At 42.1% G+C, this 57,671-nt stretch carries 50 protein-coding genes and 3 pseudogenes (1 of these 53 running past the window's edge); 26 read left to right on the top strand and 27 right to left on the bottom strand.

Annotated elements, in window-relative coordinates:
* The 4 genes and pseudogenes from V7K25_RS02295 to V7K25_RS02280 form a co-directional block, all read left to right on the top strand.
* Positions 1 to 151: the final stretch of an ABC transporter ATP-binding protein gene (locus V7K25_RS02295; RefSeq protein ID WP_335154693.1), read on the top strand. The gene continues 701 nt to the left of window position 1, outside the view; the window shows 151 of its 852 coding nt (coding positions 702-852); its start codon lies off the left edge, out of view; its stop codon occupies positions 149 to 151.
* Positions 108 to 962, top strand: coding sequence for an ABC transporter permease (locus tag V7K25_RS02290; RefSeq protein ID WP_335154691.1), 855 nt, complete (start codon positions 108 to 110; stop codon positions 960 to 962). Before V7K25_RS02295 ends, V7K25_RS02290 begins: the two co-directional genes overlap by 44 nt.
* A 19-nt stretch (positions 963 to 981) precedes the next feature.
* Positions 982 to 1,455 carry a MarR family winged helix-turn-helix transcriptional regulator gene (locus tag V7K25_RS02285; RefSeq protein WP_292738255.1) on the top strand — a complete coding sequence of 158 codons (474 nt, stop codon included), beginning with the start codon at positions 982 to 984 and terminating at the stop codon, positions 1,453 to 1,455.
* Positions 1,421 to 1,950, top strand: a pseudogene (locus V7K25_RS02280) (hypothetical protein). The gene V7K25_RS02285 and the pseudogene V7K25_RS02280 overlap by 35 nt, the downstream one beginning before the upstream one ends.
* A gap of 217 nt (positions 1,951 to 2,167) precedes the next feature.
* Here the strand turns inward: V7K25_RS02280 and V7K25_RS02275 are convergent.
* Positions 2,168 to 2,590 (bottom strand): hypothetical protein, encoded by a 423-nt coding sequence (locus tag V7K25_RS02275; protein ID WP_335154689.1) that lies wholly within the window; start codon positions 2,588 to 2,590, stop codon positions 2,168 to 2,170.
* An 898-nt stretch (positions 2,591 to 3,488) separates the two neighbouring features.
* Between V7K25_RS02275 and efeU the strand changes: the two genes are divergently transcribed.
* The 4 genes from efeU to efeB all read left to right on the top strand — a co-directional run bounded on the left by efeU (position 3,489) and on the right by efeB (position 7,257).
* Positions 3,489 to 4,322 (top strand): iron uptake transporter permease EfeU, encoded by an 834-nt coding sequence (efeU, locus tag V7K25_RS02270; protein WP_335154687.1) that lies wholly within the window; start codon positions 3,489 to 3,491, stop codon positions 4,320 to 4,322.
* Between the two features lie 153 nt (positions 4,323 to 4,475).
* Complete coding sequence (gene efeO / locus V7K25_RS02265; RefSeq protein ID WP_335154685.1) at positions 4,476 to 5,666, top strand: iron uptake system protein EfeO; 1,191 nt, start codon at positions 4,476 to 4,478, stop codon at positions 5,664 to 5,666.
* Positions 5,667 to 5,726: 60 nt separating this feature from the next.
* On the top strand, positions 5,727 to 5,987 hold the full coding sequence (locus V7K25_RS02260) for a hypothetical protein (RefSeq protein WP_335154683.1): 261 nt from the start codon (positions 5,727 to 5,729) through the stop codon (positions 5,985 to 5,987).
* Between the two features lie 10 nt (positions 5,988 to 5,997).
* Complete coding sequence (gene efeB, locus V7K25_RS02255) at positions 5,998 to 7,257, top strand: iron uptake transporter deferrochelatase/peroxidase subunit (protein WP_335154681.1); 1,260 nt, start codon at positions 5,998 to 6,000, stop codon at positions 7,255 to 7,257.
* A 190-nt stretch (positions 7,258 to 7,447) separates the two neighbouring features.
* Here the strand turns inward: efeB and recN are convergent, their stop codons facing one another.
* Positions 7,448 to 9,196: a DNA repair protein RecN gene (gene recN / locus V7K25_RS02250; RefSeq protein ID WP_335154679.1), complete on the bottom strand. Its 1,749-nt coding sequence runs from the start codon at positions 9,194 to 9,196 to the stop codon at positions 7,448 to 7,450.
* Positions 9,197 to 9,455: 259 nt separating this feature from the next.
* On the opposite strand from recN, the gene V7K25_RS02245 reads away from it, so the two are divergent.
* Complete coding sequence (locus V7K25_RS02245) at positions 9,456 to 11,444, top strand: ABC1 kinase family protein (RefSeq protein WP_335154677.1); 1,989 nt, start codon at positions 9,456 to 9,458, stop codon at positions 11,442 to 11,444.
* A 45-nt stretch (positions 11,445 to 11,489) separates the two neighbouring features.
* Here V7K25_RS02245 and V7K25_RS02240 read toward each other — a convergent pair whose 3' ends face one another.
* Positions 11,490 to 12,413 carry a LysR family transcriptional regulator gene (locus tag V7K25_RS02240; protein WP_335154675.1) on the bottom strand — a complete coding sequence of 308 codons (924 nt, stop codon included), beginning with the start codon at positions 12,411 to 12,413 and terminating at the stop codon, positions 11,490 to 11,492.
* Between the two features lie 126 nt (positions 12,414 to 12,539).
* On the opposite strand from V7K25_RS02240, the gene V7K25_RS02235 reads away from it, so the two are divergent.
* Positions 12,540 to 13,415 (top strand): aspartoacylase, encoded by an 876-nt coding sequence (locus V7K25_RS02235; RefSeq protein WP_335154708.1) that lies wholly within the window; start codon positions 12,540 to 12,542, stop codon positions 13,413 to 13,415.
* 92 nt (positions 13,416 to 13,507) lie between these two features.
* The gene (locus tag V7K25_RS02230; protein WP_335154673.1) at positions 13,508 to 13,666 is read left to right on the top strand and encodes a hypothetical protein; all 159 of its coding nucleotides are present in this window, start codon (positions 13,508 to 13,510) and stop codon (positions 13,664 to 13,666) included.
* An 89-nt stretch (positions 13,667 to 13,755) separates the two neighbouring features.
* Here V7K25_RS02230 and cysC read toward each other — a convergent pair whose 3' ends face one another.
* The 3 genes from cysC to V7K25_RS02215 all read right to left on the bottom strand — a co-directional run bounded on the left by cysC (position 13,756) and on the right by V7K25_RS02215 (position 18,054).
* The gene (cysC, locus tag V7K25_RS02225; protein ID WP_335154671.1) at positions 13,756 to 14,310 is read right to left on the bottom strand and encodes an adenylyl-sulfate kinase; all 555 of its coding nucleotides are present in this window, start codon (positions 14,308 to 14,310) and stop codon (positions 13,756 to 13,758) included.
* Between the two features lie 119 nt (positions 14,311 to 14,429).
* Positions 14,430 to 14,864, bottom strand: coding sequence for a hypothetical protein (locus tag V7K25_RS02220; RefSeq protein WP_335154669.1), 435 nt, complete (start codon positions 14,862 to 14,864; stop codon positions 14,430 to 14,432).
* A 205-nt stretch (positions 14,865 to 15,069) separates the two neighbouring features.
* A complete protein-coding gene (locus tag V7K25_RS02215; RefSeq protein ID WP_335154667.1) occupies positions 15,070 to 18,054 on the bottom strand; it encodes a valine--tRNA ligase in 2,985 nt (994 codons plus the stop codon).
* A 58-nt stretch (positions 18,055 to 18,112) separates the two neighbouring features.
* On the opposite strand from V7K25_RS02215, the gene V7K25_RS02210 reads away from it, so the two are divergent.
* The 3 genes from V7K25_RS02210 (at position 18,113) to V7K25_RS02200 (ending at position 20,931) form a co-directional block, all read left to right on the top strand.
* Positions 18,113 to 18,535 carry a GxxExxY protein gene (locus V7K25_RS02210; RefSeq protein WP_335154706.1) on the top strand — a complete coding sequence of 141 codons (423 nt, stop codon included), beginning with the start codon at positions 18,113 to 18,115 and terminating at the stop codon, positions 18,533 to 18,535.
* A gap of 46 nt (positions 18,536 to 18,581) precedes the next feature.
* A complete protein-coding gene (locus V7K25_RS02205) occupies positions 18,582 to 19,847 on the top strand; it encodes an MFS transporter (RefSeq protein ID WP_335154665.1) in 1,266 nt (421 codons plus the stop codon).
* Positions 19,848 to 19,974: 127 nt separating this feature from the next.
* Complete coding sequence (locus tag V7K25_RS02200; protein WP_335154663.1) at positions 19,975 to 20,931, top strand: N-acetylglucosamine kinase; 957 nt, start codon at positions 19,975 to 19,977, stop codon at positions 20,929 to 20,931.
* 26 nt (positions 20,932 to 20,957) lie between these two features.
* Here the strand turns inward: V7K25_RS02200 and V7K25_RS02195 are convergent, their stop codons facing one another.
* Positions 20,958 to 21,698, bottom strand: a complete 741-nt coding sequence (locus V7K25_RS02195; protein WP_335154661.1) for a dienelactone hydrolase family protein — start codon at positions 21,696 to 21,698, stop codon at positions 20,958 to 20,960.
* Between the two features lie 356 nt (positions 21,699 to 22,054).
* Complete coding sequence (locus V7K25_RS02190) at positions 22,055 to 23,323, bottom strand: FGGY-family carbohydrate kinase (protein WP_335154659.1); 1,269 nt, start codon at positions 23,321 to 23,323, stop codon at positions 22,055 to 22,057.
* 199 nt (positions 23,324 to 23,522) lie between these two features.
* Here V7K25_RS02190 and psaM point away from each other — a divergent pair, with 199 nt between their 5' ends.
* Positions 23,523 to 23,612, top strand: coding sequence for a photosystem I reaction center subunit XII (psaM, locus tag V7K25_RS02185; RefSeq protein WP_040630342.1), 90 nt, complete (start codon positions 23,523 to 23,525; stop codon positions 23,610 to 23,612).
* Positions 23,613 to 23,862: 250 nt separating this feature from the next.
* Complete coding sequence (locus V7K25_RS02180) at positions 23,863 to 24,273, top strand: hypothetical protein (RefSeq protein WP_335154657.1); 411 nt, start codon at positions 23,863 to 23,865, stop codon at positions 24,271 to 24,273.
* Between the two features lie 227 nt (positions 24,274 to 24,500).
* Here the strand turns inward: V7K25_RS02180 and V7K25_RS02175 are convergent, their stop codons facing one another.
* On the bottom strand, positions 24,501 to 25,220 hold the full coding sequence (locus tag V7K25_RS02175; protein ID WP_335154655.1) for a tetratricopeptide repeat protein: 720 nt from the start codon (positions 25,218 to 25,220) through the stop codon (positions 24,501 to 24,503).
* Between the two features lie 399 nt (positions 25,221 to 25,619).
* Here V7K25_RS02175 and V7K25_RS02170 point away from each other — a divergent pair, with 399 nt between their 5' ends.
* Together V7K25_RS02170 and V7K25_RS02165 are read left to right on the top strand one after the other, a co-directional pair.
* Positions 25,620 to 26,084, top strand: a complete 465-nt coding sequence (locus tag V7K25_RS02170; RefSeq protein ID WP_335154653.1) for a hypothetical protein — start codon at positions 25,620 to 25,622, stop codon at positions 26,082 to 26,084.
* Positions 26,085 to 26,090: 6 nt separating this feature from the next.
* Positions 26,091 to 26,638: pseudogene (locus V7K25_RS02165) on the top strand (glutathione S-transferase family protein).
* Between the two features lie 263 nt (positions 26,639 to 26,901).
* Here the strand turns inward: V7K25_RS02165 and V7K25_RS02160 are convergent.
* From V7K25_RS02160 to V7K25_RS02150, 3 genes are all read right to left on the bottom strand, one after another.
* Positions 26,902 to 27,393 carry a YajQ family cyclic di-GMP-binding protein gene (locus V7K25_RS02160; protein ID WP_012411046.1) on the bottom strand — a complete coding sequence of 164 codons (492 nt, stop codon included), beginning with the start codon at positions 27,391 to 27,393 and terminating at the stop codon, positions 26,902 to 26,904.
* 116 nt (positions 27,394 to 27,509) lie between these two features.
* Entirely contained in the window at positions 27,510 to 27,908 is a 399-nt protein-coding gene (locus V7K25_RS02155; protein WP_335154651.1) for an MAPEG family protein, read from the bottom strand.
* Positions 27,909 to 27,995: 87 nt separating this feature from the next.
* Complete coding sequence (locus tag V7K25_RS02150) at positions 27,996 to 28,499, bottom strand: DNA recombination-mediator protein A (RefSeq protein WP_100902618.1); 504 nt, start codon at positions 28,497 to 28,499, stop codon at positions 27,996 to 27,998.
* 182 nt (positions 28,500 to 28,681) lie between these two features.
* Here V7K25_RS02150 and V7K25_RS02145 point away from each other — a divergent pair, with 182 nt between their 5' ends.
* The gene (locus tag V7K25_RS02145; protein ID WP_335154649.1) at positions 28,682 to 28,861 is read left to right on the top strand and encodes a monooxygenase family protein; all 180 of its coding nucleotides are present in this window, start codon (positions 28,682 to 28,684) and stop codon (positions 28,859 to 28,861) included.
* 116 nt (positions 28,862 to 28,977) lie between these two features.
* On the opposite strand, the gene V7K25_RS02140 is transcribed toward V7K25_RS02145, so the two are convergent.
* The gene (locus tag V7K25_RS02140; protein ID WP_335154647.1) at positions 28,978 to 30,072 is read right to left on the bottom strand and encodes a phosphotransacetylase family protein; all 1,095 of its coding nucleotides are present in this window, start codon (positions 30,070 to 30,072) and stop codon (positions 28,978 to 28,980) included.
* Between the two features lie 513 nt (positions 30,073 to 30,585).
* Between V7K25_RS02140 and V7K25_RS02135 the strand changes: the two genes are divergently transcribed.
* The gene (locus tag V7K25_RS02135) at positions 30,586 to 31,191 is read left to right on the top strand and encodes a flavin reductase family protein (RefSeq protein WP_335154645.1); all 606 of its coding nucleotides are present in this window, start codon (positions 30,586 to 30,588) and stop codon (positions 31,189 to 31,191) included.
* A gap of 37 nt (positions 31,192 to 31,228) precedes the next feature.
* Here the strand turns inward: V7K25_RS02135 and V7K25_RS02130 are convergent, their stop codons facing one another.
* From V7K25_RS02130 to V7K25_RS02115, 4 genes are all read right to left on the bottom strand, one after another.
* A complete protein-coding gene (locus tag V7K25_RS02130; RefSeq protein WP_335154643.1) occupies positions 31,229 to 31,486 on the bottom strand; it encodes a hypothetical protein in 258 nt (85 codons plus the stop codon).
* 14 nt (positions 31,487 to 31,500) lie between these two features.
* Positions 31,501 to 33,480: a GAF domain-containing sensor histidine kinase gene (locus V7K25_RS02125; protein WP_335154641.1), complete on the bottom strand. Its 1,980-nt coding sequence runs from the start codon at positions 33,478 to 33,480 to the stop codon at positions 31,501 to 31,503.
* Positions 33,467 to 33,760: a hypothetical protein gene (locus V7K25_RS02120; RefSeq protein WP_335154639.1), complete on the bottom strand. Its 294-nt coding sequence runs from the start codon at positions 33,758 to 33,760 to the stop codon at positions 33,467 to 33,469. Before V7K25_RS02120 ends, V7K25_RS02125 begins: the two co-directional genes overlap by 14 nt.
* A 380-nt stretch (positions 33,761 to 34,140) precedes the next feature.
* Positions 34,141 to 34,641: a fatty acid hydroxylase gene (locus V7K25_RS02115; protein WP_335154637.1), complete on the bottom strand. Its 501-nt coding sequence runs from the start codon at positions 34,639 to 34,641 to the stop codon at positions 34,141 to 34,143.
* A gap of 750 nt (positions 34,642 to 35,391) precedes the next feature.
* Between V7K25_RS02115 and V7K25_RS02110 the strand changes: the two genes are divergently transcribed.
* Positions 35,392 to 35,538, top strand: a complete 147-nt coding sequence (locus V7K25_RS02110; RefSeq protein WP_196522620.1) for a ribbon-helix-helix protein, CopG family — start codon at positions 35,392 to 35,394, stop codon at positions 35,536 to 35,538.
* A 1,099-nt stretch (positions 35,539 to 36,637) separates the two neighbouring features.
* Positions 36,638 to 40,159, top strand: a complete 3,522-nt coding sequence (locus V7K25_RS02105) for an NB-ARC domain-containing protein (RefSeq protein WP_335154635.1) — start codon at positions 36,638 to 36,640, stop codon at positions 40,157 to 40,159.
* Between the two features lie 267 nt (positions 40,160 to 40,426).
* Here the strand turns inward: V7K25_RS02105 and V7K25_RS02100 are convergent, their stop codons facing one another.
* Complete coding sequence (locus V7K25_RS02100) at positions 40,427 to 40,648, bottom strand: hypothetical protein (protein ID WP_335154633.1); 222 nt, start codon at positions 40,646 to 40,648, stop codon at positions 40,427 to 40,429.
* Between the two features lie 78 nt (positions 40,649 to 40,726).
* Entirely contained in the window at positions 40,727 to 41,560 is an 834-nt protein-coding gene (locus V7K25_RS02095) for a hypothetical protein (protein WP_335154631.1), read from the bottom strand.
* A gap of 1,418 nt (positions 41,561 to 42,978) precedes the next feature.
* Here V7K25_RS02095 and V7K25_RS02090 point away from each other — a divergent pair.
* Entirely contained in the window at positions 42,979 to 43,848 is an 870-nt protein-coding gene (locus tag V7K25_RS02090) for a DUF5895 domain-containing protein (RefSeq protein WP_335154629.1), read from the top strand.
* Positions 43,849 to 43,944: 96 nt separating this feature from the next.
* Here V7K25_RS02090 and mltA read toward each other — a convergent pair whose 3' ends face one another.
* Together mltA and V7K25_RS02080 are read right to left on the bottom strand one after the other, a co-directional pair.
* The gene (gene mltA, locus V7K25_RS02085; protein ID WP_335154704.1) at positions 43,945 to 45,228 is read right to left on the bottom strand and encodes a murein transglycosylase A; all 1,284 of its coding nucleotides are present in this window, start codon (positions 45,226 to 45,228) and stop codon (positions 43,945 to 43,947) included.
* Between the two features lie 3 nt (positions 45,229 to 45,231).
* Positions 45,232 to 45,486, bottom strand: a complete 255-nt coding sequence (locus V7K25_RS02080; RefSeq protein WP_335154627.1) for a hypothetical protein — start codon at positions 45,484 to 45,486, stop codon at positions 45,232 to 45,234.
* Between the two features lie 533 nt (positions 45,487 to 46,019).
* Between V7K25_RS02080 and V7K25_RS02075 the strand changes: the two genes are divergently transcribed.
* Positions 46,020 to 47,399: a serine/threonine-protein kinase gene (locus tag V7K25_RS02075; protein ID WP_335154625.1), complete on the top strand. Its 1,380-nt coding sequence runs from the start codon at positions 46,020 to 46,022 to the stop codon at positions 47,397 to 47,399.
* A gap of 74 nt (positions 47,400 to 47,473) precedes the next feature.
* Here the strand turns inward: V7K25_RS02075 and V7K25_RS02070 are convergent, their stop codons facing one another.
* Positions 47,474 to 48,388 (bottom strand): c-type heme family protein, encoded by a 915-nt coding sequence (locus tag V7K25_RS02070; protein ID WP_335154623.1) that lies wholly within the window; start codon positions 48,386 to 48,388, stop codon positions 47,474 to 47,476.
* A gap of 177 nt (positions 48,389 to 48,565) precedes the next feature.
* On the opposite strand from V7K25_RS02070, the gene V7K25_RS02065 reads away from it, so the two are divergent.
* Positions 48,566 to 49,420, top strand: a complete 855-nt coding sequence (locus V7K25_RS02065) for a phosphate/phosphite/phosphonate ABC transporter substrate-binding protein (RefSeq protein ID WP_335154621.1) — start codon at positions 48,566 to 48,568, stop codon at positions 49,418 to 49,420.
* Positions 49,421 to 49,451: 31 nt separating this feature from the next.
* Here V7K25_RS02065 and V7K25_RS02060 read toward each other — a convergent pair whose 3' ends face one another.
* The 5 genes from V7K25_RS02060 to V7K25_RS02040 all read right to left on the bottom strand — a co-directional run bounded on the left by V7K25_RS02060 (position 49,452) and on the right by V7K25_RS02040 (position 57,116).
* A complete protein-coding gene (locus V7K25_RS02060) occupies positions 49,452 to 50,222 on the bottom strand; it encodes a hypothetical protein (protein WP_335154619.1) in 771 nt (256 codons plus the stop codon).
* Between the two features lie 627 nt (positions 50,223 to 50,849).
* The gene (locus V7K25_RS02055; RefSeq protein ID WP_335154617.1) at positions 50,850 to 53,582 is read right to left on the bottom strand and encodes a GAF domain-containing sensor histidine kinase; all 2,733 of its coding nucleotides are present in this window, start codon (positions 53,580 to 53,582) and stop codon (positions 50,850 to 50,852) included.
* Positions 53,583 to 54,243: 661 nt separating this feature from the next.
* The gene (locus V7K25_RS02050) at positions 54,244 to 54,714 is read right to left on the bottom strand and encodes an NADAR family protein (RefSeq protein WP_335154615.1); all 471 of its coding nucleotides are present in this window, start codon (positions 54,712 to 54,714) and stop codon (positions 54,244 to 54,246) included.
* 192 nt (positions 54,715 to 54,906) lie between these two features.
* On the bottom strand, positions 54,907 to 56,436 hold the full coding sequence (locus V7K25_RS02045; RefSeq protein ID WP_335154613.1) for an ATP-binding protein: 1,530 nt from the start codon (positions 56,434 to 56,436) through the stop codon (positions 54,907 to 54,909).
* Positions 56,433 to 57,116, bottom strand: a complete 684-nt coding sequence (locus V7K25_RS02040) for a response regulator transcription factor (RefSeq protein WP_335154611.1) — start codon at positions 57,114 to 57,116, stop codon at positions 56,433 to 56,435. The genes V7K25_RS02045 and V7K25_RS02040 overlap by 4 nt, the downstream gene beginning before the upstream one ends.
* Positions 57,117 to 57,266: 150 nt before the next feature.
* On the opposite strand from V7K25_RS02040, the pseudogene V7K25_RS02035 reads away from it, so the two are divergent.
* Positions 57,267 to 57,671: pseudogene (locus tag V7K25_RS02035) on the top strand (hypothetical protein); the annotation flags it as partial.

The raw sequence follows: 57,671 nt of genomic DNA, 5'->3' as shown, positions 1-57,671 counted from the left end.
AGGTACACCAACCGATTTAAAAGCTTCTTTAGATAACCCAAATGCAACTTTGGATGATGTCTTTATTCACTATACAGGCGACCAGTTAACATCAGGAGTGAACTACCGTGACACAGCAAGAACCAGACGTACTGCTCAACGGTTGGGTTAAAGCACCACCCACTGTCCGAGTAAATTTGATCTCTGCAATTAAAGAGCTAGTAACGAAAACCCTGGCGATCGCAGAATTGGAAATACGTAAACTCCGCCACGATCCCACTGATTTAATAGTTCGGGCTGTACAACCAGCTTTATGGCTGCTGATCTTTGGGCAAGTTTTCTCCCGGACTCGCGCGATTCCAACAGGCAACTTACCCTATTTGGACTTCATTTCTGCTGGCATCTTGGCTCAGAGTATTTTATTTGTGGCAATTTTCAGTGGTGGGATGACGCTAATCTGGGAGCGAGATTTAGGGATTGTCCATAAATTTTTAGCTAGTCCTACACCCCGTGTAGCGATGGTGTTGGGCAAAGGTTTGGCATGTGGGGTACGGTGCTTATCTCAGGTAATATTCATTTACGGATTGTCATTTTTATTAGGTGTCAAACTAAATCTTCATCCCCTAGCTATTCTCCAAGTGCTAGTGATAGTCATGCTGGGGGCGGGTTCCTTTTGTATTTTTTCATTAATTATTGGCTGTTTGGTGAAAAGCCGAGAAAGAATGACGGGTATTGGACAATTGTTAACCATGCCGTTATTTTTTGCTAGCAACGCCATATATCCGATCTCGTTGATGCCCAATTGGTTAAAGTTCATTTCCCATTTAAATCCCTTGACTTATGAGGTTGACGGGTTACGCAGCACCATGCTGTTAAACGGCACTAGCATCTATGGCTTTGGTCTGGATTGTACAATTCTCTTATTCACATTAATAATTTTGGCCATCCTTGGTGGAAAAGTTTATCCACGGGTGGCCATGTAACTAGGAGAACAACAAGCCCATGACCTTGGATAAACCTAATCAAGGTGCAACTTCCGAAGAATGTGCCGCTAGAGTAATGGAGACAGTTCCATTAATGATGCGGTTTATCCGAGCGGATATGCGTGCCCATAGTGCCGCTTTTTTATCTATACCTCAATTGCGATCGCTAGCATTTATCAACCGTAATCCTGGTGCTTCATTGTCTGACTTAGCAGAGCATTTAGGTGTCACCTCTGCCACGGCATCAGCAACCATAGAACGCTTGGTACAACGGGACTTCGTGAAACGGATTGCTCATCCTCAAGAGCGGCGGCGGGTACTGCTGAATTTAACTGAAGATGGAAAACACCATCTTAAGCAATCCCAAGATCAAACTCGCGCTCATATTACTGACTTGCTGAAAGGTCTTTCAGAAGACCAAATTTCCAACATTGAAGAAGGCTTAACTCTACTAAAAAATGTCTTCGAGAAAACAGAACTCAAAGCCCCATAACTTTGAGGTTGCACAACACGATCCCTTTGCAGCCTTTAAGTTTCGAGACTATCGGCTATTTACCATCGGACGGCTAGTGCTGTTCGTGGGGTCGCAAATGCAAACTGTAGCGATTGGCTGGGAACTCTATGAGCGCACTAACTCAGCGATCGCTTTAGGTGGTGTAGGACTGGCGCAAGTCCTACCAATGATTGTTCGTCTATGTTGATGCTGACGCTTGGTGGCGCATTAGATAGTATTAGCGTTGTGATTCGTCATACATTAGTTCAAATCAGAACACCGGATCATTTGCGTGGTCGAGTTGCTGCTATTAATAGCGTGTTTATTAGTGCCTCAAATGAATTAGGCGGCTTTGAGTCCGGCTTGACTGCTGCTTTATTTGGCCCGGTGATTTCCGTTGTGGGTGGTGGAATTGGCACAATTATAGTGGTTATTGCTACGGCAATGATTTGGCCGGGAATTCGCAAGTTAGGGGCTTTGCAGGAGTATAAATAAATTTAAAATGGAAGTATTAGATGATAGAATTATATCCACTACTAAATCTTCCATAAATAATAAAAACCCCACCCTATGCAAAAGCTACAAACTTATAATTGTTATCTCTTGCTAGGATGGAATTTTTGTTTAGTGGAAGTTGCATATCGCTTAATTAAGAGGTAGACAAACCCAGAGTTTTAGGATTATGTCTAACTTAAATTTACCACTTGCAACACTAAGCAGTTGGGCTACCACCAATATTTGGTATACTGCCTCCGCTTGGAATACCAAACTGAGAAGGATTGAAGCTATCAGCCGTTGGAATACCATACTTAGAAAGGTCGAAGCTATCAGCCGTTGGGATGCCAGAGCTACCTAAACTAAAGCTGCCTTCTTTTGGAATACCATACTTATCAAAATCGAAGCTGCCTTCTTTTGGAATGCCATACTTATCAAAATCGAAGCTGCCTTCTTTTGGAATGCCATACTTAGCAGGATCGAAACTGCCTTCTTTGGGAATTCCATACTTATCAAAATCGAAGCTGTCAGCCGTTGGGATGCCAAAAGCGCCTCCAGGTGCGAAAGGATCGCTCAAGTTGCTAGCCTGACCACCACCATTAACGGTATTACCAAAAACAGAATTTGAATCAGATGCCATTAGAGTTTATTCTCCTATTAGGACATAAATTTTGCTTCATTAATAAATATCAAAAAAGCAATATTAAGCTTATTTTGTAGATTTTTAATTGTTTTTTAATTGCTAATATTGAGCTTTTCTGACTGAATTACAAAGTGTTTTTCTGAAATTTGCTGGCTAAAATAAACTGTGATTTACGCTGGTTATGTCAACAAATATAAAAAAAATAACTTATTTTTACAATGAAAAATCTTTAGATGCTTGTACCAAATCTTTAGATGCTTATGTCAAATCTTTAGATACTTTTACTAATACAATTTGCAGGGTAAGATCATTTAAATTGGTATAAATGGGACTTGACAAATGGACATCATGAGTAAAAGGACAGTAATGCTGTTTTAAAAATTTCAAGGAGCAGATTATTCTCATACCTCAAAAATCTCATTAGATCGAAAAGTTTTACCATTTATTGCATTGATTTTAGTTATAGAACAGAATTCGCTAGAATCCTCTTATACTAATTTTCTAAAAAAATACACTTAATCTTTATTAAACGAACCGCAGAAGCAAGCTATGTGCAGAGGGCGCACACATATTACACATTCGCGTAGCGTCTAGTATAGAAGTCGGTTCAATAATTTTCATAGTGGCTACAATTGTTACCCAAAATCAACTTCAAAAGTTGCGTCCAAGCGATCGCACCCATATTATGCTGTCGATTAGGATATAGAAGATTCTGACGAGTGACAAAATAGACTGGAAACAACTCCTAGCAAAGCGTTGCAGGAGTTCTTTTATCCGAAAATTTATTCTTCCAGGATTTTAGAGATTTTTTAACTCGCAGTTATATACAAATGTTCTCAAGTAAGCTATTATTCTCATGATGATTTAATAGTAATTATAGTTAATAAGGTTATCCATGCTTTTTCCCTTCTTGATCATGTTCCGAGAGGGCGTTGAAGCTGCACTTGTCGTTGGGATAATTGCCAGCTATCTTAAGCAAACTGGTCGTACCCATTTGATGAAGTCAGTTTGGATTGGCATCGCACTAGCGACTTTTATTTGTCTAGCTGCTGGGATCATTTTGCAAATAACCAGTCAGGAGTTTCCGCAAAAAGAACAGGAACTATTTGAAGCGATAATTTCCATCGTCGCAGTTGGGGTTCTCACCTGGATGGTTTTTTGGATGCGCCGTGCAGCTCGTTTGATGAAAGGCGAGTTACAGTCTCAAATTGAAACTGCCATTCAGTCGGGGGATAAATGGGGTACAGCACTGGTGGGGATGTCATTCTTTGCAGTGCTGCGGGAAGGTCTGGAAACAGTAGTGTTTCTGCTGGCCACGTTTCAGCAAAATTTGGGAATTCAAGCTCCCGTGGGGGCTTTGTTTGGATATGCAGCCGCACTAGCCGTTGGTGTAGGCATCTATCAGGGTGGTATTCGCATCAACTTGAGGCGATTTTTTAAATGGACAGGAGCCTTCATTATTCTGGTTGCTGCTGGACTCTTAGGAAGTGGGGTGAGAGCTTTCCATGAAGCCGGAGTGTGGAATTTACTGCAAACAGTGGTATTCGATGCTAGTGGGGTACTTCCCAAGAACGGGTTTATCGGTTCACTTTTGGCAGGATTTTTTGGATATAACGATGCCCCAACTGTGAGCGAGGCGATCACCTATTTTGGCTATCTAATTCCTACCATGTCGCTGTTCTTCTTAGGGGATAACGCTAGACAGAAGACTACAGCAAGGCATTCCTAGTAGTCCGCGAAGTCAACAATGCTTGGTTTGTAGTGAGCGCTTGGGCGCTCAAATCAAGGACTAAAGTCCTTACTACGAACTTATTCACCCAATCATTGTTAGTGTGGTGGACTACTAACTACTTCAATAATTAATTTTTAGGAAAATACAACAATGAAAAATGTTTTAAAGTATTCAACAATTATCTGTCTAATTGCCTTGACAGTAGCTGCTTGTGAATCCAACAAATCAAGCGAGACTTCCGTAAATAATTCTCCAGAAGCTAAAGTAGCCAGTGATACTTCTAGCAGCAAGTCTGCGGAAACTGCTTTGGCTGTGACAGATAAAGGTTGCGAACCCAATCAGCTGACAGTAGCATCTGGGCAAAACAGCTTTGTACTTACCAACAAAAGCAGCCAACCTTTGGAGTGGGAGATTTTGTCTGGGGTGAAAGTCGTTGAGGAAAAGGAAAATATTGCTCCTGGCTTTGTTCAAAAACTCAAAACCAATCTAGAACCAGGTGAGTATGATATGGCTTGCGGTTTACGCAGCAATCCCAAAGGGAAACTCACAGTGAAGGCTGGAGTTGGAGATTCTCAAGCCAAAGGGACTGTCGATCAGGGTAAATTAGTAGGTGCGATCGCAGAATACAAAGTCTACGTCACTAAAGAAACTGACCAACTAGTGGCAGATAACAAGACCTTCACCGATGCCGTGATTGCTGGCGACCTTGCTAAGGCTCAGAAACTCTATCCCTCTACCCATGTTCATTGGGAACGTGCAGAACCGATAGCTGAACTGTTCTCCGACCTCGATAAAACGATGGATTCCCGTGCTGATGACTTTGCTAAAAAAGAGGCCGATCCACAATTCACTGGATACCATCGCATAGAGAAAGCTTTATTCCAGGACAAAACTACAAAAGGCATGAAGCCCTTTGCCGAAAAGCTACACAAAGATGGGCTAGAACTACAAAAGCGCATTGCTACCTTGACCATTGAACCGAAAAATATGGTTGGCGGTGCTGCTGACTTAATTGAAGAAGTGGCTGCTACCAAAATTTCTGGAGAAGAAGACCGTTACAGCCATACCGATCTGTGGGACTTCAGCGCTAATGTAGATGGTTCCCAAAAGATTGTGGAGTTATTGCGCCCCGTCATCCAAACAGCCAACCCAGATTTACTGGCGCGTGTAGATACAAATTTCACCAAAGTTAACCAAAAACTTGCTAAATATAAAACCCCTGATGGTGGTTTTGCTACCTACGACAAGGTGAGTGAAACAGACAAGAAAGATATGAAAACAGCGATCGCTGCTCTTTCTGAAGATTTGTCTCAGTTACGCGGCACTCTGGGCGTTAATTAATAGAGATTTGAGTGAAAAAGAATTGTTTTGACGTGGCACTGCTACGTCAAAACAACGGTTGTGGATAACGCATATTTAATTTCACTAAGTCGCCGCGATAGCGTAGCGTTAGCGAGGAACGAGCGTCGGAGTCCACCACCATACATAAAAGTTGGTGGGGGAGGAACGCCGCTCCGGTACTGGGTACTGGGTACTGGGGACTGGAAAAAGTTTTTTAAAATTTGGTGGTGGGTAATGAGCAACCATCATAATTTTAAGGGTTTTACACCCAGACCCCAATCCCTAATCCCCAGTAAAGAGTCCCTTTTACCAGAAGTCTAATTTGTAAACTATGTCTATTACAAAGCAACCAAGTTTACGCATTACTCGCAAGCTAAGGCGTCGTGACTTGCTCATCGGTATGGCAGCAGCCGGTGGAGTAGCAGCTTTGACCAGTTTGGGTTATCGTACTCTTTTAGAAACTACTGAAGACCCATCTGAAGAGGTCGTACCGTTCTTTGGACTTCACCAAGCAGGTATTCTTACCCCTACTCCTGCTTCTGGGTTGATGGTCGCATTTGATACAACTGCTCAAAATAAAGCAGATTTAGTGCGATTGTTCAAAACTTTAACTGATCGGATTCAGTTTCTCATGGCAGGGGGAACACCCAAGTCGCGCGACCCCAAATTTCCACCCAATGATTCGGGGATTCTTGGGCCTGTAGTAGTTCCCAATAACCTGACAATCACTCTAGCTGTGGGTAACTCGTTGTTCGATAACCGTTTTGGACTTGGCAAATTAAAACCCAAACGCTTAGACACTATGCCAGGTTTTCCCAACGATCAGCTTGACCCAGATTTATGTCATGGGGATATACTGTTGCAATTCTGTGCGAATACTGAGGAATCGAATCTCCACGCTTTACGCGACATCGTTAAGAACTTACCTGACTTGATAACTTTGCGTTGGCAAATAGAAGGTTTTCTACCGCCGAATACCCACAAAAAACAAGGCAAATCTACGGTGCGTAACCTGCTTGGTTTTAAAGATGGGACGGCAAATCTAGATGCTAGCGATGAAAAATTGATGAACCGGATTGTCTGGGTACAGCCAAACACTGGCGAACCAGCTTGGACAGTAGGGGGAAGCTATCAAGTGGTGCGAGTGATCCGCAACTTAGTCGAACGCTGGGATCGGACACCACTACAGGAGCAAGAGACAATTATTGGGCGCAATAAGGACTCTGGCTCACCTTTGGGGATGAACCACGAGAAAGATATTCCCAATTATGCCAAAGACCCAAAGGGTCAACAAATCCCTCTAGATGCTCATATCCGCCTTGCTAATCCCCGCAAATCAGAGTTGGGTTTGATTCTGCGGCGTGGTTTCAACTATTCACGCGGGTTTGACAAAGCTGGACATTTAGATATGGGTTTGTTGTTTGTCTGTTTTCAGGCTGATTTAGAAAAGGGCTTTGTGACAGTGCAAAATCGCTTGATTGGGGAACCTTTGGAGGAGTATATTCGCCCCATTGGTGGTGGATATTTCTTCGCCTTACCTGGTGTCAAGGCTGAAGGAAGTTATCTCGGTCAGTCATTACTAGAAACGTAGATTTATTAAGAAAGGCTTCAGCGCAGGAAGCAGAAGGGAATACTGCTTCCTGCGCTGAAGCCTGTGACCAAAGCGAACTTGCGGTCTAAAACCCCGTCGTCTACAGGGCGCTTACAATTAGGCGGGGATTCAGACTCCGCTTAATTGTTCATAAAAACCTTCTACCCTCTGCCTCCTGCCTTCTTCAACTTTAATTTTTAATTTTTTGACGATGGTTAGCAGCTTGTAATAGCAGAGATTCGGCAAAAGCGATCGCATCACTTGCAGATTTACCACCAGCTAACTGTGCTAGTTCTTCCCGGCGAGTATTTAAATTCTCCAAGGTAGTAACTCTAACAACAGTACGCTGTTCGGCGTTGTCATTGTTGGCTTTTTTACCTTTGCCTTGATTGATAGTTTGCTTATCTACGCGGAAATGACGATCGGCCATTGCCGCAACTAAAGGCTGGTGGGTAACACATAAGACTTGGTTGCGTTGACTTAGCTGGTGTAATTTTTCAGCGATCGCTTGGGCGACTCTTCCTGAAACCCCGACATCAATTTCATCAAAAACCATTGTCCCAGCCACATCAACCTGAGAAAAACAAGCTTTCAGCGCTAGTAAAAAGCGGCTCATTTCCCCGCCAGAGGCAACTTCCGTTAAAGGTTGCAGTGGTTCTCCAGGGTTGGAACTAAATGTAAAAGTAATTTTATCTGCTCCGGTGGCAGTTGGGAAAGCTGGTAATATTTCAACTAAAAATTTCACCTTTTCCATCGCTAAGGGCTTGAGTTCAGCTATCAAACGTGACTCTAAATTAGCAGCCGCCTTACCCCGTAGTTGAGTTAACTGATTACTTGCTTGGGTGAGTTTTTCAAAACACAGCTTTTCTTGCTGTTCTAACTTTTCGATAGATTGTTCGCTGTCATTAAGTTGGGCTAATTCCCCTTGGATACGCTGGTAATAAGCGATCGCTTCTGTAAGTGTCGGCCCATACTTGCGGCAAATTTGCTTTAATTCCTGAATTCTTTCTTCCACCTCTGACAATCGGTGCGGATCTGCTTCTAATCCATCCCCATAAGCATTAATCTGTCTTCCTACTTCCATTACCGCAGCTTGCGCGTCCCGCACCAATTCTAATAGGGGTTGCAATTGCGTATCATATTCCACCATGTCATTTAATATTGCCTCACTGTCTCCCAATAAATCACCTGCGGCGGGAGTTTCATTGTCGTTTTGATACAAAGCCTGATAAACCTTGTAACTCATTTGTTGCAAATCGACGACATGATTTAGGCGTTCCCGTTCTTGTCCCAACTGTTCCAATTCATCAGGTTCGCACAGATTGGCTGCTCCCAATTCTTGCACTTGATAAGTGAGCAAGTCGAGTTGTTGCAACCGTTCCCGTTCTGATGTGCGGCGTTTTTCTAGTGCTAAATTAGCCTGTTGGTAAGCACTGAAGCTAGTGGCAACTTTATGACGCTGCTGCATTAGAGAATCACCGCCATATAAATCCAACCAGTCGCGGACTTGGGCAGATTGTCCCACCTGTACAGTTTGACCTTGGGCGGTGATTTCCACCAAGCGATCGCGCATTCCTCCCATAATCTGCCGATTGACCAACACGCCATTTACCCGCGATCGACTGCGGATATTACTAGCAGTAGCTGTGATTTCTCGGCTAATCACTACGGAATTTTCATCAAGCAAATCTATTTCTTGTTCAGTTAACCAAGCGGCTAGGGGGGCGTTTGAGGTGAATGTCGCTTCTACCAATGCCCGACTTGTTCCCGTGCGAATAACTCGACTAGAGACTTTACCGCCTAAAGCGGCATCAATGGCATCTAAGATAATCGATTTTCCAGCGCCGGTTTCACCTGTTAACACATTTAGTCCCGCGCCAAATTCCAATTCCAGTTGGTCAATTAGGGCAAAGTTTTCAATTCGCAGGCAAAGCAACATCAAGCCAAATTCTCCATGAGGGCAGATGCCGGATACTTCCAACTTACAGGATAATAAGTCTAATCTTTGAGCAACTAGCAATACCTAATACTATTGAACTAGTATGCCCGTTTAAGTGTAGCAAACCACTGGGTACTGGCGACTGGGTAGGGAAAAGAATTTTTTAATCCTAATGCCCAATGCCTAATGGCCTATGTCCAATCCATCAACATATTGTTACAATACTTAATGTGATCGTTCTGACTGGTGGCCATTCTTCATGATTGTTAAGACACTTCCCCCTAGTTCCCGACCGATTCAGGAGGACAGTAGCAACGGCACAAATAGCCGAGGCGAACTGGACGTTATTGATATAGTGCCAGAAGATGGTACACCAAGATTAGTTGTTCGCTCACCAAGGCTCTTAGCAGCCCAAAAGGTAAGGACAACAGCCCAACCTGAGACGCTTTACGATCCTGTAGGCATAGCGGCACATTACCAAAACAGAAAAGTGCAAGTTATACGGCGGATTTTCGCCGTGTTAGGGCCGACTCTATCCTTTGTTTTTGGGTTGTGGTCGGATAGTAAACGGGGAATTGTCGTCAAAAACGATCGCCGCCGAGCTACTCAATTACGAGTATTGCTGACTAAACTGGGGCCCGCTTATATCAAAATTGGACAAGCTTTATCCACCAGACCGGATCTGGTTCCTCCGGTATATTTAGAAGAATTAACTAAACTACAAGACCAATTACCGCCTTTTCCCAACGAAATTGCTTACCAGTTTATTAAAGAAGAATTAGGCGCACCTCCAGAAGAGGTTTACGCTGAACTCTCGGCCCAACCAATTGCTGCGGCTTCATTGGGGCAAGTGTATAAAGGTAAGCTCAAAACTGGTGAAGAAGTTGCTGTTAAAGTTCAACGCCCCGACTTAAGAGAGGGGATTACCATTGACTTGTATATCTTGCGTAACCTCGCCGCTTGGGTGCAGAAAAAGGTCAAACGGGTAAGAAGTGACTTAGTTGGGATTCTCGATGAATTAGGCGATCGCATTTTTGAAGAGATGGATTACATCCATGAAGGCGAAAATGCCGAGCGATTTTTCGAGTTATACGGTCATATAAAAGACGTATATGTACCGAAAATTTACTGGGAATATACCAATCGCCGCGTCTTGACGATGGAGTGGATTAACGGTACTAAATTAACCCAGACAGAAGAAATTAGCGCCCAAGGTATAGATGCTCGTTATCTAATTGAAGTGGGTGTGCAGTGTTCCCTGCGCCAGTTGCTAGAACATGGATTTTTCCATGCAGATCCCCACCCTGGTAATTTGTTAGCAACAACCGATGGTAAGTTAGCTTATCTCGACTTTGGGATGATGAGCGAGATTAAACCACCACAGCGTTATGGTTTGATTGAAGCGATCGTCCACGTCGTCAACCGCGATTTTGAAGGATTAGCAAAAGATTACGTTAAATTAGATTTTTTATCACCAGAAACCGATTTAACACCAATTATCCCAGCTTTTGCAAGAGTCTTTGCTGATGCCCAAGGAGCCAGCGTTGCCGAACTTAACATTAAAAGCATCACTGATGAACTATCGGCTTTGATGTATGAGTATCCTTTCCGTGTACCGCCTTACTACGCCTTAATTATTCGCTCCCTGGTGACACTTGAAGGTATTGCAATATATATAGATCCTAACTTTAAAGTCCTCAGCGAAGCTTATCCCTACGTTTCTAAACGCCTGTTAACCGATCCAGCTCCGCAATTAAGAGCATCATTGCAAGATTTGCTATTTAAAGATGGTAGATTTCGCTGGAACCGCTTAGAAAACTTGTTAAAAAATGCGCGTAATAGTCAAGACTACGACTTTAATTTAGTGCTGAATCAGGGGATAGAATTTCTAGCATCTGAACGCGGTGCTTTTATTCGTGACAAGCTAGTAGATGAATCTGTTAACGGACTCGATGCTTTAGGTAAAAATGTTTTGCATAACTTCACCTATTTGCTGCGGGAACGTGTAGGGTTGACAGCAGTTAATGAAACTCCGGCGGCGACAGTTGAGCAACAACAAACCTTGGAGCATATCAAACGTATATTAGGTATTCTCCGAGAAACACGAGGCTTTGATCCGATGGAATTTGCGCCCAAAATTGCCCAGTTATTGGTAAATTCAGATGTACAGCGTTTGGGTCAACAAATTGCCAACCGCTTTACGCAAAAGGCTGTAGCCAGATTAATTCGGCAATTATTGGCATCGTAGTCAGAGTTAGGAGTTTTATTAAGTATGCACTCAGCACAACTGAAGCTACCTAAGGGAAACTTCTCTGACCACGTTGAGGAAGTTAGACAAGATTTTCGATTGATTATCTCGTCGCCAAGCGATCGCTATTTTAAATACAGGTAATTGTCCCTGTATTTTTCGATAAACAACTCCTGTGCGTTGAAGATTCATCACATTCGCAGGTAGTAATGCTACCCCAATTTCACCTGCAACTAAACCCAGAATTGTTGTCATCCAGGCGGCTTCCTGTACCACCTTGGGGTGAAATCCTGCTGACAAACAAGCCATACGAATTAGTGTATGTAATGCTGGTACTCTCTCATAGCAAGGAAGTACGAATGGTTCAGCCCTAAAGTCTTGAAGTTGAACTTGTGGATAATGGGTTAGAGGATGTTCTTTGGGAAGTACCATCACCAGAGGCTGTTGGTTGACAACTTCGTAGGTGAGAAAATGGCGATCGTCTACGTCTTGGAGATTGTAAAAATTTTCAAAATCCACATCTAGTGTGCGATCTTGAAGTTTTTGGCGACTATCTTCATACAAAAGCTCTTGTAATACTAAATCTACATTCGGGTATTTCTGGCGAAAAACGCGTAGGATATTTGGCAGCAAGCTGTTAGAAATTGAAGTATTAATGCCGACAATTAAGCGTCCAATCTCGCCCTGACTTGCTTGTTTTGCAGATATATGAATTCGCTCGACTTGTTCGAGAAGGTGTTGTGCTTCTTGGAGAAAAACCTTACCGTATGCTGTGAGTTCCAAGCGAGGCTTACGCACAAACAGTTCTACTCCTAATTCTTCTTCTAGTTGTTTAATTTGCCTGCTGAGATGCGACTGAGGAATATGCAGTTTTTCTGCGGCACGACTTACATTGATATCTTTTTGTCCAGCGTCATTCTTGAGGGTAGCTAAAAAAACAAAACGGGCTAAACGTTCCAGATTCATCATAGAACAGATTTACTATATGTATTTACATATAGTACAATGTCTAATTTGAGCATTGAGTTATAGTCTGTGATCTCCTAAGATTCGTTATATCAATCATTAGGAACTAGAGACTTGATTACAAATCCAATACCTCCAATTCAACGAGTTTTGCTTGTTGGAGGAACTCATGGGAATGAGTTCACTGGTGCTTATATCATCAAAAAACTTGATCGGCATCCTAATCTGGTGCGTCGCGCAAACTTTGAAACTGTAACTTTGCTGGCAAATCCGAAAGCATTTGCAGCAGTGCGTCGATATATTGAGCAAGACCTCAACCGTTCTTTTCGACAAGTGGAGCTGCAAGATTTGACGCGCTCTAGTTACGAAGATATTCGAGCTAGAGAAATCAATAATTTATTTGGTGCAAATGGTAAAACTCCAGTTGATGTGATTGTAGATATCCATAGTACTACTGCAAATATGGGTTTAACTGTAATTACCAATGAGCATCCTTTCAACTTGCAATTAGTTGCTTATCTTCAGAGCGTAAATCCCTTAGTAAAAGTTTATATTATCCCAAATTCGAAAGAATCTTCTAGTTTGCCATCGATTTGCGAATTAGGCTGCACGATTGAGGTAGGAGCAGTACCTCAAGGGGTTTTGCAAGCCGATCTCTTTCAGGAAACTGAAGCGTTGATTGACACAGCTTTGAATTATTTCGAGCAATATAATCGGGGAGAAATTCTATTATTCGATAACAAACTAACCTTTTATCGGCATAGTGGAACAATTGATTATCCCAGAAATGAGTCTGGTGATATTCAAGCAATGATTCATCCCCAACTTCAGTTTAAAGATTATCAACCACTTACTCCCGGCGCTCCGATATTTTTAACATTTGAAGGGAAAGCGATCGCCTATGAAGGAACCTCAACAATCTATCCGGTTTTTATTAACGAAGCGGCTTACTACGAGAAGGGAATTGCCATGTGCATAACTCAGCAGCACCAAGTAATAGTTTAAAACAATGATTCTAAAGAGAAATTATGCCTAATAATGGATCTGGTTGTCTTGGTTGTTTAGGTGCTTTGGTCTTCTAGACTTTCATTGGCTCAATGTTCTTTGGCGGAGGAGTTTTAATGAGGGTTGGTAGCTTTGGTTTTGTGCTAGGTAAAAATCCAATTGATCAAAAACAAATTATCAATAATTACTTAACTGATTTGGAGTCCAGTAAGAAACTCGCTGAGGAAGCTGTGCAAAAATTTCATACCTAACTAGGACAAGGTAAATGTCAAGATATTTATGACCAAGCAAATGAGATTGGCATCCTAGTAAAAGTTATGAGTTAAAAACTTTCTTTAACTCATAACTCATTCATTCTAGCAACTATATAACCCAACTCTTCCAGCTTTTCTAAGACCTTAGTTGCACTTTGGGGAACACTTTCTTCATTCGTTTTGCATTCGACTTCTGGACGGAGTGGTATTTCATAAGGATCATCAATACCAGTGAAGTGCTTAATCTCGCCGGATCTTGCTTTTTTATATAACCCTTTTACGTCTCGTTGTTCACAAACTTCTAATGATGCATTGACGTAAACTTCAATGAAAGATGGAATACTTTGGCGCACTTCTTCCCGAATTTCACGGTATGGTGAAATGGCTGAAACCAATACAATTACATTATTTCTGGTAAGAAGATGAGCCACAAAGCCAATGCGCCGAATATTCTCTTCTCGATCCTCTTTACTGAAACCCAATCCTTTGCATAGGTTTTGACGTACCGCATCGCCATCTAAAACTTCAACTCTGTATCCTTGTATCCGCAGTTTCTTCTCCACGAATTTACAGATAGTAGTTTTACCTGCACCACTTAGACCAGTAAACCATACTGTCACGCCATACTCTTGTTCTCTCATCTTACCTCCACCGTACACTTCAAATGGCAGACCAAAAAAATGCTTTTTTGGCTAATTTTAGGTCAATAAATACACATTGGAGGGTGTTGTGGCTTTATGGGCAATACAATTGCAAACTTTTAACTTTCCTCTTGAGGATAACCATTTTTCTCGCGTTTGAGGCTTTCTTCCAAGGCTTGAATTTGTTCACGACGAGCTTCCAATTCTAAAGAACGCCGCGCTAAGTCTTGGTTTTGCAACGTCAGGGATTGTCGCCAATGTTCTGCTCGCTCGGCTTCGTGGTGCAAAAATTCCGGAGTAATGCCTATGGTGAGGTAGCTTTGTACCAGATGGAGTACCCAGTTGGTGGCATCTTCTAGTCTTTCAATATCGCCTGTAGGGGAAAGTTCTACTAAAACAAGCAAGTTTTCACTCATAATTTTTCCCTTCCCTAGGAGAATGAAAGCCTCTTCTGGAATTATCGCCCACAAGTTATCAGCTTCTTGGCGCGCCAACAAGCGTAACTGGTGCTGGTCTAAAAAATCGTTTTTACGCACCTGGGCTAGATATAGCATGAGAGTCGCTTTGCTCCAATTCAAAATTCAAAATCACGGAAGTTTTTATCTAAGGAAGGCTTAGTTGGGACTTCTCTGGAGTAACGGAAACGTCTCCGGCTTTGCTCAAAATTCAAAATTTGAAATAAATTTAATTGGTAATGGGTAATTGAGAATTAATGATCCCATTACCCATTACGGTTATCCTAAGCCACGCAGGCGATCGCTACGACAATCCCTTCAGACGCTCGCGCAAAATTTCAGCTTGCTTCTGTGCTTCTGCTAAGGCTTCACGCGCTCCCTGTACCACGTCAGCCCTAGCTCTATCTACGAAACTAGGATTGTTTAATCTGGTACTCAGGGATTGAACTTCGGCATCAGCTTTACTCAAGCTTTTTTCTAGCTTGGCACGTACAGCTTCAATATCTACCACACCGCTTAGAGGAATTAGCACCTGTATTGTACCAATTACACCTGCAATCGCATTTTCTGCTTCTTGTGGTTGTTCTAATTCTCTCTGCGGGAAAAATCTGCTCCATAACCTAAGTCTTGCTTGAGCAGTGAGTAAATTTTGGCTAACAAACCACGCTGTGTAAACAAAACCAACTAGTTCAAAGAAAGTTCCGACGAGGGGAATGTCATCAATGGCATTTCCCGCAGCTAAACCTAATCTACCAAAGACAATAGCCACAATAATTAAGCCAATTGTCTTCAAACCCCTCTGAGGTTTTTTAACTGCAACAGTTTGCTTTTCTTGCTTGTCGGTAATAGTTAAAGTCTCAACCTTCGCCAAATCTTTAATGTAATCTTGTCCAGAAGTAAGAATTTCCCGCTCCTTCTCACTTTCAGTTTGCAAATTCGCTGTCACTTTTACCCCTGGCTTAATATCCGCCTCAGCCCGCAAATTGCGAATTGTGCGGATAGTAGCAATCAGCAATTCAAACTGTTCTTCTAAAGCTGAATCAATTAAGTTTGCATCTACCTGGGGATAGATTTGTAACGGTAAAGTTTGCGGGGAATCTATCGGTTGTTGGGTGAGAGTTTGCCAAATTTCTTCGGTAATATGAGGCATCAACGGATGAAGCAGTTTTAAAATTCCTTCCAATATGTAGCCGAGAGTTTGCTGTGCTACCCGCCGCGATGCTGTAGAGGCATCTGCTTGCAATCTGGATTTCACCAGTTCAATATACTGATCGCAGAAATCACCCCAGATGAATTCGTAGAGTCCTTTTGCTGCTTCCCCTAAACCGTAATTATCGATGTAATTGGTGGTTTGTTTGATAACTTGATGATACCGCGAGATGATCCAGCGATCGCTCAATTCGGTAGCTACTGGATTTCCCAATTGTTGCGGTGTTTGTCCATCCAAATTCATCATCACAAACCGGGCAGCGTTCCACAACTTATTTGCAAAGTTGCGCGATGCCTCAACAGATGCGGATTCATCCTTTTTGCGATCGTATTCTAAGCGGATATCTTGACCAGCCCCCGCAACTTCCCTAATTAGGGTATAGCGAAGGGCATCAGTACCATATTTGTCAATTAATAACAACGGGTCAATACCATTACCTTTGCTCTTAGACATCTTCTGGCCTTTTTCATCCAGCACCAAGCCATGAATATAAACCGTTTGGAAAGGCATTTGCTGCGTAAAATGCCCAGCCATCATGGTCATTCTGGCTACCCAGAAAAAGATGATATCAAAGCCGGTCACCAAAGTAGTAGTTGGGTAGTAAGTCGCTAAATCTTGAGTTTGTTCTGGCCAGCCCAAAGTTGAAAATGGCCAGAGTCCAGAAGAAAACCAAGTATCTAGCACATCTGGGTCTTGTTCTAACTTGACATTTTCGCCAAATTGTGATTTAGCTTTCTCCCAAGCTTCGGTTTCCGATTTCGCCACCACAAAGGGCGTATTATCGGTAATTTGTCCACCCGTTTCACTGACAGCGTACCAAGCCGGAATTTGGTGTCCCCACCATAATTGGCGAGAGATACACCAATCTTCGAGTTTTACTAGCCAATCACGATAGACCTTAGTCCAGCGTTGGGGGACAAACTCTGGGGAAGTTTGCTGGTCGAGGAATTCGAGAGTGTTGTCAGCGAGGGGGCGAATTTTGACGAACCACTGAGTCGAGAGGAGAGGTTCAATAGGTACTTTACCGCGATCGCTGTAGGGAACGGTATGCTTATAATCTTCTATCTTCACCAAAAAGCCATCTGCTTCTAAGCGAGAAACCACATTTTTTCTAGCAACAAAGCGGTCTTGTCCTTGAAACTCCCCAGCATTAGCGTTGAGAGTACCGTCTTTGTTCATAATGTTGATTAACGGCAGATTGTGACGCTTACCCATGTCAAAATCGTTGGGGTCATGGGCGGGAGTTACCTTTACGCAGCCTGTGCCGAAAGTCGGGTCAACGAATTCATCGCCAATGATGGGAATTTCTCGTTGTAGAATTGGCAGAGTTAGAGTTTTGCCAATGAGATGTTTGTAGCGATCGTCATTGGGATTAACTGCTACAGCCGTATCACCCAGCATCGTTTCTGGTCGAGTTGTCGCCACCTCTACAAAACCAGAACCATCGGTGAGGGGATAGCGGAAGTGCCAGAGATTTCCATTCACCTCTTGATTTTCCACTTCCACGTCAGATACAGCCGACTGAGAAGCGGGACACCAGTTAACTAAATATTCACCACGATAAATTAAGCCTTCTTCGTAGAGGCGAGTAAATGCCTCGACAACAGCTTTAGATAAACCCTCATCCAGAGTAAACCTTTCGCGTGACCAGTCCACTGAGACACCCAAGCGTCGTAGCTGATTCAGAATCGTTCCCTCAGACTCCGCCTTCCATTGCCAAGCGCGTTCTAGGAATTTTTCGCGCCCCAATTCGTAGCGAGTCTTACCCTCTTTTTTGAGTTGCTTTTCCAGCATACTATGCACGGCAATGCTGGCGTGGTCAGTTCCGGGTAGCCATAGGGTATTGCGTCCCTGCATCCGGTGGTAGCGCACGAGGGTATCAATTAAGGCACTTTCAAAGGCGTGACCCATGTGTAAGCTGCCGGTGACATTTGGGGGGGGAATGACGATGCAGTAGGATTCACCGCCTTTGTTGGGGTCAGCTTTGTAAACTTGGTTGTCTTCCCAGAATTTTTGCCACTTGGCTTCGGTGGAAAAGGGGTCGTAGAGACTGGGGAGATTGGGAATGGTTGCGGTCATGCTGGGCAAACTAAGGAAGGACTTTTATAAATTTTGCCATAGGGTTGGAGAGGGATTGATGGAAACGAACCGCAGAGGCGCAGAGAACGCGGAGGGAAGAGAGTTAGGAGAGGAGATGAATCGGCTTACGGGTGAGGTGATTGGGGCGGCGATTGAGGTGCATAGGGTGTTGGGGCCAGGGTTTTTGGAGGAGGTGTATAAGGAGGCGCTAATTATAGAATTTTTCAGGTGCGGGATACCCCATTTGGTTGAGAAGTCGGTAACAGTAAATTACAAAGGACATGAAGTAGGCAAGGGGAGATTAGATTTTCTGGTTGCCAATTGTTTAATTGTGAAATTAAAAGCTGTCCAAAATTTAGCCCCAATCCACGAAGCTCAAGTCCTCTCATACCTTAAAATGACTAATTACCCCTTAGCCCTTCTCATCAACTTTAACGTCCCCCTCCTCAAAGACGGCATCAAACGCATCATCCTCTCTTAATCTCTCTCTGCGCCCTCTGCGCCTCTGCGGTTCGTTCCCCAAACCCATGAAACACCAAACAACCTCCCCTTGGACATTCATCCCCACCCTATATTTCACCTCCGGCATACCTTACATCATCATCAACACAGTTTCCGTAATCTTTTACAAAAAACTCGAAATAGACAACACTCAAATCACCCTGTGGACAAGTTTCCTCTATCTACCTTGGGTCATCAAAATGTTTTGGGCCCCAATTGTCGATACTTACTCTACCAAACGCAAATGGATAATTTACACCCAATTTGCCATGTTCTGCTGCTTGGGTTTGATAGCCATCTCCTTACAACTACCAAATTTCTTTTTCATCTCCCTCGCAACATTAACAATAGGAGCATTTATTTCTGCAACTTATGACATTGCCACAGATGGCTTCTATCTCCTCGCTTTATCTCCAGAACAACAAGCCTTCTTTGTCGGCATTCGTTCACTTTCTTATAGACTTGCTGTTATCTTCGGTTCAGGAATATTAGTAGTCTTAGCAGGTCAGCTTGAAGTATCTCTCAATAATATTCCTTTAAGCTGGACTATAGCTATTGGCTTCTCAGCTTTAATTTTAGCAATTTTTTTTATTTCTCATCGCCTATTTTTACCCTTACCTGAATCAGATAATAAACAAAAGCTACAGGCTACAGAAAGAATCCCCTTTTGGTCTATCATTAGCTCATATTTTGCTCAAGTTAAAATTATAAGTATTTTAGCATTTATCTTGCTGTACAGACTTGGCGAAGCAATGCTTGTCAAGATAGCCTCTTTATTTTTATTGGACAAACCAGAAGTAGGCGGTTTAGGACTATCAACGTCAGATGTCGGATTGGTCTACGGTACATTTGGGGTAATATCCCTAATCTGTGGAGGAATTTTAGGAGGCTTACTAATTTCTAAATATGGATTAAAAAAATGTCTCTTCCCTATGGCTTTAGCTTTGAATTTACCTGATGTATTTTATGTGTATATGGCTTATACGAAACCTTCACTAACATTAGTATATCCCTTGGTTTCCTTAGAGCAATTTGGCTATGGTTTTGGATTTACAGCTTTTAGTGTTTATTTAATGTATATTTGCCAAGGTGAATATAAAACTTCTCATTTTGCTATCTCTACTGGCATTATGGCTTTAGGAATGATGTTACCCGGATTAGTTAGCGGTTATTTGCAAAAAGCACTTGGTTATCCATTATTTTTTGTCTTGGTCTGTTTGCTCACGATTCCTGGGATGATTGCTCTATTTTTCATTCCTTTAAAAGAAGAAACGAAAGGTATAAATAATTAACATTATTACAAATCTATAGCAATCCTAAATGAGTTATGAAAAATAGGATTTTAATCGAACCACAGAGGCGCAGAGAACACAGAGAGATAAGAAATGGAGATTTTAATAGATGATTTAGGACTGCTATATGACTTATGTTTTAGGAATAGATGGCGGCGGTAGCAAAACTGTTTGTGTCTTGATGGATGATTTGCATCTAGTGCTAGGTCGTGCTGAAGCAGGCCCAGCTAATTATCAGAGTATAGGTATCGAAGCAACTTTACAATCTATTCAATCTGCAATTAAAAATGCGGTTGAGGCAGCAATAATTACAAATTCTGTGAATATTGACGCGATATGTTTGGGTTTAGCAGGTGTAGGTCGTGCAACAGATATCGAAGTAGTAAAAGGTTTCTTTAAAGAGTTACAGAATAATAAATTGCCTATTAATTGGGCATTACAACCAGCGAATATTGTAATTTGTAACGATGCTTTAATTGCTTTAGTTGGTGGAATTGGTCAGCCTATAGGAATTGTGGTTGCAGTCGGCACTGGTTCGATAGTTTTTGGGCGAAATCATCAGGGATATACTAAGCGAGTCGGCGGCTGGGGTTATATTTTAGGAGATGAAGGTAGCGCTTATAAAATTGCGATCGCAGGCATGAATGCAGCATTAAAATCTTATGATGGACGGGAAATATCAACGAGTTTGCTAGAGGGTTTCAAACAGCATCTTGATTTAGAGAGTATAGAAGATTTAATAGAAGTCGTATATCGCCGAGAATGGGGAGTTAAACAGATAGCTGCTTTAGCACCAATTGTAGATTTTGCAGCCGCATCAGGTGATATAGTAGCGAATATCATAATTGATGATGCTGTAAAAGAGTTAGTAAAAGCTACATCTACAGTAATTGATGCAATTTTTAGTGCTGACTCAGTTTTAGAAATAGTCACAACGGGAAGTGTCTGGCGCGGTAGATGCAAGATCCATGAAAGATTTACAGCATCTCTTGTTAAGAAGTTTCCTAATGTAAAGGTGATTTTTCCGAGGTATGAACCTGCTTATGGTGCTGGTTTGTTAGCGTTGCAGACAACTCAAAATTGACGCGAAGAAAGCAATAATATAAGTTTTCAGTCTGCAAATATCCGCCCCAAGAAAGTTACTATTTCAGACCAAGCTGCGGTGGTAGCACTAGAATCATAACGATAACCGTCATCGCGCATGAATGTATGTTCTGCTTCATACGAGAAAACTTGGTGAGGGATGTTAGCATTCTCAATTGCTTTTATTATAGTTTGGCGATCGCTCTCTGGTATATGAGGGTCAAGAGTACCGAACACCATTAGCATCTCGCCTTTGATTTCACTTACCCTGTGGATTGTATCGGCTACCTCTTTACCCAGTTTACCACTGGGAATCCCAGTCGGGTAACAGCAAACACAAGCCCGAATTTCGCTTTGAAATGCTGCGCGGAAGGCTAAATGTCCACCTATACAAAAGCCGAGAGTGCCTATTTGATTTGGAGAAACCGCACTCTCTGTTTTCAGAAATTCAATCACAGCAAGGCAATCGGCATCATAATCAGCTACGGAGGTTCGACGCGCATCGTCATTACCGCGCATCCTTCCCAGATCGTCTGGCTCAATTACTAAACCAACTGGCTCTATTCGGTGAAAAATTTCTGGGGCTGCTACTACATAGCCGTATCCTGCTAAGTAGTTAGCTAGACGAATCATTGCATCACCTAACTGATAAATATCACTGTAGAACACAATACCAGGGTATTTTCCTGCTGCTTTGGGAGCCGCTACATAAACACGCATTAAGCTGCCATCTACTCTTAATTCAACATTGCGCTTAGTGATTTGCACTTTTTTGTCTCCGTGTTCCGCTTGCTGTCATTAGCTTCTACACTGTAGCGCCGCAGCATCCGGTTACTTTCAACCCACAATTTGGCGTTCTTTTCCCAGTGAAAGTTTGTTGCGATCGCCTTAATACACCTGTTACCTTAGCGACGGTAAGCTAGTTAGAACTCACACCAATAATTAGTAAAGGGGACAGATGACATTCGCTTGCTGCGAATCACCCATCCCCGAATAGCTGCCCAGATCGTGAACCTGGAATCTATAGTCCGGTATCTAATCATCCCAGTATCGGCCGAGATATGTAGATTGTCACTGGGATAGATACTGATTTAAGAAATACCTACGAAAAGATTGTTACATAATTACTCTTGTTCACCCTTAATTCCGCCTCCCATCGCCAACAGCGCCGTTCCGTAAGCTGCTTCTGTGTACACTGACTCCACTACAGGAACCTGCAAATGACGCGCCCTAATCGCAGTCCAAGTATCATTGGCCGCACCACCGCCAGCAGTATAAACACAACTCAACTTGTCTGCGCCCATTTGTTGTAATAATTCATACCCTCGCGCTTCTATGCGGGCAATGCTTTCTAATAACCCATGCAAAAATTCCACTGGGTTATCTGGGCGTGGTGACAATCGTGGGGGTAAATTGGGATCGTTAATCGGAAAGCGATCGCCTGCCTTCAATAACGGATAATAATCTAAATCGCTGGCTTTTGATGGATCAATCTCCCGACTAAGGCTTTCTAACTCAGCGTTTGTGAAAAATTGCTTTAGTACTGCACCTCCAGTATTAGAAGCACCACCAGTCAGCCACAAATCCCCCAACCGATGGCTGTAAATTCCATATCTGGCATCTTCTTGCCGGGTACGACTTAACAACTTTAGTACCAAAGTTGAACCAAGGGAAGTCACAGCTTCACCAGGTAATTTTGCGCCACTGGCGATAAAAGCAGCAATACTATCAGTTGTACCTGCACACACCAGACAATCACGGCGAAAACCGAACTTATCCGCAATTTCAGGACGTAATTGAGCTATGGGAGTACCAGGAGTTAAAACTTTGGGTAGCTGAATCGATATTTGCAACTTTTCTAGCCATTCTGGGTATTTCAACTCTTCCACGTCATAACCCAGCTTTAAAGCATTATGGTAATCGCTAATCCCCAACTGTCCATGTAGGAGAAACGCCAGCCAATCTGCTTGATGCAGGAAATATCTAGCTTCACTAAAAGAGGGTTGTTGCCTCATCCACAAAAGTTTAGCGAGGCTGGAGGTGGCACTCAATACAGTATGATTGGGGGGTGCGATACTCCTCAAATGCTCTAGCACCAATGATCCCCGCGCATCGTTGTACAGCAATGGTGCATCTGTTGGATTGCCAGCAGCATTGACCAGTAAGACGGTGGAAGAAGTACCATTAATTGCGATCGCTTTAATTTCTCGCCGCAATTGGTTAGGTATTTGTTCCACCAGCATAAACAAAGCCTCCTGCCAAATTTTGGGCGTAATGGCGGCTGGTGAGTCCTGGAAGGGATATCGCACCTGTGCCTGGATGCTAGCTTCCTCATCAACCACCATACCGCGTGCGCCAGAGGTGCCAAAGTCGATACCCAAATACAAATCCATAGTTTTATGAATTTTTTTAATAAAGAATCACTAAGGACTACTGATTAATAACTGCTTTTGTTGCATCTTGTAACAAGATATTCCCCAATCTTGGCAAAACAAGGAAAAGTAGTAAACGAACTGTTCAAAATCAATTCAGGTTAGGAGGTTTTCAGCCATGCCTATCTTAGATACTCTGTACATCGCTCAGATATCTTCCATCTCAGATACTCAAGTCTACATCGCTCTAGTTGTGGCCTTGATCCCCGGAGTTCTAGCTTGGCGATTAGCCACAGAACTTTACAAATAAGGCTCCGATGTGACACAGTTAAAAAGCTAATAATCCTGGCAGTACGGGGTGCAATTTCCAGAATTCATGGTGTAAAGCCATAAATATCTAGAAACCTTGCACTTACGTAAGCCAGGTTATTTTTTAACTGGTACAACACTTGTAGCTATTTCAAAAAAATGAAGTAATATGACAGCTAAATCAGCAGTAATTAGCGCCAGAGAGCTTTTACAGTGCTTCCCTTCACTCAGCGAGGTTATTTTTTAGCATCATGAACGCGATTCAACCCTCCAGACCACCGTTACAACCTATACAAAAACGCCGGGTCACTCCTCGACCAAAGCGGCATCTTCGCCAACGTTCTTACCAGGTGATGGCACTGGAAAGCACAGCCAAAATAGCGGTTAATGTTGTGATTACAGCCGTTGCAGCATCAGCCTTATCACAACTTTTGCCTTATCATTGGTCACAGCAAGAAAAGTTGCGCGAAATTAGTACTGAAGTCAAGCTGATGGAAGGACATGTCGATGGTTTACAGGTGCAATTTAGCCGTAACTTCGATCCTCAGCAAACCAAAAGTATTATGCAAGAACAAGGATACCGATTTGATCCTAGCCAGCGTCGAGTCGTGTTGATGAATCCCGATCGCCTAGAAGATCAACAAACAGAGCCATCACCCTAAGACAAATAGCGAATTTCGGATTATTTAACTTTCTTGTGATTCAGGCTACGTATAAGCCGGGTGTTAATTTATATTATTGCTAATAAATAATGGTTAATAGCTAATTTTTGAATAGCTATGTAGCTATCATCTATTAGTCATGAGCGATACAGCGTCACTAAAGTACCATTCAAAATTTAATCAATTATTTTTAATTTTGAATCCCCCCAGAAGAACTAATCTACCAATTAGGACGCTGATTGAGATAGCAGCTCGTTTAGCCAATTTTCGAGTTGTAAACGCAAGCGATAACCAGTAATATCCTGACTGTTGTCGAGATAGGGCAGTTGAGTGAGGGCGCGACGATAATCAGCGATCGCACAATTCCAGTCACCCCAAAGATGGTAAGTTCTGCCGCGTTCAGCCCAAATATGACCTTCTAGTTGACCGAAAAGTAGTGCTACCTCAAAATTCTCAATTGCCTCCTCATATTGCCCCAAATCACGCCAGGTAATGCCTCGGTTAATCCACGCTCGGACATGACGAGGATTGAAATCAATCGCTTGATCGTAGTCGGCAAGTGCTGCTGCTAATTCTCCACAAGCTGCGTAGTAATTTGCCCGATTATTATAAGCACTAGCCAAATAGGGATTAAGTTTGAGAGCGGTATCATAGTCGGAAAGGGCTTTTTGCCTTTCACCACTTTGGAAATAAATTAGCCCCCGGTTGTTGTAATCAATGGCATTTTGGGGATGGCGGGAAATTAGTTGGCTTAAAAGTGCGATCGCCTCAGTATAATCTCCTTGTTGAGCCGACCTCAAAGCACAAGAGCGTAAATAGCGATCGCCTAAAACAGATTCGCCACCGTCATTTTTCCTCTGTGCTTGGGCTTTATGTGTAATATTGGAAACAATCCTATATTTGCTACTTTGCTGATCACCATTAGCTAAAAATGAGTGAATATTCATATTTACCTATACTAAATCCGTGTTTTGTGGAATCAAACTCTAGTTTTCGTCTGCTAGTGGTTTTACTACTATGTCTATTTTTAAAGTATTTAGGATTACAGTAAAGCAACTTAAGAGAGAACTTAACCTAGCCGCACAAGAGAAATCTACGCCCTAGATAAACTAATTAATCCTCAAACCTAATCATGAATACTTCATCCCCAGGGTGAATTCCAGAAATAGCAGATGTCAATCTCAAAGGCTAGTCAAGTAGTAAGAGCGACAAATTGGTAGAATGCCAACAAGCCGTTCATTAAAGAGGGGATGAGAGGGATGAGGAAGCAGGAGGAGAATAATTAATACCCAATGCCCCATTCCCCATTCCCTAGATTAAATTTTTAAATTTTGAGAAATTTTCCGATGACAACTGCAATTTCCTATCCCAATGCCCCTGATTTAGCAACCGATGATTACATTGTTATCGGCTTGGCAACCTGCTTCGTCAAAGAAGATGGAGAGGTTTATCAAATCGAAGTTATAGAACCGATTCCCTCTGCGGCTTTGGAAGCGCTCTTAAAGGGCATTCCTACCTCCTATAAGCTGGCTCATGCAACAACTTTGGGATCTGTGCTGGATGGCGATTCACAACTGTTGCCAGATGGCTTCCCAGAGTCGGCTCAGTTTGGAGAAGAATTTATCCCACGGGCATTTGCAGCAGCTCGTACCTACAAGCGTCGTGAATCTGCAAAATCTTTAATTCCTTTAGGTACAAACTACAGTGAATTTAAGTATTCCATTGAGCGCAAGCGGGTATTAAACGCCGCTAGAGTTGTCACCAAAGAAGACAACGTTAAACAGCATTCTCACACTCACAAAGTTCTTTAAGTAATTATGCTCAAACTTTATGGTGGCGCTCGTAGTCGAGCCTCAATTGTTCACTGGTATTTAGAGGAACTCAAAGTTCCTTACGAATTCGTCAAGCTCGATATGCAGGCAGGTGAACACCTCAAACCTGAATATTTGGCAATTAACCCAGTTGGTAAAGTTCCAGCAATTGTTGATGGGGATTTTAAACTTTGGGAATCCGGGGCAATTTTGCCGATAAGTACGCTAAAACTCCACTTTCGCCAGAGGAACGTGCTGTATTTTACCAATGGGTTTTGTTTGCCAATGCTACCCTTGGGCCAGGAATTTTTGTAGAAGCAAGTCGGGAGCGGGAAATGCCCCGCTTGTTGACTCCGTTAAATGAAATTTTCAGTAAGCAACCTTTTTTGCTTGGCGATGAGTTCACTGTTGCTGATGTGGCAGTGGGATCTATTCTGAATTACATTCCCGTCATGCTGAAGCTAGACCTCAGTTCTTATCCATCCGTGTTGAACTATATGAAGCAGTTATCTGAGCGTCCAGCATTTCAAAAAAGTATTGGCGGACAGGCTTGATTTTAGTAAGGATGCACAGATGTGCATGGGTGTCAAGTTAAGCCTCGGCGAATGAAATTCGCGGCTACACAAACAAAGCCCACGGAGGTGGGCTAATGATAATAGAAAATTAAGGTTTTTAACCCGCGCAGGCGGGTTTTGCCTGTGTAGACGCGGTTTCTAAACACCCTTTTAGCGTTAAGTTTAAGTACCGTGTATTAGATCCAAACAAAAAATCTTCACAAAACTTAGTTTGGATAGGTAGTACCCACCATGAAAATCTTTTAACGATAATTTGTAAATTGCAAAGCCACCGGGTAGTCTTCTTGTTTCAGGCGTTGCATAACTACTTGTAAGTCATCTTTAGATTTGGCAGAAACCCGCACAGCATCCCCTTGAATTGAAGCTTGTACCTTTTTGAATTCGTCCCGAATCAATTTGGAAATTTGTTTGGCGATTTCCTGACTAATGCCTTTTTTGAGTTTGATTTCTTGACGCACGCGATTACCACTGGCCGATTCAACTTTGCCAAAATCAAAGATTTTCTGGGATAGGTTACGCTTTGCGGCTTTTTCCCGCAGAATAGTGTGTACAGAATCTAAGGTAAACTCGCTGTCAGTACTAACGTTAATGCTTTCTTCGACTAACTCGACAGTAGTTTCAGTGTCTTTGAGGTCGTAACGACCTTTGATATCTCGGATAACTTGATCGACAGCGTTAACCAACTCTTGTCGGTCAAAGTCGCTCACAATGTCAAAAGAAAAAGTAGAAGCCATAAAACATTTTAGATTTTAGATTTTGGATTTTGGATTGGGAATTGACGACAATGGGTAAAGATTTGTTGCAAGTTCTCCTCCTGCTCCCTCATCTCCCTCATCTCCCAACTCCCCAATTAACTACTAGTTTGGATAATGCTCAATAAGATGAGAGTGCCAGAGCTAAGAATGCCAATGGCAAACATCAGCGAGCGCAAAAGGGGTATATTCAAAATATAAAAAATCGAGTATAGCAAACGGGCTACCACAAAGGCGATCGCAGCCACTTGTGCCTTAGTTGAATTTACACCAGTTACATAAGCCATCAATGCTGCTGCCGCAAACACTATAAACGCTTCAAAGGTGTTCTGATGTGCCCAAGTAGCTCGTTGTGCATAAGGTGGCAATTTATCAAACATAGCGCGAGGAGTAGAAAAACTTTCATACCCAATACGCACACGGGCATAAGCTACTAGCAAAAATGGCACGTAAATTAGAACGACAGCAGCAGCGATCGAGTACAAAAAAATTATCATTACTTATTAATCATTGGTTATTAGTCATCAGTCATCAGTCATCAGTCATTAGTCAAATACAAATGACGAAAGACAAATGACAAATGACTAATCAAAGTAGAAAAGCGTCACCACTTTTCTTTGTTCTTCTGCATCCTGACAAGTTTGTAACAGGGTGCGACTGTCGTGAAACGCAAAGCAGATTAGTTGCTGGCAACGGGAGACAATCTCTTTGTTGCACAAGTAACTAGCTTCAGCAAGAGACAGAGTATCATTACTGGGATTTTCGACTAGATGCATTACCTGTTCTAGTTGCTGGCGCGATTCCAAAGGCTGGCGTTCCAGGCTTTGGGGTAGAATCACTGTCAACAAATTTGCATCAGCCCGGGTTGCTCCCTTGATAGCAGCTGAATTTGTACCTGTAGCACCAGAAGTAATGATTCGATTACCCGATAAAACTAGGGCATAAGTCATCATTTCAATAAGATTCTGATGCGTAATCGGGACGTGACGAGAACCCAGCAAGGCGATTCTTTTAGAACCCGTTTGCTGGATTGTCGCTAGTTCTTGCGCTAATGTATCTAGGTTAATAAGGTCTGTTGATTGGCTCAAAGATGGAGAAAATCAGATTAAACGACCCAGATATTCTATCAAACAGCGTGTAGATACGAGGAAAACTTAAGTTAAACATTGCTACTAATTTTCGATTGTTTGGTTCAGTAGCTCCCTTACTTGGTTACACCAAACTAGCCAATGTGTTTCGTAACTAGTGCCATTTAGGAGAGTCAGAGGATTTGGAGCGTTTTGCCAAAAATCCAGCCGATCCACATCTAAAAGCTTGGCAAAGGTTTAATCAAAGCATTGGTGCTGATGGCAGTGTCGGCATTTGGCACGAAACTTATTTAATAGAGCCGGGAAGATATAAAGCTATTTACGGCAATATGCCTGTCTTTGGATTAGCTGCTTGCAACTAAGCACGTCCCAGCGATGGGGCGCAAAGAAACAGCTCGCCGTCCCTTGGGAGGTAACGGTGAGCCAGCTGTACCCTCACCAGCAATACAGCCTCCTAACTGATAACTGAGCAATGAATCTAAGACAATGCCGTTGCTGGAGTTAAACCTAGTTTGGATAACAAACGGTCAATGTCAAAATGCTCGGACATCAACTTGCGAATATACTGAACCTTTATCGGCTCGTGGACACGGACTTGACCAAAAGTGCGGTCAACAATTTCTACAGTAGTCAGGGTATCTAAGTCAACAGACAAAATGGGGATTTCTAGGTCTTCAGCGCGACTGAGAATGAACGGTGGGGGTGGTAGTTGCCCAGTGAGAATTAAACATTGAGTAGAAGTTTCCAAAGCCGCTTGCTGAATTTCCACGCGATCGCCTCCTGTCACCACTGCCATATTCCGGCGTTTGCGGAAATATTTCACAGCAGAATTGACATTCATGGCTCCAATTGCTAAACTTTCAACCAACAAATCCATGCGATCGTTGCGACAGAGAACATCAGCCTTTAACTGTTTGACCAGTTCGCCAACACTGACACTGCGGAGCAAATCGCTGTTGGGCAGCATTGCTAGCACCGGAATCTCCTGCTGTTCCAAAAATGGGCGCAAGAGAGTGTCAACCGCTTCTAGTTGAGTGACAGGGATATCATTGATTACAACTCCAATCAAGCGATCGCCCACACGCCCTTTAGCAGCCAATAGCGACTCAACCGAAAGCAACGATTTATAGCGGGCTACTAACAGCACGCCAGCATCCAATACTTCAGCAATTTGCAGCAAAGACAAGTCAAACAAATTGCCTTCGGACAAATCACCAGGCCCCTCCAGTAACACCAAATCTCCTTGGGATTTATGCAAATATTGCTGTATTAAAGACTGCTGATAATCGGTTTTGTCTTCCCCTCGCAAGCGTTTTTGCACATTTAGTTCATCCAAAGCCAGCATTGTAGGTGCAACACGGTTTTCCGGCAAATTGAGGCTAAGAGCGATGAATTGGACATCTTCCTCAATTACGGTTCCACTGGACGAATTCAAACATGTACCAAGCGGTTTACCGTAGGTAATATCCAGTCCTTTTTGCTGTAGCTGATGAGACAAACCCAGAACAGTTGCAGATTTACCGCTGTAAGTCTCGGTTGATCCAATCAGCAAATATTTAGGGGATTTTGGCACACATGCACTCCTAATTTCAAAAGTCAGAAGAACCCAGCTAGGTGTTTCCTAATTCTAGTTCCTTCTGGCAAAAGCCTCTAGCTCTCACAAATTAAGGTTTCCCAGAATTACCTTCTGATTAACAAGCAGGAAAGGCAGGGGAGGCTTTTGAGAAAAGAGGGTTCTTGTTCAGTTATTCTTCTCTCAAGAACAACTTCTCTTCCCTAATTGTCTGCCTTAACCAAGAAATTCCTTAACCCAACGGTATTGCACCTTGTCTTCCTGTCCCTTTGTCCTATAATCCTGAATCTGGGTCAACTAAAAAGCTGCGATCGCAGTTGATGATTCCTCCAATTCTTCTTTTACGGCAATCTAGCCAATAAACCGTAGTATTCTAACTGAGTATGAACATCTCAACATATAGCTAAAAAAAGTAAGTTGCAGTAACGAAAATTACCCATAACTCAGGTAAAAAGCTTTTCTTCGGCAAGATCGAGTTTTGAAAAACTGTAGTGTTTAGTGAGGAAAACCTCAATGATTATCGATCCCTCCCAGAATAACCCACGGAATAACTATCAATTACTTGTAGGTTCAGTGGTTCCCCGACCGATCGCTTGGGTGTCAACGATCGCTAGCGATGGTACGCTCAATGTTGCACCTTTCAGTTTTTTTATGGGTGTGACAGCTAACCCACCGACTCTAGCCATTTCCACAGGTCTAAAACGTGGTGTTAAAAAAGATACTTTATTCAATGTAGAGCAGTCGGGTGAACTAGTGGTCAACATAGTTATTGAAGAATTGGGGGAACAGATGAACACCACTAGTGGAGACTTTCCACCAGATGTAGACGAATTTCAAGTAGCAGGGCTAACTCCTGTTCCCTCAAAGCGGGTGCGTCCGCCACGAGTTGCTGAATCACCAATTAATATTGAGTGTGTGCTGAAGCAGGTAGTTTACGTAGGGAATGAAGGTAGCCAATCGGGATTAATTATTGCTGAGGCGGTGCTGTGGCATATTCGGGACGATTTACTTACACCACAAAACACAATTGATGTCGCAAAGTTGCACGCGATTGGTCGCTTGTCGGCTAACTGGTATACGCGCACCCAAGATTTGTATGAAATTACTCGCCCCACTTAAAGTATAAGTTGATGCAAAAAATCCCCAGCCTCAACGATTACTGTTCTGATAGCATAATAAAAAATACATTTTCCAACTCTTTCTCAAACCGTAGGGTTTTCACCAAATCGGCTTCTTTAGAGAAGATATAATCGATGATGATCGTGTCAGGTTTGGCTGACAGGGCTTTATAAATGCATTCTTGCGGATCGGAGGCTTCAATTACACTATATCCCTGAGTTTGCAGTAGACATCTTTGCCCAACAGGACATTGTTCAAATAGCTGACTGTTGTATTCATCAAGTTGGTTAAACATGATTGAGGTTTATTTTAATGGCGTATTTGGGTAGGGTTAGAACAACAGAACCAAGACAACAAAGTGGCGTAAAGTCTTAATGAAATTGGGTGGCGTTGGAACATCTGGTAAATTTGATCGGGTGATGCACCTTCCACATTTGGATTGTGCTGTGAGAGTCGCTGGATCAATTGAGTATGCCGAATCAACAAATCCGTCGGTTTGAGCATTGAAGTTGTTGATGGAATGAAGCCATCGGTATCGGGAGTCTGGGATAATTCTGTTGTATAAGTTTGCGAGACAGAGGCGCTACTCTGTTCTTCAGTAGCATCCACCAATGCACAATTTAACGGAATCTGAATCCAGAATTCTGTTCCTTCACCCGGTTGAGAACGACATTTGAGCATTCCCCTATGTTTGTCTACAACAATTTGGTAGCTGATTGCCATACCTAACCCGGTTCCCTTACCAATATCTTTCGTGGTGAAGAAGGGATCGTAAATGCGGCGAATTACCTCCTCCTTCATGCCTGGGCCATTGTCAGCGATACGAATCACAACCCACTGTTGATCAAGGACTTTGGTACGAATAGTGATTTGGGGATTGGAGATTGGGGACTGGGGGCTACTTCTGAATCCGGAATTTTCCATATCTTCTTCTAAAGCATCAATGGCATTTGCCAGGATGTTCATAAATACCTGATTCAACTGTCCGGGGTAGCATTCAATTAGAGGAAGTTTTGCATAGTCTTTAACGATTTCAATTGCCGGACGATGAACATCTGCTTTCAGGCGATGATGAAGAATCATTAAGGTTCCATCAATACCATCGTGGATGTTCACGGCTTTCATGTCGGCTTCGTCATGGCGGGAGAAATTTTTCAGGGATTGGACAATTTCTACAATGCGACTTGTGCCCAGTTTCATCGAATCTAACAGTTTGGGGAGATCCTGCATGATAAATTCTAGGTCTATGTTGTCTAACTCTGATTCCAGTTCTGGAGGAGCAACAGGTAGGAATTTCTGATACTTTTCCAATAGGTGCAACAAGTCTTGGGCGTATTCGGCAACATACCTTAAATTGCCGTAAATAAAGTTAACCGGGTTGTTGATTTCGTGGGCAACTCCGGCAATGAGTTGCCCTAGACTGGACATTTTTTCGCTTTGGATCAATTTAGTTTGGGCCAATTGCAACTCATGGAGAGCTTGCTGAAGCTTCTGTGTTTGGGCTTTTGCCTGGAGGGCTGCTTGAGTACTTTGCTCGTAAAGCACAGCTTTGTCAATAGCGATCGCACTTTGAGAGGCAAAGATACTCACAAGTTTCAGGTGTTCTGCCTTGTATGAGTTCGTTTTGGGCGCTCCAATGGCGATCGCTCCCAGTACTCGCTCCTTGGCTCGCAACGGTACACAAATCATTGCACTAATGTTTTTTTGCCCCTCTAAGCGAGGATCGGCTTGCACATCATTGATTAGTTCTGCCCGGTTAGATTGCACAATGTTGCCAATAATTCCCTTACCCGGTTCCGGCTGACTGTGGTCAAAAAACACTCCAAATTCAGCAATGATTTCAAACGCAGTTGCATCTGGACTCAAAAGCAGAATCATCCCCGCAGATGATTCAATTAATTGACTCAATTCTTGAAGCACAAGTTGGGCAATCTGTCGCGTATCTAAACTTGTTGTGAGTTGAGTCGAGATATCATCAAACAAATCAATTTCCTGGTATCGCTTTAGCAATTCTTTGGCGAGTACTTTCTTCTCAGCTTCCTGCTTTGCCAGAAAGGAGAGCAAAGTCGCAAGTAGAGTTGCCTGTTCTCCCCCAACAACCCAACCGATGATTTCTCCTGACACCTCGATTGGATATCGGTTTTTTGCAGTTTGCTCCCCAATGCTAATCAGTTTCGTGCCGTCTACTAGTTCAACATCAATCGCAATGTTAAACTGGTAAATTAAGTTATGAAGTAGAGATGGCAACTCTTTTTTGTTGAGCATCTTTCTGAGATTAACTGCGGACATGAAACACCTCATAAGTAGCAAGTTGTAAATTGGCTGCATTCAAGCCAACCAGGTTATTAATTTTATCTGCTACCTCTGGGACTAAGTTTCCAAAGACAGGCAGTTTCTTAGTTTTTACCAGTTGCGATCGCGCAGCCTCTCCTATAGAAAAGCAGCCTAAACTGTATTGCAACCCTCTGCCTTCTGCCCTCTGCCTCCTGCTTACTTCACCGTAGCTATCCATACCCCTTCGGATAAGGAAGCTACGCCCGGCATCTCCAAAAAAGAGAGAAATTGTCATAATAATCTAGGGATATAATAATTTACTAATTAAGACTAGTTTTCCCAAAAAGATGGGCGACATAACAACAAAGTTGAGCATTAGCAAATATATTTAAATTCCGTACCAGAGGCGTCCTTGCGTCTACTGAAATCGCTTACTTTTTGATGAGTTATAGACAAACTATAAATAAAGCTTTCACAATTTTATAAAGGCATAGATTAAAAGCTATGGTTAATTGGTGTCTTTTGTTGCGACTACTCCTAAATTGGGAATCAGCTTTTCTGAGGTTGGAATAATCTTCTGTCTAGCAAAAAATAAATAAATAGTCTACAAAAAAAGCTGCGATCGCAGCCTTTTTTGCTAATTTTAAAAAGTTTTTAGGTAAGCGCTAGCTTCAGTTAGATGCGAGAGTAGCGAAAACGAAGTCTAAGTAGCCGAAGCCAGCGTAACCACATTTGTGCAGGTTGCTCAAAGAACGTAAAAATATCACCGAAACCCAAATTAGTTTTGTGATGGTGCAACCAGTGTCTTTCAGGAGTAGTAATAAATAGAATTTGGCATAAAATATTGACAGGCTTTGAAGTTTGCCAACCTAGTACACTTATGTGTCTCCACCATACATGAAACTGACCAAGCAGTAATCCAGAGATAACGCCGATGGGAGAAAAAGGCCACAAGACTACTGCTATAAGTACATAAGGCAAAGCTCCTAAGATACCATCTAAAAGAACTTGGGGATTAAAAGTCAAAATAGCGTAGTGGCGAAAGTCCTTCTTCCAAGAGTGGTGCGTTTTTAAATGTAGGCTACCAAAAACATGCTCGGGTACGTGGTAAAAGAATGTAGATAAAAAATCGCCAAAAAACAGTAATAACCAAGCAACAGCGATAGCCTCAAGCATTTGTACTCCTCAAGTAAGTTAAGAAAACTCCACAGAAAATATGCAAATTTTATGCTGTAGACGTAGACACCTGATTTTCTATGATGCTTGCATCATCTATGCATTTATTTCATGGGTCTACACTCCAGTTAATTTGACTCAGAGTATATGTAATTGGGTGAGTTGCAGTTTCATGAATCTACGATCCTTAATGCAGTAAACAGCAACTTGTAAGAACCTCCAATTTGGCTTTTAAATTTGGATTAATGGTAGTAATACATCTAAATTCCGATGGGAATACTGTATTTTACTATAGTTACTACATAATCTTCTTACTAAGACATACAGCGTAAGCAAAGGTTAAGTTAAAGTTAGTACAAATTTAGGTTAAGGCCTTCTTCAGTATTATTAATACTAAGTTGATTGCAATTAAGCTTTAATTAAAAATTTAATCAAAATAATAGAAATAGGCATTCTGCCAAGGTAGCCTAGATTATCAAGGTGAGGAAAGCTGCTTGACAATTAAATTAAGAAGCGGCAAAATCTGGAGCATCTAGAATTAACTACATGTCATAATAGTAAGCTATCAATTAGCATCATCCTCTCTGCAAATCCCTGGATGATTTGCTCCTCCAGCAAGAACTGCCTTCTTCAATTACAACTTGTCCTCTTGAAAAGGTATCTCGGCATATCCCAAATTTAGGTTACTTTCCAGTTGGGAAGGTAAAATCAGGGTTTGAAGGTATGATTACACGATTTATCTGTTTCAGCATGAACAAAAAATGGGCCGTCAAACGAATCACTATAAACCTGGCATCAAATGAAGCCAAGAACCTTGAAAAGTATTGCGAACAAACAGGCAGACCAGCAACGGATGTGATTCGAGAACTGATTCGAGCTTTGCCAGTGATAAAATAAAAGTAGATTTGCGAACCATTTAACTTTGGTTCATTCTCAAGATATAAGCATTAGAATCTGGTTGAATTGGAGGTAACTACTCAGGCTTTGCCTACGGCTGTTCGGTTTTGTCGTTCCCGAAGGGTAGTCTGAGCTTCTGTAATCATGGGAGAGTGGCTAAACTTAGACTTTCGCCCTCGTTGTGGACTTACCTCCCTTCCTACAGCACAGGTGTCGGACAGTATACAGTATCCTGATTCTGTCGTAACTTCCCTCAGAGAATAATTTATAACCCTTGTTTTTTAGTATTTTCGCAACAGATAGCAGAATTTAAATAGCAAACATCCAGATCGTGAGAGTCTAATCTATGATTACCTGCGTTGAATTATTTTTGTTAGAGTAAATTCAAAAACCTTTATCCAAATCTGCAACCCCTTCTACTTTAGCCTTGGCTCTTCTGGACTGGGGCTTTCAGACTTGGCATGAAAAGTCAAGTCAAGGCAAGGCTTGAATAAGTTCCCGAATTACATCTATTGCAGGTCTGCCTGTCTGTTCACAATACTTTTCAAGGTTCTGAGCTTCATCTGATGTCAAGTTTAAGGTAATTCGCTTAAGCGCCCTTTTTTTACTGGAGGTTGCGAAACGAGGAAATTTAAGTGCAGCAGTTTTATTCATTGATTGATAGGCTAGATATATACAAACTTTATTTATCAAGCTTGCCAATTCCGAAATATCTTTACCAGTGAAAATCAGGATTTTTAGATTGAACTTAAGCTTTGCATCCCAAGTCTATTACTGAAAAACTAAAGTATAAAATAAATAATAGCACACGGAATTAATCTACCATTACCCAAGTCCAAGAAGCTTTCGGCTGAAAAGATGATGTCAGCAATCAATGTGCCACAAGCCAGATTGTCTGTTGAGCAAGCGGTGTTGAATTCCCGAGACGAGTAGATTGCCAAAAGTGGCTTTCATCAGTGAATATTTTGGTAATATACCTGTTTTAAATCCTCTGCAACATAAGATTATTAGTTTGTTATGGCTATCACTTCATATCTATAGCAACCTCGTAGATAATTCCTTTTAATCAAAGGTAATTACACCAACAGTGAGTTAATACATGACTTTACAGAATTGGAGACGCAAGCGTGGCGTTGCACTTACTAACAAGGGGTTACAAAAAATTAAGGAAGCAAAGCATCAGTCAGAAGCAAGGGAAAATTTTGGAAACAGGTATACTCTTGAAGAAATGAGTGCGCGATCGGGATTATATTCCGCTACTATCTCGAAAGTATTGAATCGGGAAGGAGGAGTTGACAAACAGACTATTGAGAGGCTTTTTTTAGCTTTTAAGTTAAAAATAGAAAAAGGCGACTATTCAAGCTCAAATACTCGTCTAGATTGGGGAGAAGCTATCTTTAACTCAGTTTTTTATGGACGTACAGAAGAACTTAATACCCTAGAGCAATGGATTATTAATGAACACTGTCAATTAGTCGCATTATTGGGAATAGGAGGGATTGGGAAAACAACCCTATCTGTAAAATTTGCTCAACAGATTCAGGAAAACTTTGAGTATGTAATCTGGCGATCGCTACGAGAAGCACCGCCTGTTAAAATTATTCTAAGTAACCTAATCCAATTTCTATCTGACGAACAAGAAACAGAAGGTAATTTACCAGAAAGCTTTAGTGAGAGGGTATCGCGGCTACTCTATTATTTACAAAATTCTCGCTGTTTGGTGATCCTTGATAATGCAGAGTCAATTCTCCGCAGTGGGAGTCGAGCCGGACTTTATCGAGAAGGATATGAGGAATATGGTGAGCTTTTAAGACGGGTAGGAGAAGCAACTCACCAAAGCTGTTTAGTGCTGACTAGTCGTGAAAAACCAAAAGAAGTGGCATTATTGGAAGGACAAACACTACCTGTCCGCTCATTGTCACTGAGTGGGTTGAAAGTGGCAGAAGGGCAAGAAATCTTAAAACTCAAGGGGCTATCTGCGGCAGAGGATGAATGGAAAGTAATGATTGAACGTTATGCAGGCAATCCATTAGCCTTAAAGATAGTTGCCACAACCATTAAAGATGTTTTTGATGGTAATGTGACTGGATTTTTGCAACAAGACACAGCTGTTTTTGGAGACATTCGCGATATCTTAGAGCAGCAATTTGAGCGTTTGTCAGATTTAGAAAAGGAAATAATGTATTGGCTAGCGATTAATCGTGAGCCAATGGGGCTTCCAGAATTGCGAGACGATATTATATCACAAGTACCGCAAGCAAAACTAATGGAGGCTGTGGAATCTCTGGTAAGGCGATCGCTAGTTGAGAAAAATGCAATAACTTTCACCCTACAACCTGTAGTCATAGAGTATGTAACTCAGGTATTCATAGAGCAAGTCTGTGAAGAGATTACAACTGAGAATATTGAACTTTTTAGATGCCACGCTCTGATCAAGGCGAGTGCGAAAGACTATATAAGAGAAGCTCAAATCCGCCTCATCCTCAAACCGGTTCTTGATGAGCTGCTCACTATATTGAGAAGTAAAAAAGGCATTGAAAATCGACTAGCTAAAATTTTAGTAAAGCTACAGGAAGAATCGCCGCAAGAACTAGGGTACACAGGTGGAAATATTCTTAATTTGCTTTGTCAACTACAGATAGATTTAAGGGGTCATGATTTTTCTGAACTAACGGTTTGGCAAGCAGACTTGCGGAATGTGAAATTGCACGATGTAAATTTCCAAAACGCTGATCTAGCTAAGTCTGTCTTTGCTGAAGCCTTCGGTGGTATTTTGTCCGTAGCCTTTAGCCCCGACGGCAAACTTTTGGCTACGGGGGATAGCAATGGTGAGATTTGCTTACGAAATACTGCGGATGGCAAACAGATCCTCAACTGCAAGGGTCATACCAACTGGGTTGTATCACTTGCCTTCAATTCTGACGGTAGAACCCTTGCTAGCGGGAGTGCTGATTCTACTGTGAAATTGTGGGATGTCATTACAGGTCAATGCCTGCAAACCTTTTCGGAACACAATAATAGTGAGGTTTGGTCGGTAGCCTTTAGTCCAGATGGTAATATGCTAGTAAGTGGCAGTAATGACCATACAATAAGACTATGGAGTGTTAGTACCACTGAATGTCTCAGAATTTTCCGGGGACATACAAGTTGGGTAATTTCTGCGGTCTTCCATCCGGATGGTCAGACGCTAGTGAGCGGTAGTGATGACGACACAATTAGATTGTGGGATGTCAGCACTGGCGAATGTATCAAAACTCTACAGGGGCATGATGATGGAATACGATCAATCATTATCAGTCCAGACGGTCAGACAATAGCCAGTAGCAGTGATGACCAGACAGTAAAGTTATGGGACTTTGACACTGGTGAATGCATTAAAACTCTAGAAGGGCATCATGCTGCGGTCTGGTCAGTTGCCATTAATCCTCAAGGCAATATCATTGCTAGTGGCAGTTTCGACCACACAGTGAAGCTATGGAGCTTTAGCACTGGGCAATGTCTAAAAACCCTTCAAGGACATTCGGGTTGGGTATGCTCTGTCGTCTTTAGTGTGAAAGGGGATCTTCTCGCCAGTGGCGGTGAAGACCAAACAGTGAAGCTATGGAACATTAATACTGGTCAATGTCTCAAAACTCTCAGTGGTTATACTAGCCAAGTTTGGTCAATAGCTTACAGTCCGGATGGTCAGACATTAGCAAGCAGTAGTCACGATCAGACAGTGAGGTTATGGGATGTTAATACGAGTAAAACTTTGCAAATTTTCCAGGGGCATAGTGCTGCGGTTCGATCAGTTGCGTTTTGTCCAAAAGGGCAAACATTGGTAAGTGGCAGTGACGATAGAACAGTAAAGTTGTGGGATGTCAATACGGGTCAAGCCTTACAAACTTTACTGGGACATCATGCTCTAGTATGGTCAGTTGCTTACAGCCCTGATGGTCAAACTTTAGCAAGTGGCAGTCACGACTGTACGGTGAAGTTGTGGGATGTCAATAGGGGACAAGCCTTACAAACTTTCCAGGGGCATCGTGCTGCAATCCAGTCAGTTGCCTTTTGTCCTCAAGGGAAGACAGTAGCCAGTGGTGCTTGGGATCAGACAGTCAAGTTGTGGGATGTTAGCACTGGTGAGTGTAAAGGAACGTTAGAAGGGCATACGAATTGGGTTTGGTCAATTGCTTTTAGCCCGAATGGTAAATTGCTGGCAAGCGCCAGCTATGACGGAACAATCAGGTTGTGGAGTGTTAGTACTGGTGCTTGCCTCCAAACTTTCCAGGTTTGTGCAAATGGTATCGTTAAAGCAGTCGTCTTTAGTCGAAATGGTCAGATTATAGCTAGTAGCAGTCCCGATTACACAATTAAGTTATGGGACGTTGATACTGGTGAATGCAAAAGAACGTTACATGGACATTCAGCTTGGGTCTGGTCAATCGCTTTTAGCCCAGATAATCAAACTCTGGCTAGTAGTGGCGCTGATGAGACAATTCGACTTTGGGATATCAACACGGGCAAGTGCTTGAAAACTTTGAAAGCTAAGAAATTTTATGAAGGAATGAATATTAGGGGGGTTACGGGTTTAACTACTGCGACTATTGCTACTCTAAAAGGGTTGGGGGCAATTGCTTAGGAAAAACAGCCTCGGCAAGGAGTTATATAAAACCAGTAAAGATTTCACCGCTTGGAGGAACCTACAGCAATAAATGTTTAAAACGTCAGGTCAGTAGACAGGAGGTTTTCTCTGCTCAAAAGTGTCAATCCCTAATTGTTTAACTGTTACGGTATTTGAATTTAACTAGCATCTGAGCTTCTTCAAACCCTTAGTAGAAGCTAAACAATTGAGGGATATCAACTAGTAACTCAAGCCTTATTACTAAAGTATGTAGATAAGCCGAAACTAGAAATCACCCATAGGGATATCGCTTGCTAATCCTTTTGCGAATTCCTCAAACATGATTCTTTCCAACTCCAACTCTATGTCATCTAAAGTCTCTAAGTTGCTCTCGCTGAAGCTGCTAGCAGAATTATAAGGGCTGAAAGATTGCTGCTCGATAGCAGAATTACAAGAACTTAAAGATTGCTGCTCAACGGCTGTAATTTTTGCTGTTGCTGTTTCCATTATCTTTTTTTTAACTGTGCTAATTTGTACACTTTCTCAGTTGTCTTAAAAAAGTTGCGCTTGGCTGTTAGATAATTTCTAAGCTTTTAGCGGTTTTAACACATTCTGAATCTCCTCATCTGATATATAAGGTTCCTCAGGTGGGCTGAAGCGCAACAAGGCTGCTTGATAACAAGCTTTCGCCACGCGAACACGTTCTTCAGAAGTAAGACCAGCAATCATTGCAAGCGTTTCTTTTACGTGTTCTACCTCAGTGCTAACAGCACTGTGCGCGCGCAGGCAACGGGTAGCTGTGATACCTGGTGGTAGCAGTGCTTCCACACTCTGGATGTAACCCATCCCTATACATATCCCTAAACGTTCTGCTGTATAAGAATAGCCCACGCAATCAATTGGATCTGATCCCTGAACGCTCTGGGTGAAGTAATCCAGCAACGCCTTTGCAGCCGGAGGAACAAGTGCTTGCACAACAGCTTCGGCTCTATATCCCATCGACTCAATATCCCGTAAAGCGAGTAGGTCATGACCTGCCTCTTCTCTGGCTTTCTGTACAGCCCACTGTGCCAAACTATGACGATCTGCTGAAGCGAATCGCTCTTGCGCTTCCTCCATCAGTTTGGGTGTGGAATGGCACAAATGGTAAAAACCTGCAAGTCGCCATACCCAACGTGTAGGGGTTAGAGCTGGTGGTCTGCGCTCCGACTTCACTGTGTACCAAGCACATACTATTGCATTATTTAAAAGCTTTCGAGTTTTAGCTAAGGTGTCTGCATCAATAATCTTTTGAGTAAGGGAATAACCCATCCCCGGATGTTCGGGTTGATCTAACCAAGTCCGATTAGCAGTTTCCACAACTACTTCGTCAGACGAAATATGTATTGATTCAGTATCAATGAAAAATTTATCACACATGGTTCATTATGCATTCCTATATCTTCCAGGAGGTAAAATACTACTTTTGCTACAAAATAGAGATGGAGATAGCTGGACTAAGCTATAGGGTGTAAATGCAATCATCATTAATTAGCTACTATGTACTAATAGGGCTTTAAGATGTATATTATTGATGATAAGGCAAAAATATACAGTTGTATGATTATTTTTCTCAATGTATAGTATAGCACGTAAGTAGAATTACAGGTAGCGCGTACCGACTGTATCAAGCTTGCTACTTTACATTATTTTTACACCCTATCTTGGTTCAACGCCACTAATGCCCCAGTTAGGCAACGCTATTTTGAGATGCGGTTCTCATTCAACGAGACGAGTAGGCTGCCAAAGGAGGGTTTTATTTTGCCTCACAAAATTCTATAGACTCATATCTTGCACCAACAGTAGACACCCGTAAAAGATAAATAAAGAGCGCAAAATATAAAAGAATAACAAGAATGCTAATTCAAGAATACTGAGTAAGTATAGAAACAAATTTGTATGTGATAGTACACAGGGGACTTCCAAAGAATAAATTATTCCAAGAAAAACAAGAGACAATATTTTTGAGAATGATAATCATTGCTCTTGATGGAATAGTTTATTTTCTGGAAGTCCCTTAGATAACCTTCAGAGGCTTTAAGAGCGGCAAATAATCGATTGTTTGTCGAAGCAGTGTTATATCATTACCGAGCAGGCATTCCTTGGCGTGACTTACCAAATATTATCTGGCTGCTTCTGTCATTTGGCTCAATTGATGACACGCCCTAGGAATTCGCTAAGAAATTTAGTTCTACCGCTCCCCTTATACTGTGGTACTAAAATTCAGGTTTTATAAAGAAGCATTAAAACCTGAAAACCCAGTCTCTCTAAAATCTCTAAAATAGGGTAAGCGCATCTTGTCAAAAACAAAGCTCTAATCTCAATAAAGACCTAAATAATCGCATTAAATCCCGCTTATTGATAATAAATTAGGCGCAGGCGTAGCCCGTCGTAGACATCGCTATTAGCCTGTAGAAATCAACTGAACCCTAAATCCCTATTCTATGGTTAACTCATTAAATGTATGTTTTGTCAATCCCATTTTAGATGCGCTTACCCTGACGATAAATTAAGCTTTTTGACAATTTTTGCGTAAGTCCTGATTGAGTGATTTTATCGGATTATCGCCCGAAACTAGCAGAAAATTGGACGTAAACAAGGATATGCCAAAGTGATAATCTGTTGTTAAAAAACGAAACAGGGATTGCAACATAGATTGATTCTGTCTTACTCTGGAAAAACTACTATGCCAGTTTGAGTATCCTAAACTTTGGAAACCACAGCACATAACTGGCTCCCCTTTCCTCAGCGTCCTGTCGATAAACTTGTTCAAGAAAACACTTTGATAGCCTAAAACGATGAAAGCATCTGCTAATTTCGACTTTGAAGACGATAAATTTAATGCACCGCCTTCTCAAGTCCTTCCCTGGTGTCAGATGATTAATCCTCGATATGGCACAGATGGTATGCAATCCCACGGTTTGGCAATTAAGCTGGATAATGCCAATGCTGTCGGCTTTGTGCCAGATGATAATTGGCAGCAAGTGGAGCATGAATTTAGCTCTGGAGTCGAAACGGTCTTTATTTCCACTACTCCACGCGTGGTTATAGTGCGTCGGGGGCCATTGTCTGTCAAAGATCGGGAAAGTGGTTTAAAACTGGGTACGCTCAAAGAGAATTATGATGCTTTTTTAGCCGATAAACTTAAATTTAAAACCTTTACTCGCTATTTAATTTTTCTAGTGGGAGAGAATAAAAAGTTTTTACATGAATCACCACTACAACTAACTCTTAATGGTGCCGCTGGAGCGAGTTTCAGCAAAACCTATTGCGAATATCAACAAGGCAAAGTAGTTAGTGGATTCGTCGCTGAACTAGAAAAAGCTTATGCTGTTTACCGCAAGCAACCCTTAACACCAAAAGGGCCATTGTTCCACGCTCACGGCATTTTTTGTCCGATAATTGAATGTGAAGAAAGAGGTATTGAACCAAATACAGTTCTAGTAGCTTCAACTGTAGACTACAAACATCCCACGGTAGGGACTTTAACAGAATACTTAATTGCTTCCGATTCTCTTGAGTCTAGAATGATTTGCAAAACTTTTGAAGAATACAAAGATTTTGGGAAGGAACCTGTAAAATCAGAAACGCCTAAATTGGCGATGGCAGGAGTTTCCAACTCTTATGTTTATGCTGATGAAGATGATTTTGCTTATCCGCCGTACTAAAAAAAGTGAGGAGTGAGGAGTGAGGAGTGATGAGTTTTGAATTAATAACTCCTAACTCTTGTACAGACGCGATTAATCGCGTCTGTACTCCTAACTTTATTCTTTAAGCAGCAAATAATATAGTGAACCATTACCGCCTGTGATGCCAGCGCGATCGCCTGCTAGTTTACCAGACCCCATGAAATAATCTACCCTGCCTGGGCCTTTGATGGCGCTTCCTGTATCTTGGTCAAGCACAAAGCGGCTGACAGTACGCCTCTCTAGTTTGCCACCACCAGCAGGATAGGGAAATGAGTTATAAATCAGAGCTAGCGCTCCCGGTGGCATGAGAGACTTATCTGTAGCAATGGAACGTTCTGCTGTTACTGGCACATGAATACTGCCAGTAGCGGGTCTACCGCCTGTTTCTTGGAAGAAAATAAATCGTTCCCAGCGTGGTAGATAATTACTCAACTCCTGAGGCTTTTGTCGGAAGTAACTAATCATCCGTGGCATTGTCAATCCTGATAGTGGAAGTTTCCCATCTTTGGCTAGTTCTTTGCCGATACTAGTCCAAGGGTAATCAGTTCCACCTGCATAGCCAACTGACGTTGTTTTGCCATTAGTTAACTTAATTTGGGCAGAACCTTGGATATGTACCATGTATGCGTCTAAGCGATCGCGGAACCAAAGCAGTTCTAAACCGTGTAATTTGCTCTTATTCCCTTTTAAACCATCCTTCCCTTCCAAATCAATTCGTTTTGGGTGGGGTTTGCGCCATTGGCTAAAATTAGGTGGTAGCCGATAAAGAGGATATTTATATATTGCAGTCCTGACACGGCTGGCGGTGTAAACAGGTTCGTAGTAAGCAGTGAACTTAACAGTACCTTTGCCATCGTTACCTACAGACTGGTAAAAGACAAACTCTCGGCTGACAGCAGCTTGTAATTGCGCTGCTGACTTAGAACTGATAACCAGTTGGCGGAAGCGTAGCAAACTTCGGCGGACACGATCAAGGGTAATTTCCTTCATCGGATAATTTTGATATGCTGCGATCGCCTCACTTTTTGTTAGATAAACCAGACTGTTATCAATGGAAGCCAACAGCGCGTTGCGATCGCCTCCGGTGGGCGAAGCGCCAACGCCTATCTTACCCCTTTGACCCCAAATTTGCTCATCCCAACCCAAGCAAGTCTGCTGGAACCTACAATCGGGTTCGATAGCAATTGGTTTTAGCGGTGGCGTTATCTCAGGAGTAATCGGTACTGGCTGAGGTGGAAGATCAGGAGCTATGGGTACTGGTAACGGCAGGAAGTTAGGAACCTGAGCAACAGCCGACCAGAGAGGGTTTACAAAAGCAATTCCCAGACTTAAGGAAAGCAAAGCAAAGGTTTTTCTCATCATTTAGTTGAATCTTTCAACACTAGAACTAAAAACGGGTTCTACCCGGATTGCCACAACTCGGGAAGGTCTTACTACCATATATTCCCCTTGAATATTTTTGATCGGCACGCTAATAAAGTCATTTGAAGCAGATTTTGGCACAAGTTCGCCGCTATACCACTTCTGAAACTCTTGAATAGTAGGAAAACGTACTTCTTCTCGGTGGCCGCTTTCCAGTAGGAGGTATACGGAATATTCATTTGGTGTTCTAGCCATAAGAGTTGAATTATTTAAAAAACATTCAACCCATTGTTAACCACGTAACCCCCGAATGAAAAGGGTAAGCATACGGGAGGTTGGAAGTAAGGGGGACAACGGGACAAAGAGAATCACCAATGCCCAATCCCCAATGACTCTTCAGTGTAGACGCCTAATCCTTTAACCAGTTCCTGTAGCTCTTGCATAACTCTTCAATCAACTTCTGATAAGTTCTTGGCATTGTTCAGTTATTCAAAAGGCAAAATTTATGAAACTTTACTATCGTGGTCTGTACAGGGAGAAGTTGCCCTCATCTCTCAACCAGCAAGTACTTCAAAAGTTGCCGCACTGCCGATTTCTGAGGAATCATTAAAGCTTCAATAATAATATGGTAGCAAGCCGAACTGGAGTTTAAGGAGTCATGAACTTTTAGTACAATCCTCAAAACTCTTCAAATCTCAGCACTACCTACTTACTTTCTATCTCAAGAAACCTTACTAAAGCTGGTAGTTGTGCCAAGATTAATTTGAGGACTTAAGGCTTGTGACACAATGTTAGGACAATTATTAGACGGACGTTACCAAGTTCTCCAGGTCTTAGGTAAAGGTGGATTCGGTCAAACCTACATAGCACAAGACACCCACCGACCAGGATTCCCGAAATGCGTTGTCAAACACCTTAAGCCCATCACTCGTAGCCCTGAATTTCTCGAAACTGCCAGACGGCTATTTACCAGTGAGGGAGAAACACTAGAACAACTGGGTAATCATGACCAGATACCTCGGCTTTTAGCTTATTTTGAACACAACCAAGAGTTCTTCTTGGTGCAAGAGTTCATTGAAGGGCATACTCTAAAAGCAGAACTGTCTCCCAATCAAGCTTGGACAGAAGAGAAAGTAATTCAACTTCTCCAACAGATGTTGGCTATTTTGCAATTTATTCACAGCCGCAACGTTATCCATCGAGATATCAAGCCGGACAATATAATTAGGCGGCGACAAGATGGCCAATTAGTGCTAATTGACTTTGGCGCAGTCAAACAAGTCCAAACTCAACTGCTTACACTTCCAGGGCGCACGGAGGCTACTATTGCCATTGGCACCCCAGGATATATGTCTACAGAACAGGGTCAAGGTAAGCCGCGCCCCAACAGCGATATTTATTCCTTGGGCATTATTGCTATTCAATCGCTGACGGGGTTAAATCCGATAAACTTTGAGGAAGACCCAGATACTGGAGAAATTTCTTGGCAGCATCAAGCTAACGTTAGTTCTGGGTTGGCATCTGTGCTGTCTAAGATGGTGCTACACCACTTCAAACAGCGCTATCAGTCTGCGGCTGAAGTTCTACAAGTGCTTAAGCATCTCGATACTAAAATAGAAGCGCCATCACTTCAAGAATCATTTTTTACACAACCGCCTGAAACTTCACTTTCTCAAAAAAACTCAATCAAATATCCGCATACTTCTATTCTGTCACCGGAAAATTACAGTCGCTTGGAAACCATTCTTTTGGAATTTGTCGGCCCCGTTGCCTCAAGATTACTACGACAAGTTGCAGCATCAGCGCCCAACTGTGAAGAATTAATTAGTCAATTGGGCGTTCATCTTCGAGGAAATCAACAAATTGATTTTAAGAATAAAACAAGGTTTTTACTAGATAAACGTACTTCACTACAGGAACTTACTGTTAAATCTGAATTTAAGCCAAATAATTTACCAAACCAAGAACCTCAAGTAATCAGCGATAGCTTTGTGCATCAGTGCGAACGAGAATTGGCTGATTTAATTGGGCCAATAGCTAGGTTCTTAGTCCAAAAAGCTGTTAGGTCTTCTGGGCAAAGTTCTCGTGCAGAATTTGTGAATGTTTTAGCATCACAAATTCCCGAACCTCAAAAAGCTTTGCAATTTCAGCAACGCCTACTTTCTTAATTTTTTAACCATTGCGTTTTTATCTCCATAAATTACGTAGCTTGCTTCTCGCCGGAGGCGAGTATTACGAATTATTAGCTCTGGTTATTCAGCATTTCCATAGCTATTTTTAAGCTAGATTTCATCCGATTAAATGCTTCTGCTAATCCGCCAATTTCATCTTTAGAGCTTTCTTCAAAATCAGCATTCATATCACCAATGCTAACTTTTTGAGCTATTTTTTCTATTTTTCTGATGCGTTTAATCACATATTTTTTGATTAAAAAGTTAATTACGAAAACTACGATCGCAAAGATCGCAATTAAAAGTCCCATTATCCATATCCAAGTCCGTTTGGCATTGGCAAAAATCTCTTCAGAAGGAACAGAGACTATTTGGGCAGAAACAATATCATTTAGCTGCCAGCCAAAACCATTTTCAGAACCATAAGCTGCCAACTGACTTTTAGGAGCCTGAGCTGGTGTAGAATGACACCGCAGACATTCCTGCTGTGTAATCTTAAGTGGTTGTGCAATATAAAATACTTCGCCTTCTGACAAGGTGCGAAAGCCGGTAATTTCTAGAGTATTGGGTTCGTTGCGAAAACGCTCTACAAGTTGAGTTTCAAAATTATCGGCTTTATCTGCTAAATTAGTTGGATTAAGTGTTGCATCTTTATGAAAAAAGTTGCTATATTGCGAGTCTTTACGAAAATTTTCAAAAACCTCTTTAGCGGAAAAAGTTGGTATTACTTCAGGCGTGAACGTTGAGTTTAATTCTACTCTCGGTTCCAATAGGGGAACTATATGATGTTGTGTATAGTTTCGAACCGCGTTTACCATTTGGATAAGAATCTCCGCTTGGGAAACCACTTCATTTTGCGCCCTTCTCTGAAGTACACTGGATAAGGCAACGCCACTACCCAAAATACTGATAATGAAAACTAATACTAAAATTAAGTTAAATTTAGCACCTATTTTTAAGTTTTTTAACGTAATGTTGTTTAACATAACCTAACCAACTAAGACAGTATCTGAGTTTATCTAATATTTATTTATACCTGTTAGAAATAATCTTACAAAATTTAAATAAATATTAATGTTTTGTCGTAATATAACTAATTTAGACAGTAATCAAACCTATCTAAATTAGTCTTGACCAAGCTATTCCCTGAAGCATAATTAGTAATGTTTTTGCGATTTCCTCGTCGTTTTTTTCTGTTTAATCTGCTAGGTTTGACATTTGCCGCTTGTCAATCACCACGGGACTTTGAGGGCACATTAACTATTGGTGTTATCAACTATGGTGGAGGCGAACAAATAATTAAGCAATATGCCAAATTTAATAATTACTTGGGCGAGAAGACAAAAACATTAATTCAGCTAGAGCCTGCTTTTAATGAAAACAAAGCGATTGAGCGCCTTGAGGCTCGTGCTTGGTCGTTAATATTTGCTCCACCAGGTTTAGCAGCGATCGCGATCGCACGTCACCAATATGTTCCTCTGTTTCCTTTAATAGGTATTAGTAATTTGCGTTCAATCTTTGTTGTTCGCAAAGACAATCCAATATCTGACTTAAAACAACTACAAGGTCAAACAATCGCTTTAGGTCAGTTAGGTTCAGCAACAGGATATTATTTCCCCCTTTACAATCTTTTTGGTACAACAATAGCACAAATTCTATTTGCACCTACGCCCAAAGCCGCGTTGGAATTGGTCGCTGAGGGAAAAGCGATCGCCTGTGCTGTCTCGGAGGCTGAATTGAGTCTCTACGGTTCACAGTTGGGTTCAACCCAATTCCGCATTTTATTTAAAGATCCTCACTATGTGCCCTTGGGTGTGGTCTTGATTGGGCCTAATGTTGAACGTAACCGTCAAGAGTTCATTCGTAAAGTAATGAGCGATGCGCCTTCAGGTTTAGCTGAAGAAGTAGGTTATATACCCAATGGACAAGTACCAGATTATAAATATATGATTTCTGTGGTTGATCGAGTTAATTCCATTACTTCTAAGCTGCAAAATAAACCTGTTCGCTTATTTTAAATACTCATTCAAGGAGGTTTTTATAAATTGCTCAATAAAACAATTTAAATCGTGCTAGCTGATTTTGAAGCGTTTCTGTGAGGATTTTATTTAGTTCTGTGGTGTCTTGGAATTGCAAAATTTGCTGTGTCGGTAAGTCGAAGGGAAATTGCCCTTCAAAGTCTGGGCGTTGCATCTGGGCTAGTAAAATCTGTTCAGACCGCTTACTTTGGATAGCATAGCCAATCTCAATACAGACATTCGGGCTAGGAATTACTTGGGGAGTTTCTTTACCATCAATACTAGCAATGGGTGTGGTGTCAGCGATAAATAACAAACTCTTACGGATTTTTCGCATGATCGTGCGGTTAATTCGTACAGTCGCATCACTGGGGCGAGAGGATTCTACTAATGTTAGGGGAAGGCGCGATCGCTTGTTTAAACTGTCCAAACTTTTTCGCAGTTCTTCTCTTAAAACATTTGTGGCTGCGGCATACTCTGTTTGATACGATAAAAAAATCGTTGGTTCTAACTGAGCCAACAGCGCCTGTTTAGTAAAATAAATTTCATGACTAATTAAGTCAATGTTGGCAACGCAATAGCCACCACTACCTTCAATATAAAATTCAATATTTTCTCCTTCCAGATAGCGTCCAAACCAAGTTGATTTCCTAACTTCGTCGCTTTCTTCTAAAAAGTCGGCTCGTAAGGCTGATCTCAGCAGGCTTTTTTTACTTAAGCGAATGTCTGGCGGACGTTTTTCCAGTTCTGGAATCGGCTCGTAATCCTGTAGATACCACGCTCTGAGCGCAATAATTGACATAAGGCGCTATTTAAACTATTTTTCACTATTTAACTTCGTATAATCTTACACTAAGAGGAGTCCCTATCTCAGACTTCTCTTTAAACACAACAACACCCAAACCTCTACTCGCTGAACTATTTCCTGTCATTATTTATCATAGCCAGGGATGTACCAACTTTCATCGCTTGTGTAAACAAGTTATAAAAACTAGTTACAGCGCCCCCTAATCTTCCATTTTTGAGGAAATAGCAGTTTTTGCCTTGGGTGTTGTTGTATTTTGACGATACAGATTTAAGTTAAACAGCGTCTTTTACCTCTTATTACATTTCAAATGCAGCTGTTATTATCTGCCAAGGGAAGCTTTATTAGCTTCTATTATTAAATTATCACTTCTGGATAGAAAGGATTTTTTTTGCAACTAAACTTTACTTTAGTCATTGGTCATTTGTCTCAGTCAGGGTTTAAATCTCCGTCTGAAATGTCTTTAATTTTGAATTTTGAATTGTTAACAAAGTTTGGGGGTTAAGTCCCCTGCTTCTATCAAGCAGCGCGTTTTGTGTCGGTGTCTAAATCCCCGTCACAAAACGTAATTGCGTTAGCGACGTAGGAGCGTCATTGCGAATTGTTTTAACGATTCCTCTAGCTTTAGCGATCTATTGTGGATAGAGGCGTGACGGGAATTTCAATCCAGAACTCTGTACCTTTGCCAGGTTCTGAAATGCACTCCATTATTCCACTATGTTTTTCGACAATTATTTGATAGCTGATTGCCAATCCTAGTCCTGTACCCTTACCCACAGGTTTGGTAGTGTAAAACGGATCAAAAATCCGCTTTTTAACCTCTTCAGTCATCCCAGCTCCATTGTCGCTAATACGAATTAATAGACGAGAGTCGTCTCCTGAGACTCTAGTGGAAATGTGGATAGTGGGCATTGGGTATTGGGTATTCTTCTTGTCCCTCCTACTCCCATTCTCCATTTCTAGCGCATCTATAGCATTGCTGATAATATTCATGAATACCTGATTCATTTGACCGGCATAGCATTCCACCCGTGGTATGTTGCCATAGTCTTTAATGATCTCAATGCCAGGGAATTCACCATTACCTTTGAGCCGATGTTGCAGAATCAATAAGGTGTTGTCAATGCCTTCATGCAAGTCAACACGCTTGTTTTCAGCCTCATCCAAGCGAGAAAAACTGCGTAACGACAGCACTATTGAACGGATGCGATCGCTTCCTACTTGCATTGAAGTCATGATTTTCGGGAGGTCTTCTACCAAAAATTCAAAATCCATCGCTTTGATAGCGGCGCTAATTTCACTATGAGGGTGGGGATAGTGTAACTGGTAGAGACGTAAAATTTCTAGTAGTTGTCTGGTGTAATCATTGGCGTGGCAGAGGTTAGCGTAGATAAAGTTTACAGGGTTGTTGATTTCGTGGGCGACACCCGCCACCAACTGTCCTAAGCCGGACATTTTTTCGGTGTGAATCAATCTTGTCTGTGTTTCTTGGAGTTCATGTAGGGTATGCTCTAACTGGGCGGCTTGGTTTCTAGCTTCAGTTTCTGCATTACAAGTTTGTTCGTAGAGTTGTGCTTGTTGAATAGCGATCGCAGCCTGATCTCCTAGCTGTTGCAATAAATCAATTTCTCCATTCTGCCAATCTCTGGGAGCCTCACACTCATGGACTATTAGTAACCCCCATACTTCCAGACCTATATTAATCGGAACTATTAAGGTTGCTTGCACTTGCAGACTCTGCAAAAACTCTCGATGACAATCATGTAAAGAAGCTGTCAAAACGTTGTTAATTGCCCGGACTCTGCCCAGACTATATAGAAAACTATACTCATCAGGAAAGCAATCGGCTGGGGCATTTATTCCCAAAACTGACTGCCAATTGCCATTAATCTCTTCGACAATCACCGATTTCCTCTTAAGTTCAAAAATCACCACCCGGTCTGAGTTTAGCAGGGCCCGGACTTCTCGAACGATGGATTGCAGAGTTGTCTGCAAGTCTAATGTGCGGCGAATATGCTCTGTGACTTGCTTGAGTACTTTGGTAAATAGTAATGATTTTTCGAGTTCATAAGTTTGCTCTTGCACCCGCAGTTCTAGGTTGGCATTCAGGGTTTGTACCTGTTTAAACATCTGTTGCTGCTGAATTGCCATTGAGAAATGATCGTACAAGGCTTGCGCTAATGAGATGTCTTCTGGTTTCCACTCAACTGATTGCCCCTTTTTTTGCTCTCGCCAAAGCTCAAAGGAAAGCTGTGGTAATAGTTGCCGCCGATTTTGTTCACATCGTCCCGCCCACAAGATTTCCGTTTCAAATTCACAGCGAAAGATGCTTAATACACCGATAAATTTTTCGCGGTAATGTAGGGGAATCACCAGAAGTCCGCGAATTTGAGTAGAACGGAATGCTAAAGCCAAAACTCGCAAATGTGGTTCTTTATACAGGTCAGTTGTTGCCCAAATATTACCTTGTTTAGACTCAGCCATCCAGTTTTGCCAGATGGGATGCTGTTCGATAATACTGTTATCTAACTCGTAGGAGAGTGTCGGTTGATCGCCCCAGGTGTATAGTTCCTGACTGTGTTCAATGTAAAGTCTGCCACCTGTTCCATTGAAGGCAGTAATAACTTCTTCTAGCGCCCCCTGCAATTGGATTGTCGGCAGTTTATGTAATAGTGTGGTAACTCGGTTAATACTAGCTTCTCGCTCTTGCTTGGCGCGGGCTGCGGTGAGTAGATTACTTTGAGCGATCGCGATCGCAACTTGGTCAGCTACTTGCTGCAAGACTTTTAGTTCTCGCTTCAAAATCTTTCGCGGTTCACTTTGGTGAGATACCAACAATCCCCACAATTTAGGCTTTGCCGATTGTTCTTGTGGATCGCAATCTAAAATTGGTACTATCAACGAAGACTGCACACCCATTGCCTTTAAGTATTGAATATGGCACGGGTCTACCTGCCGATAGTGGATATTAGTTTCAAGACGTTTGCCAATTTCTTTTGACTGTAGAGGCGATAACCCGATCTTTCCATTTGCCACATCCACAATGGAACGTTGCTGTGCTAAGAGAAACATCTCCCTAGCTTCTTGTGGAATATCATCAGCTGGGAAGCGCTGCCCCAATAAGGACGGCAGACGTTGCTCATGGATAGATTCAGCAATGACTTCACCACTACCATCGCTATCAAAACGATACACTTTTACCCGATCTGCACCCAAAAATAAACGCACCTGGCTAACGGTAGTCGTTAATATCTCTTGCAGGTCAAGCGATCGCCTGATCTGGTTTATCATCTGGTGTAGTAAAGTTTCTTGGTCTAAGCTTTGCTGCAACCCTTTTGGTTTATCGAGAAATGTCATTGCCTATATACACCATGACTGAAGTATAATTTTTTTTATAATTGTCATCGATCGGAATTTTAAACTTAACAATGCCTTGATTTTCATGCCATTTCCAAAAATTCCTGCTACAAATGCGTTTGCTCTGGGCGTACATCTGTTGCAAATATTTTTGAAAATGGATTTAGAGGATATTTGAAAAGGATCAGATATTTTGCTTGTTCTCTCGAACCCTTCTAAAGTGGATTTAGGGAGATATCAAACTATTTATTTGTATCATTAGATACTTTAAAAACACCCTTTCAAAGCTAAAGTTAAAAAAATCTTAATCATTAACACCTATTAATTTTATATTCACAATGATTAAACTATTTCAGTAATTTTACTTAATTTATTTACTGAAAAAACTACGTTAAATTAAAATATTTTTCCCTCTTTTTACTCATCAATGCAATTAATTAAAATTTTTTCAAAGAAATAACTAAATTCTTGGCAACTGTTTCAAAGATTTTGGGCTGGGGAATTTTACTATTCTCCGTGGAATTACTGATTTTATGTTGAATGTAACTATAGCAGTCCTAAATCATTCGTGAACAACAAGATCCCCGACTTTTTAAAGAAGTCGGGGATCTGAGCCTCTCGATTTTCACAACTCATTTAGGATCGCTATATCTTGATTAAATTATTCGTAAATTACCGTTAAAGATAATAAGTTACGGATTTCTTCACGCACACTCATGAGGGTTTTACCGAGATAGTTTTGACCGGCTCTATTAGCACCACAGCCCCAAAAAGAATCGGTTGGGGAGTTTTCAACCAAAACTTCATCGCCTGTCTTCAAGAGAACTTCTCTAATATCAATATGAGTGATAAACTTTTTGAGGACAGCTTCTCGCATAATTTCAGTTTTGACCAAATCCCAGTCTCGACGGAGTTGGCGAGTGCTACATCTTCCCAACGCGGCAGCTTCTTCTGGGGTTGCGGCAGCATGGATGAGTGGTATAATTCCCGCATCTGTGCTGCCAACAAACTTTTGAGCTTGATAATAATGCTCAACCGTTGGCCAGTAACTACCTTGGATATGGATTTCGTGGGGAGAAAAGTTAGAAAAACAGCCATAAGGCTGCCAAACCTTATAAAAGTAAATGGTCATTTGAAAATTGCTCTTTTATATATTCAATTTCAGGGTAGCTGAAAGATCGCACTCGCAACCCAAAATCGAGCTGATCAGACAGATTTTCTCTCGGTTCATATCACTAGGGATTCTTCCCAACGGCTTATAAAGATTATCCTTATAAAGATTATCAAACTTCACTCTAAGAATTGGGCATGGTCTAGCGATCGCTCAATTTTCTAACTTCATCGGTAAGGTGAGGGTAAATGCTGTTTGACCAAAAGATGTTGAGTCAAGAGTAAGGTTGCCATGATGGGCGCGGGCAATTTCACGAGCTAGGCCCAGTCCCAGTCCGATGCCTTCTATGTTGCGGGTTCGAGCCGGATCGCCGCGATAAAAGCGGTCAAAAATGCGATCGCGTTCACGTTCATGTGCGCCGGAGGCATCGCTCAGAGGAATATCTTTGGATGCATTGGCAATGGTAACGTAGAGAGTTGTTTGAATTTGATGAGCGCGAATTTGTATCCAGCCGTTGGCGAGATTGTATTTGATGGCATTACTGAATAGGTTTTGCAAAACTTGAATGAGAAGATCGCGATCGCCCTGTACCCGTAGCCCGTCAGTGAAATCAGTTTGTACACTCAAGTGGGGAGCTAACATTTCCACATCTTCTAACATCTCCATCAGTAACTCAGACATATCCACCTCAACCAAATACAAACTCATTTTTCCCGCATCTGCTAGAGATAGCAGCAAGAGTTTCCGCATAATTCCACTCAGGCGGCGCACCTCATCCAACAAGTTACTTAAGCGCTGTTGCACTTCACTTCCAGGATCAACCTGTTGCAGCGTTCGTTCTAGTTCGCCTTGCAAAATAGTCAGTGGGGTTTTCAGTTCATGAGCCGCATCACCACTAAAACGAGAAGCTTGGGTAAAACTCCGTTCCAAGCGTTCCAACATTTGGTTAAATACTTGAATCAGTTCGACAAATTCCACATCAGTTGTCCCAATTGGAATCCGTTGATCTAGTCCTTTGACGGTTACCTGTTGAATAATATCTGTTAATTGCCGGATGGGACGCAAAGCACTACCAGAAACCAACCATGCACCGATCGCAACCAGCAAAAGCGCTCCCGGAATTGAAATCAGAAAGATATTTTGAATCGTTGCCATTTCTTGATTGACGGCTTGCATATTAACAGCAATGGCAACCTGAACATTAGGAAATTTAGCTGCCCCAATCCGCCAAGCTGCTGTTTTTGTTTGCTCAGTGACAAATTGAGTTGGGCGGGGACGAAGAAAAGGTGGTGGCTGAACAGATGGGTTTATATTGGGGGGTGGCGGTGGTTGTCTCTGCGGGCGTGGTGGTATAGGTATCAACTGAAGACGCTTAAGCAGCAAACGATTTACCTCAACGTCGGTAGATAGGGAATTGGATTGATAAAGTATGTTGTTGTTTGGATCAAGCACCAGTAGGGCAATGGGGGTTTTTGTATTGCTTCCGAAGGAATATGATAATGAATCTTCGTAAAATTGCCATTGTGAGCGTCGGCTTTCTTTGTCCAGAAATTCCGGAGGTTCCCCGCGGGGAGGCAAGTTTGGAGTTGCCCGCATCAAGTAATTTAAAAGTTCTGCATCAAGACGGCTAATTTTCGCATTGTAAATCTGAAACCAGGAGATTGCGCCAAAGCCGACTAATGTGCTTCCAGCTAGAGCCGCAGACAACAGGGCAATTCGGAGGCGAAACGAAGGGAGTTTCATGAGCTAGAATCTGGCTTGCGAAATCGGTATCCAACCCCTCGAATGCTTTCAATCCAGACTGCTTGATCGATGGGGTCAATTTTTTTACGAATTCGCTGAATACAAACATCCACAACGTTGGTGTTAGGGTTAAAGTCGTAGCCCCAAACGTGTTCTAAGATTTGGGTACGGGTGAAAACTCTTCCGGGAGAGCGCATGAGATACTCCAGAAGATTAAACTCGCGGCTGGTGAGTTCTATGGCTTGGCGATCGCAAGTGACTTCCCTAGTGATGCGATCGAGTTTGATAGGGCCTACGCAAAGCAGATTTTGGCGCTCGCTCCCACTCCGGCGGACAACGGCATGAATTCGAGCCGCTAACTCTTCCACAAAAAACGGTTTAGCAATGTAATCATCGGCCCCTAAATTTAGTCCTTCCAAGCGATCGTTTAGTTCATTCCGAGCCGTCAACAAAATCACTGGGGCATTTCGACCTTTCTGCCGCAAGAGTTTCAGAATTGATAGTCCATCCTTTCCCGGCACCATAATGTCGAGTACGATCGCATCATATTCATTTTCTAATGCTCGCAGATATCCTTCATCACCGTTGTCACAGTAGTCTACAACAAATCCCTGCTCTTTCAATCCGGCCCGGACAAAGTTAGCAATTTTTGCTTCATCTTCGACAAATAGAACGTTCACAAGTATTTATTAGTTCATATATTGCTTCATTCTAGATTCATTACCTTTCTGCTTAAATTACAAAACTGTAATTCAGAAAGCATGTGGACTGTAATTTTAAGGTGGCTTAATTAGAAATATCAACACACTACCTTTTGAAGGTTGATTTTTATGAATATTCGTCGAGTACTAGTTGTAACAGCGATTCCGGTTCTGGTTGGCACATTTGGTTTTATTTCACTCAATCAAGCAAATGCCGCTAGTAAATTTTCTCAAATTGCACAGGCGCAACTACCGCCCAACCAACCACCGAATCCACAGGGGCGACCACCTCGACCTGATTTGAAGGCGGCGGCGGCAAAGTTAGGAGTTAGTGAACAACAGTTAAAGAATGCATTGGGAGTTCCTGCTAATCCTCCCAATCCAGGCGATCGCAATCAACGTCCACCTCGACCTGATTTGAAAGCGGCGGCGGTAAAGCTAGGAGTTAGTGAACAACAGTTAAAGAATGCATTGGGAGTTCCTGCTAATCCTCCCAATCCAGGCGATCGCAATCAACGTCCACCTCGACCTGAT

Origin of the sequence: Nostoc sp. (assembly GCF_036919495.1) — a bacterium.
GTDB lineage: Bacteria > Cyanobacteriota > Cyanobacteriia > Cyanobacteriales > Nostocaceae > Nostoc.
Note: the sequence above shows the minus strand (reverse complement) of the source record. Positions and strands in the feature narration are given on the sequence as shown.

Coding starts and splice junctions, on each gene's coding strand:
- cysC (WP_335154671.1), bottom strand. CDS start 14,310: ATGAGAGAACAAGAGTATGGCGTGACAGTATGGTTTACTGGTCTAAGT.
- V7K25_RS02100 (WP_335154633.1), bottom strand. CDS start 40,648: ATGGAAACAGCAACAGCAAAAATTACAGCCGTTGAGCAGCAATCTTTA.
- recN (WP_335154679.1), bottom strand. CDS start 9,196: ATGTTGCTTTGCCTGCGAATTGAAAACTTTGCCCTAATTGACCAACTG.
- V7K25_RS02200 (WP_335154663.1), top strand. CDS start 19,975: ATGACTTATGTTTTAGGAATAGATGGCGGCGGTAGCAAAACTGTTTGT.
- mltA (WP_335154704.1), bottom strand. CDS start 45,228: ATGAGAAAAACCTTTGCTTTGCTTTCCTTAAGTCTGGGAATTGCTTTT.
- V7K25_RS02285 (WP_292738255.1), top strand. CDS start 982: ATGACCTTGGATAAACCTAATCAAGGTGCAACTTCCGAAGAATGTGCC.
- V7K25_RS02210 (WP_335154706.1), top strand. CDS start 18,113: ATGGAAACGAACCGCAGAGGCGCAGAGAACGCGGAGGGAAGAGAGTTA.
- V7K25_RS02180 (WP_335154657.1), top strand. CDS start 23,863: ATGAACGCGATTCAACCCTCCAGACCACCGTTACAACCTATACAAAAA.
- V7K25_RS02105 (WP_335154635.1), top strand. CDS start 36,638: ATGACTTTACAGAATTGGAGACGCAAGCGTGGCGTTGCACTTACTAAC.
- V7K25_RS02115 (WP_335154637.1), bottom strand. CDS start 34,641: ATGCTTGAGGCTATCGCTGTTGCTTGGTTATTACTGTTTTTTGGCGAT.
- V7K25_RS02130 (WP_335154643.1), bottom strand. CDS start 31,486: ATGTTTAACCAACTTGATGAATACAACAGTCAGCTATTTGAACAATGT.
- V7K25_RS02110 (WP_196522620.1), top strand. CDS start 35,392: ATGAACAAAAAATGGGCCGTCAAACGAATCACTATAAACCTGGCATCA.
- efeO (WP_335154685.1), top strand. CDS start 4,476: ATGAAAAATGTTTTAAAGTATTCAACAATTATCTGTCTAATTGCCTTG.
- V7K25_RS02095 (WP_335154631.1), bottom strand. CDS start 41,560: ATGTGTGATAAATTTTTCATTGATACTGAATCAATACATATTTCGTCT.
- V7K25_RS02055 (WP_335154617.1), bottom strand. CDS start 53,582: ATGACATTTCTCGATAAACCAAAAGGGTTGCAGCAAAGCTTAGACCAA.
- V7K25_RS02070 (WP_335154623.1), bottom strand. CDS start 48,388: ATGTTAAACAACATTACGTTAAAAAACTTAAAAATAGGTGCTAAATTT.
- V7K25_RS02170 (WP_335154653.1), top strand. CDS start 25,620: ATGACAACTGCAATTTCCTATCCCAATGCCCCTGATTTAGCAACCGAT.
- V7K25_RS02120 (WP_335154639.1), bottom strand. CDS start 33,760: ATGACAATTTCTCTCTTTTTTGGAGATGCCGGGCGTAGCTTCCTTATC.
- V7K25_RS02135 (WP_335154645.1), top strand. CDS start 30,586: ATGATTATCGATCCCTCCCAGAATAACCCACGGAATAACTATCAATTA.
- efeU (WP_335154687.1), top strand. CDS start 3,489: ATGCTTTTTCCCTTCTTGATCATGTTCCGAGAGGGCGTTGAAGCTGCA.
- V7K25_RS02190 (WP_335154659.1), bottom strand. CDS start 23,323: ATGGATTTGTATTTGGGTATCGACTTTGGCACCTCTGGCGCACGCGGT.
- V7K25_RS02215 (WP_335154667.1), bottom strand. CDS start 18,054: ATGACCGCAACCATTCCCAATCTCCCCAGTCTCTACGACCCCTTTTCC.
- V7K25_RS02230 (WP_335154673.1), top strand. CDS start 13,508: ATGTTCTTTGGCGGAGGAGTTTTAATGAGGGTTGGTAGCTTTGGTTTT.
- V7K25_RS02245 (WP_335154677.1), top strand. CDS start 9,456: ATGATTGTTAAGACACTTCCCCCTAGTTCCCGACCGATTCAGGAGGAC.
- V7K25_RS02240 (WP_335154675.1), bottom strand. CDS start 12,413: ATGATGAATCTGGAACGTTTAGCCCGTTTTGTTTTTTTAGCTACCCTC.
- V7K25_RS02155 (WP_335154651.1), bottom strand. CDS start 27,908: ATGATAATTTTTTTGTACTCGATCGCTGCTGCTGTCGTTCTAATTTAC.
- V7K25_RS02060 (WP_335154619.1), bottom strand. CDS start 50,222: ATGTCAATTATTGCGCTCAGAGCGTGGTATCTACAGGATTACGAGCCG.
- V7K25_RS02125 (WP_335154641.1), bottom strand. CDS start 33,480: ATGTCCGCAGTTAATCTCAGAAAGATGCTCAACAAAAAAGAGTTGCCA.
- V7K25_RS02090 (WP_335154629.1), top strand. CDS start 42,979: ATGAAAGCATCTGCTAATTTCGACTTTGAAGACGATAAATTTAATGCA.
- V7K25_RS02065 (WP_335154621.1), top strand. CDS start 48,566: ATGTTTTTGCGATTTCCTCGTCGTTTTTTTCTGTTTAATCTGCTAGGT.
- V7K25_RS02050 (WP_335154615.1), bottom strand. CDS start 54,714: ATGACCATTTACTTTTATAAGGTTTGGCAGCCTTATGGCTGTTTTTCT.
- V7K25_RS02080 (WP_335154627.1), bottom strand. CDS start 45,486: ATGGCTAGAACACCAAATGAATATTCCGTATACCTCCTACTGGAAAGC.
- V7K25_RS02160 (WP_012411046.1), bottom strand. CDS start 27,393: ATGGCTTCTACTTTTTCTTTTGACATTGTGAGCGACTTTGACCGACAA.
- V7K25_RS02175 (WP_335154655.1), bottom strand. CDS start 25,220: ATGAATATTCACTCATTTTTAGCTAATGGTGATCAGCAAAGTAGCAAA.
- V7K25_RS02075 (WP_335154625.1), top strand. CDS start 46,020: ATGTTAGGACAATTATTAGACGGACGTTACCAAGTTCTCCAGGTCTTA.
- V7K25_RS02275 (WP_335154689.1), bottom strand. CDS start 2,590: ATGGCATCTGATTCAAATTCTGTTTTTGGTAATACCGTTAATGGTGGT.
- V7K25_RS02205 (WP_335154665.1), top strand. CDS start 18,582: ATGAAACACCAAACAACCTCCCCTTGGACATTCATCCCCACCCTATAT.
- V7K25_RS02045 (WP_335154613.1), bottom strand. CDS start 56,436: ATGAAACTCCCTTCGTTTCGCCTCCGAATTGCCCTGTTGTCTGCGGCT.
- efeB (WP_335154681.1), top strand. CDS start 5,998: ATGTCTATTACAAAGCAACCAAGTTTACGCATTACTCGCAAGCTAAGG.
- V7K25_RS02220 (WP_335154669.1), bottom strand. CDS start 14,864: ATGCTATATCTAGCCCAGGTGCGTAAAAACGATTTTTTAGACCAGCAC.